The sequence below is a fragment of the Arthrobacter sp. UYCu512 genome (assembly GCF_040547075.1).
Taxonomy (GTDB): Bacteria; Actinomycetota; Actinomycetes; order Actinomycetales; family Micrococcaceae; genus Arthrobacter.
The window spans coordinates 114432-172102 of sequence record NZ_JBEPPA010000011.1; the positions used below are offsets into that span (position 1 = coordinate 114432).

At 67.1% G+C, this 57671-nt stretch carries 42 protein-coding genes, 1 tRNA gene and 1 pseudogene (2 of these 44 cut by a window edge); 27 read left to right on the forward strand and 17 right to left on the reverse strand.

Annotation, left to right across the window (positions count from 1 at the left end; genetic code table 11):
• The 5 genes from ABIB49_RS13270 to ABIB49_RS13290 all read right to left on the reverse strand — a co-directional run.
• Nucleotides 1–544, reverse strand: partial view of an MDR family MFS transporter gene (locus ABIB49_RS13270; protein ID WP_354157152.1) — the start only. The gene continues 1130 nt to the left of window position 1, outside the view; only the first 544 of its 1674 coding nucleotides appear in the window; the start codon lies at nt 542–544; its stop codon lies off the left edge, out of view.
• The gene (locus tag ABIB49_RS13275; protein WP_502913806.1) at nt 541–1212 is read right to left on the reverse strand and encodes a TetR/AcrR family transcriptional regulator; all 672 of its coding nucleotides are present in this window, start codon (nt 1210–1212) and stop codon (nt 541–543) included. The genes ABIB49_RS13270 and ABIB49_RS13275 overlap by 4 nt, the downstream gene beginning before the upstream one ends.
• Before the next feature lie 182 nt (nt 1213–1394).
• The gene (locus ABIB49_RS13280; protein WP_226773615.1) at nt 1395–2831 is read right to left on the reverse strand and encodes a class II fumarate hydratase; all 1437 of its coding nucleotides are present in this window, start codon (nt 2829–2831) and stop codon (nt 1395–1397) included.
• A gap of 71 nt (nt 2832–2902) precedes the next feature.
• Entirely contained in the window at nt 2903–3517 is a 615-nt protein-coding gene (locus tag ABIB49_RS13285; protein ID WP_226773614.1) for a carbonic anhydrase, read from the reverse strand.
• A gap of 9 nt (nt 3518–3526) precedes the next feature.
• Complete coding sequence (locus tag ABIB49_RS13290) at nt 3527–4255, reverse strand: DUF4245 domain-containing protein (protein WP_226773613.1); 729 nt, start codon at nt 4253–4255, stop codon at nt 3527–3529.
• 226 nt (nt 4256–4481) lie between these two features.
• Here ABIB49_RS13290 and glpX point away from each other — a divergent pair, with 226 nt between their 5' ends.
• Entirely contained in the window at nt 4482–5504 is a 1023-nt protein-coding gene (glpX, locus tag ABIB49_RS13295; protein WP_226773623.1) for a class II fructose-bisphosphatase, read from the forward strand.
• Between the two features lie 107 nt (nt 5505–5611).
• Nucleotides 5612–6586 carry a UDP-glucose 4-epimerase GalE gene (galE, locus tag ABIB49_RS13300; protein WP_226773612.1) on the forward strand — a complete coding sequence of 325 codons (975 nt, stop codon included), beginning with the start codon at nt 5612–5614 and terminating at the stop codon, nt 6584–6586.
• A gap of 168 nt (nt 6587–6754) precedes the next feature.
• On the opposite strand, the gene ABIB49_RS13305 is transcribed toward galE, so the two are convergent.
• The 5 genes from ABIB49_RS13305 to ABIB49_RS13325 all read right to left on the reverse strand — a co-directional run bounded on the left by ABIB49_RS13305 (nt 6755) and on the right by ABIB49_RS13325 (nt 12507).
• Nucleotides 6755–7747 carry a lipid II:glycine glycyltransferase FemX gene (locus tag ABIB49_RS13305; protein ID WP_226773611.1) on the reverse strand — a complete coding sequence of 331 codons (993 nt, stop codon included), beginning with the start codon at nt 7745–7747 and terminating at the stop codon, nt 6755–6757.
• A 4-nt stretch (nt 7748–7751) separates the two neighbouring features.
• Nucleotides 7752–9044 carry a mannose-6-phosphate isomerase, class I gene (gene manA / locus ABIB49_RS13310; protein WP_226773610.1) on the reverse strand — a complete coding sequence of 431 codons (1293 nt, stop codon included), beginning with the start codon at nt 9042–9044 and terminating at the stop codon, nt 7752–7754.
• A 58-nt stretch (nt 9045–9102) separates the two neighbouring features.
• Nucleotides 9103–10740: an LCP family protein gene (locus tag ABIB49_RS13315; protein WP_282359159.1), complete on the reverse strand. Its 1638-nt coding sequence runs from the start codon at nt 10738–10740 to the stop codon at nt 9103–9105.
• A gap of 10 nt (nt 10741–10750) precedes the next feature.
• Nucleotides 10751–11275 (reverse strand): 5-(carboxyamino)imidazole ribonucleotide mutase, encoded by a 525-nt coding sequence (purE, locus tag ABIB49_RS13320; RefSeq protein WP_226773622.1) that lies wholly within the window; start codon nt 11273–11275, stop codon nt 10751–10753.
• An 83-nt stretch (nt 11276–11358) separates the two neighbouring features.
• Entirely contained in the window at nt 11359–12507 is a 1149-nt protein-coding gene (locus ABIB49_RS13325; RefSeq protein ID WP_256446556.1) for a 5-(carboxyamino)imidazole ribonucleotide synthase, read from the reverse strand.
• A gap of 302 nt (nt 12508–12809) precedes the next feature.
• Here ABIB49_RS13325 and ABIB49_RS13330 point away from each other — a divergent pair, with 302 nt between their 5' ends.
• Entirely contained in the window at nt 12810–13388 is a 579-nt protein-coding gene (locus ABIB49_RS13330; RefSeq protein ID WP_354157153.1) for a GtrA family protein, read from the forward strand.
• 8 nt (nt 13389–13396) lie between these two features.
• On the opposite strand, the gene ABIB49_RS13335 is transcribed toward ABIB49_RS13330, so the two are convergent.
• Nucleotides 13397–14101 carry a TIGR03089 family protein gene (locus tag ABIB49_RS13335; RefSeq protein WP_354157154.1) on the reverse strand — a complete coding sequence of 235 codons (705 nt, stop codon included), beginning with the start codon at nt 14099–14101 and terminating at the stop codon, nt 13397–13399.
• A gap of 350 nt (nt 14102–14451) precedes the next feature.
• On the opposite strand from ABIB49_RS13335, the gene ABIB49_RS13340 reads away from it, so the two are divergent.
• From ABIB49_RS13340 to ABIB49_RS13350, 3 genes are read left to right on the forward strand one after another with little or no spacing between them, the layout of a single operon-like run.
• Nucleotides 14452–14994: a WhiB family transcriptional regulator gene (locus ABIB49_RS13340; RefSeq protein WP_256446544.1), complete on the forward strand. Its 543-nt coding sequence runs from the start codon at nt 14452–14454 to the stop codon at nt 14992–14994.
• A 29-nt stretch (nt 14995–15023) separates the two neighbouring features.
• On the forward strand, nt 15024–18383 hold the full coding sequence (locus ABIB49_RS13345; RefSeq protein ID WP_502913808.1) for a glycosyltransferase family 2 protein: 3360 nt from the start codon (nt 15024–15026) through the stop codon (nt 18381–18383).
• Nucleotides 18376–20130 (forward strand): DUF5719 family protein, encoded by a 1755-nt coding sequence (locus ABIB49_RS13350; RefSeq protein WP_396021220.1) that lies wholly within the window; start codon nt 18376–18378, stop codon nt 20128–20130. The genes ABIB49_RS13345 and ABIB49_RS13350 overlap by 8 nt, the downstream gene beginning before the upstream one ends.
• A 45-nt stretch (nt 20131–20175) precedes the next feature.
• On the opposite strand, the gene ABIB49_RS13355 is transcribed toward ABIB49_RS13350, so the two are convergent.
• Complete coding sequence (locus ABIB49_RS13355) at nt 20176–20712, reverse strand: metallopeptidase family protein (RefSeq protein WP_226773603.1); 537 nt, start codon at nt 20710–20712, stop codon at nt 20176–20178.
• 105 nt (nt 20713–20817) lie between these two features.
• Here ABIB49_RS13355 and ABIB49_RS13360 point away from each other — a divergent pair, with 105 nt between their 5' ends.
• The 6 genes and pseudogenes from ABIB49_RS13360 to ABIB49_RS13385 all read left to right on the forward strand — a co-directional run.
• Entirely contained in the window at nt 20818–21207 is a 390-nt protein-coding gene (locus ABIB49_RS13360) for a DUF3499 domain-containing protein (protein WP_226773602.1), read from the forward strand.
• Between the two features lie 82 nt (nt 21208–21289).
• A complete protein-coding gene (locus ABIB49_RS13365; RefSeq protein ID WP_226773601.1) occupies nt 21290–21553 on the forward strand; it encodes a Trm112 family protein in 264 nt (87 codons plus the stop codon).
• Between the two features lie 123 nt (nt 21554–21676).
• Nucleotides 21677–23155, forward strand: a complete 1479-nt coding sequence (gene ahcY / locus ABIB49_RS13370; RefSeq protein WP_226773600.1) for an adenosylhomocysteinase — start codon at nt 21677–21679, stop codon at nt 23153–23155.
• A gap of 172 nt (nt 23156–23327) precedes the next feature.
• On the forward strand, nt 23328–24554 hold the full coding sequence (locus ABIB49_RS13375; protein WP_226773599.1) for a L,D-transpeptidase: 1227 nt from the start codon (nt 23328–23330) through the stop codon (nt 24552–24554).
• Nucleotides 24555–24702: 148 nt separating this feature from the next.
• The gene (locus ABIB49_RS13380; protein ID WP_226773621.1) at nt 24703–25902 is read left to right on the forward strand and encodes a L,D-transpeptidase; all 1200 of its coding nucleotides are present in this window, start codon (nt 24703–24705) and stop codon (nt 25900–25902) included.
• Between the two features lie 183 nt (nt 25903–26085).
• Nucleotides 26086–27177: pseudogene (locus ABIB49_RS13385) on the forward strand (TIGR01906 family membrane protein); the annotation flags it as partial.
• Nucleotides 27178–27608: 431 nt separating this feature from the next.
• On the opposite strand, the gene ABIB49_RS13390 reads toward ABIB49_RS13385, so the two are convergent.
• Both ABIB49_RS13390 and ABIB49_RS13395 read right to left on the reverse strand, forming a co-directional pair.
• A complete protein-coding gene (locus ABIB49_RS13390; protein ID WP_226773620.1) occupies nt 27609–29438 on the reverse strand; it encodes an AMP-dependent synthetase/ligase in 1830 nt (609 codons plus the stop codon).
• 58 nt (nt 29439–29496) lie between these two features.
• A complete protein-coding gene (locus tag ABIB49_RS13395) occupies nt 29497–31218 on the reverse strand; it encodes a dolichyl-phosphate-mannose--protein mannosyltransferase (RefSeq protein ID WP_354157155.1) in 1722 nt (573 codons plus the stop codon).
• Nucleotides 31219–31444: 226 nt separating this feature from the next.
• Between ABIB49_RS13395 and rsmI the strand changes: the two genes are divergently transcribed.
• Together rsmI and ABIB49_RS13405 are read left to right on the forward strand one after the other, a co-directional pair.
• Entirely contained in the window at nt 31445–32266 is an 822-nt protein-coding gene (gene rsmI / locus ABIB49_RS13400) for a 16S rRNA (cytidine(1402)-2'-O)-methyltransferase (protein ID WP_354157162.1), read from the forward strand.
• A gap of 191 nt (nt 32267–32457) precedes the next feature.
• The gene (locus ABIB49_RS13405) at nt 32458–33957 is read left to right on the forward strand and encodes an NAD-dependent succinate-semialdehyde dehydrogenase (protein ID WP_282359175.1); all 1500 of its coding nucleotides are present in this window, start codon (nt 32458–32460) and stop codon (nt 33955–33957) included.
• A gap of 25 nt (nt 33958–33982) precedes the next feature.
• Here the strand turns inward: ABIB49_RS13405 and ABIB49_RS13410 are convergent, their stop codons facing one another.
• Genes ABIB49_RS13410 through ABIB49_RS13420 form a run of 3 tightly spaced genes read right to left on the reverse strand, consistent with a single transcriptional unit; the run spans nt 33983 to nt 39241 of the window.
• A complete protein-coding gene (locus ABIB49_RS13410; RefSeq protein ID WP_283479823.1) occupies nt 33983–36616 on the reverse strand; it encodes a transglutaminase TgpA family protein in 2634 nt (877 codons plus the stop codon).
• Nucleotides 36613–38127 (reverse strand): DUF58 domain-containing protein, encoded by a 1515-nt coding sequence (locus tag ABIB49_RS13415; protein WP_226773595.1) that lies wholly within the window; start codon nt 38125–38127, stop codon nt 36613–36615. Before ABIB49_RS13415 ends, ABIB49_RS13410 begins: the two co-directional genes overlap by 4 nt.
• A gap of 13 nt (nt 38128–38140) precedes the next feature.
• Nucleotides 38141–39241 (reverse strand): AAA family ATPase, encoded by a 1101-nt coding sequence (locus ABIB49_RS13420; RefSeq protein ID WP_226773594.1) that lies wholly within the window; start codon nt 39239–39241, stop codon nt 38141–38143.
• Nucleotides 39242–39529: 288 nt separating this feature from the next.
• On the opposite strand from ABIB49_RS13420, the gene ABIB49_RS13425 reads away from it, so the two are divergent.
• The 13 genes from ABIB49_RS13425 to ABIB49_RS13485 all read left to right on the forward strand — a co-directional run.
• Nucleotides 39530–40417, forward strand: coding sequence for a TatD family hydrolase (locus ABIB49_RS13425; RefSeq protein WP_226773593.1), 888 nt, complete (start codon nt 39530–39532; stop codon nt 40415–40417).
• Nucleotides 40418–40723: 306 nt separating this feature from the next.
• A complete protein-coding gene (locus ABIB49_RS13430) occupies nt 40724–41896 on the forward strand; it encodes a resuscitation-promoting factor (RefSeq protein WP_226773592.1) in 1173 nt (390 codons plus the stop codon).
• Between the two features lie 232 nt (nt 41897–42128).
• Nucleotides 42129–42968, forward strand: coding sequence for a 16S rRNA (adenine(1518)-N(6)/adenine(1519)-N(6))-dimethyltransferase RsmA (gene rsmA, locus ABIB49_RS13435; protein ID WP_226773618.1), 840 nt, complete (start codon nt 42129–42131; stop codon nt 42966–42968).
• 98 nt (nt 42969–43066) lie between these two features.
• Entirely contained in the window at nt 43067–44029 is a 963-nt protein-coding gene (locus tag ABIB49_RS13440; protein WP_226773591.1) for a 4-(cytidine 5'-diphospho)-2-C-methyl-D-erythritol kinase, read from the forward strand.
• A 99-nt stretch (nt 44030–44128) separates the two neighbouring features.
• On the forward strand, nt 44129–45958 hold the full coding sequence (locus ABIB49_RS13445) for an ABC-F family ATP-binding cassette domain-containing protein (RefSeq protein ID WP_226773590.1): 1830 nt from the start codon (nt 44129–44131) through the stop codon (nt 45956–45958).
• 320 nt (nt 45959–46278) lie between these two features.
• A tRNA-Gln gene (locus tag ABIB49_RS13450) sits at nt 46279–46350 on the forward strand.
• Nucleotides 46351–46562: 212 nt separating this feature from the next.
• On the forward strand, nt 46563–48053 hold the full coding sequence (gene glmU, locus ABIB49_RS13455) for a bifunctional UDP-N-acetylglucosamine diphosphorylase/glucosamine-1-phosphate N-acetyltransferase GlmU (protein WP_226773589.1): 1491 nt from the start codon (nt 46563–46565) through the stop codon (nt 48051–48053).
• Nucleotides 48054–48058: 5 nt separating this feature from the next.
• On the forward strand, nt 48059–49039 hold the full coding sequence (locus ABIB49_RS13460) for a ribose-phosphate diphosphokinase (RefSeq protein WP_226773588.1): 981 nt from the start codon (nt 48059–48061) through the stop codon (nt 49037–49039).
• A 258-nt stretch (nt 49040–49297) separates the two neighbouring features.
• A complete protein-coding gene (locus tag ABIB49_RS13465) occupies nt 49298–49894 on the forward strand; it encodes a 50S ribosomal protein L25/general stress protein Ctc (RefSeq protein ID WP_226773587.1) in 597 nt (198 codons plus the stop codon).
• A 115-nt stretch (nt 49895–50009) separates the two neighbouring features.
• Complete coding sequence (gene pth, locus ABIB49_RS13470; protein WP_226773586.1) at nt 50010–50597, forward strand: aminoacyl-tRNA hydrolase; 588 nt, start codon at nt 50010–50012, stop codon at nt 50595–50597.
• A gap of 180 nt (nt 50598–50777) precedes the next feature.
• Nucleotides 50778–53516 (forward strand): helix-turn-helix transcriptional regulator, encoded by a 2739-nt coding sequence (locus ABIB49_RS13475; RefSeq protein ID WP_226773585.1) that lies wholly within the window; start codon nt 50778–50780, stop codon nt 53514–53516.
• Nucleotides 53494–56205 (forward strand): helix-turn-helix transcriptional regulator, encoded by a 2712-nt coding sequence (locus ABIB49_RS13480; RefSeq protein WP_348994526.1) that lies wholly within the window; start codon nt 53494–53496, stop codon nt 56203–56205. Before ABIB49_RS13475 ends, ABIB49_RS13480 begins: the two co-directional genes overlap by 23 nt.
• Nucleotides 56206–56824: 619 nt before the next feature.
• A protein-coding gene (locus ABIB49_RS13485; protein ID WP_226773584.1) for a sugar transferase crosses the window boundary here: on the forward strand, nt 56825–57671 show its 5' portion. The gene runs 743 nt beyond the window's last position; 847 of the gene's 1590 nt are visible here — the first part of the coding sequence; it begins with the start codon at nt 56825–56827; its stop codon lies beyond the right edge, outside the window.

Consider the following 57671-nt stretch of genomic DNA (forward strand, 5'->3'; position numbering starts at 1 on the left):
TGATGTAGAAGGCCCATTCCCAGGTCAGGTGGTCCACGAAATAGCCGCCCAGCAGCGGACCGGCCACTGCGGACAGGCCGAAGATGGCGCCGAGCGGGCCCATGTACTTTCCGCGGTCCTTGGCCGGAACAATGTCGGCGATGATCGCCTGGGAGAGGATCATCAAACCGCCGCCGCCCAGGCCCTGGATGGCGCGGAAGATCACGAAGCCCCAGAAGTCAGTGGCAAAAGCGCAGCCGACCGAAGCCAGCGTAAAAAGGGCGATGGCAACCAGGAAAAGGTTGCGCCGGCCCAGGATGTCGCCGAACTTGCCGTAGATCGGCATAACAATCGTGGTCGCCAGCAGATAGGCCGTGGTGATCCAGGCTTGGTGCTCCACGCCGCCGAGTTTCCCAACGATGGTGGGCATGGCGGTGGAGACAATCGTCTGGTCCAGGCTTGAGAGCAGCATGCCCGCGATCAGCGCGGAAAATATGATCCAGATCCGTTTCTGGGTCAGGAGCAGCGGCGTGGGCGCTGCCGGGGTGGTGACGGCAGAACTCATTGGGGTCCTTCGGTGGAGGGGGCGGGGTCAATATCCAGGGACTGCGAGAAAAAGGTGCGGGCTGCCGCGACGTTGTCGAGCAGCATCTCCCGGTACGGGCGGGTGTTGTCCGCCGAGAAGTAGGCGGCACTCGTTTTGCGGGTGATGCTGCCGAAAAGAAGAACCGCCATCCGGACCACCGGGTGGTCCGGGGGAACCTGCTCCCGGACCGCAAGCATCCGCGCGATTTGGCCTTCGCGTTGTTCCGAGGCGCCAATAATCCGCAGCATCAGCTGTGGTTCCTTTTGGACGACGGCGATCAGCTGGCGGGTTTCTTCCTCGCTGGCGGTCATCTGTTCGGACAACACAAGGGCCAGGCGCACGAGGTCAGAGAGCAGGGTCGGGGAGATTTCGCCGGCCGGCGAACCTGCACCGCCTTCGACGAAGCGCCGCACCACGTCGGCAGGGAAGTCGTCGTCGACGTGTCCGATGATGGCATCTTCCTTGGTCGGGAAGTAGTTGAAGAACGTCCGGCGGGAGATGCCAGCGCGTTCGCAGGCTTCCTCCACCGTGTAGCCGTTGAGTCCCAGCTCGGCCGTCATGGTGCGCGCGACGGCGGTAATTGCCGCCCTCGTTGCGGCCCGTTTGCGTTCGCGGAGTCCGCACTCATGTTTTGCACTATCAATCACAAAGTACATATTTGCACTCAATTTCTTAAAGTGCAAAAATTGATGCCGCACTCCGGCCTTGGGCAGCACACCGCCGCCGGGGTGGCCAACCGGAGGAACGACGTCGGCCGGCACCCTTGCGAAAAGGTGCCGGCCGACGAAGGACGTTTAGTTCGCTGAGCGGGCGCCGCCGCCCGCGGTGCCTAGGCTTTGTGCGGCGGCCGGGTCATGGACATTACGTCCAGCGCGGTGTCCAGCTGCCCCTCGGTCAGTTCGCCGCGTTCCAGGAAGCCCATAGCCACTACTGTCTCGCGGATGGTCAGGCCTTCGGCCACTGCCTTCTTTGCGATCTTGGCGGCGTTCTCGTAACCGATGAACTTGTTCAGCGGCGTGACGATCGACGGTGACGCCTCGGCCAGGAAACGGGCCCGCTCGACGTTGGCGGTGATGCCGTCGATCATCTTGTCGGCCATCACGCGGCTGGTGTTGGCCAGCAGCCGCACGGACTCAAGCAGGTTGGCGGCCATCACGGGGATGCCGACATTGAGCTCGAAGGCGCCGTTGGTGCCGGACCAGGCGATGGCAGTGTCGTTGCCGATGATCTGGGCGCAGACCATGATGGAGGCCTCGCAGATCACCGGGTTGACCTTGCCGGGCATGATCGAGGAACCCGGCTGCAGGTCCGGGATCGAGATTTCGCCGAGGCCGGTGTTGGGACCGGAACCCATCCAGCGCAGGTCATTGTTGATCTTCATAAAGGAGATCGCGATGTTGCGGAGCTGGCTGGATGCCTCGATCAGGCCGTCACGGTTGGCCTGCGCCTCAAAGTGGTCGCGTGCCTCCGTCAGCGGCAGGCCGGTATCAGCGGCAAGCAGCTCGATAACCCGCTCCGGGAAACCTGCCGGGGTGTTGATGCCGGTACCGACGGCGGTGCCGCCGAGCGGAACTTCAGCGACCCGGGGCAGCGCGGCATTAACCCGCTCGACGCCGTAGCGGACCTGCGCGGCGTAGCCGCCAAACTCCTGGCCCAGCGTCACCGGGGTGGCGTCCATCAGGTGCGTGCGGCCGGATTTTACAACGTCCTTGAACTCAACGGACTTGCGCTCCAGGGATTCCGCAAGGTAGCCGAGGGCCGGGATCAGGTCGTTGATCAGGGCAGAGGTGGCGGCCACATGGACCGAGGTGGGGAAAACATCGTTGGAAGACTGCGAAGCATTGACGTGGTCATTGGGGTGGACCACCTTGTCGCTGCCGGCGGCCTTAAGCGCACGGGTGGCCAGTTCGGCAAGGACCTCGTTGGTGTTCATGTTCGACGAGGTCCCCGACCCGGTCTGGAACACGTCGATCGGAAAATCGCCGTCGTACTTGCCGGCGGCCACCTCGTCAGCAGCATCAGCGATCGCCTGGGCGAGCTCGCCGTCGAGCACTCCCAGTTCTGCGTTGGCCTGTGCTGCCGCCTTTTTGACCCGGGCGAGGGCCTCGATGTGGGCGCGCTCAAGGGTCTTGCCCGAGATCGGGAAGTTTTCCACGGCTCGTTGCGTCTGGGCGCGATACAAGGCGTTCACCGGGACGCGGACTTCGCCCATGGTGTCGTGTTCGATGCGGAACTCTTCGGTGTTCAATTCTTCTGTGGAAGTCATGGGGCTAGCTTATTGGGCGGAGGCGTCCCATCGAAAACCGTGAAGAGCATGCTGCCTGCAGTGGCAGGAAACTAGAGCTCGCCGATTTCGAAGACGAGGTCCGCCCTGCCGTCGGACAGGCTGTAGGCGAGGCCGATCACGGCGGCCCGGCCACCCCCGACAGCATCGGATATCACCCGTGAGCTGTCCACGAGCCGCTGTGATGTCTGTTTGACGTTTTCAACCACCATGTCGTTGATGTCGTTCTGGTTGTTGCGCAGCGAGGTCAGCACCGACGGCGTGATGCGTTCGACCAGGCTGCGCATAAAGCCGACGGGCATCTGCCCGGTCTCCATGGCGTTCTTGGTGGCCGTGACCGCGCCGCAGCTGTCATGCCCGAGGACGACGATCAGCGGCACCGAGAGGACGCTGACGCTGTACTCGAGCGAGCCGAGGACGGCGTCGTCGATCACGTGGCCCGCGGTGCGGACCACGAATGCATCGCCAAGGCCGAGGTCGAAGATAATCTCAGCGGCCAGCCGGGAATCCGAGCAGCCGAAGATCACCGCAAATGGGTGCTGGTTCTCCACCAGCGAGGAACGGCGGGACGCGTCCTGGTTGGGATGGGACGATTCGCCGGCAACAAAGCGATCGTTGCCTTCGCGCAGGCGGCGCCAGGCAAGGGAAGGGGTGAGATAGGTGGCCACGGCCCTACCTTACGGCGAAGGGGCGGGCGACGGCGAACCTGTTGCGTCCGCGGAGCTCCCTGGTGACGCGCCGCCGGCCGCACCGGAAGTGCCCTCGAGTGACTTCACCACGGCGGCAGCGAGCAGCGTGAATTCGTCCAGCTGCGCGGATCCGGTCAGGATAACCGTGGTGCCGCCGGCGTCGGCAAGCACCATGCTCTTCTCACCCTTGCCCGTGTCACGGAGTTCCCAATCGCGTCCGCCGGCGCTGCGGGTGCCGGTCACGGGCGCGCTCTTCACCTGCTGCAGCAGCCACGTGGGATTGGACTGCCGGGCCTGCACCAGGGCAATGAAGGACTCCTTGGGGGTGAGGTAGCCCACTTCCCACGTCGGGACGCCGCTGCCCGCGCCCGATTCCCAGCGGGCGTAATTTGCGCGGAATGTGTCGCCGGTTTCCGGGGCCGCGGGTGTGAATCCTGCCACACCGGCCGCGTTGCGCGCCACGGCGCTGACATCGATGTTGGGCCGGTAGCCGTCGGTCTTGGGCGACGGGTTCATCAGGACGATCGGCAGGAATGCCGCAATGCTCAGGACCAGCGCAATGATCATGCCGAGCACCGAGGCGTTCGCCCGCTTGGCCGCTCCGGCGCTCAGGACTGGCTTAACGGGCGGTTGGTCCGGCGCGCCGGGCACATTCGGGCCGGCGCTGCCGGCGTTGCCGGCCCGGGCTGCTGGGGGTGTTTCCTGCAATTCGCTCACCCCTCTATAGTCGCCCATTCCGGGCCGATCTCACATTCGGCCGGGCGGGGCCGGCCGCGGGGCATAACGTTCACGGATTGGTCATTCCACGACGCAGCTTTCCACCGCGACTATGATCAGTAGCAGACGAGATCACCATGATACGAATCACCGCCGCGGATCGATCCTGTCCGTGCGGCTTCAATGATCGCCACTCGAAGAAGAGGTTCACGTGACACCAGCGCCAATGACCCAGAAGTACTCCACGCTCTCCCCGTCGCTCGCCGTCGGTATCGACGAGCCGGACCGCAACCTTGCTTTGGAACTGGTCCGCGTCACCGAAGCAGCCGCCATCGCCGGTGGCCACTGGGTGGGTTTTGGGGACAAGAACAAGGCCGACGGCGCCGCCGTCGACGCTATGCGTTCCTTCCTCCAGACCGTCCACTTCAACGGTGTTGTGGTGATCGGCGAAGGTGAAAAAGACGAAGCCCCGATGCTCTTCAACGGCGAGCACGTCGGTGACGGCACCGGCCCCGAGTGCGACGTCGCCGTTGACCCGATCGACGGAACCCGGCTGACCGCCCTGGGCATCAATAACGCCCTGGCCGTCCTTGCCGTGGCCGAGCGCGGTTCGATGTTCGATCCCTCCGCGGTGTTCTACATGGAGAAGCTCGTCACCGGCCCGGAAGCGGCCGACATGGTTGACCTGCGCCTGCCGGTCAAACAAAACCTGCACCTCATCGCCAAAGCCAAAGGCGTCAAAGTCAACCAGCTCAACGTGATGATCCTCGACCGGGACCGGCACCGCCCGCTTGTGGAGGAAATCCGCGAAGCCGGCGCGCGGACCAAGTTCATCATGGACGGCGACGTCGCCGGAGCCATCGCCGCGGCCCGCTCCGGCACCGGGGTTGACGCGCTGATGGGCATCGGCGGAACGCCGGAAGGAATCGTCACGGCCTGCGCGATCAAGTCCCTCGGCGGCGTGATCCAGGGCCGGCTGTGGCCCACCAGCGATGACGAAAAGCAGAAGGCGATCGACGCCGGACACGACTTGGACCGGGTGTTGTCGACCAACGACCTCGTCTCCAGCGACAACTGCTACTTCGCCGCGACCGGCATCACCGACGGTGACCTGCTCAGGGGCGTGCGTTACTCCAAGGACAAGGTTCTTACCCAGTCCATCGTGATGCGGTCCAAGTCCGGGACCATCCGCTTCGTTGATGGCGAGCACCAAGCCAGCAAGTGGGAAGGCTACGCGCGCAGGAACTAGCGCCTGCCGGATCGGCCAGAACACCCGGATCCCGGGGCGCGGACCGCGCCCCGGGATCCGGCGTTTCCGGCCGGCCGCTGGCCGTCGTCGTTAGGTAGGGTGGGACCATGACATGGCTCGTAACAGGTGGCGCAGGATATATCGGTTCGCATGTGGTCTCCGCTTTGCGCGGGGCCGGCATCCAGGCGGTGGTGATTGATTCGCTCTCGAGCGGGCACCGCGAGTTTGTTCCGGCGGACGTGCCCTTTGTGCACGGCAGTATTCTCGACTTGGACCTCGTCACCGGAACCCTGGCGGAACATTCGGTAACCGGCGTGATCCATCTTGCCGGCTTCAAATACGCTGGCGTTTCGGTGCAGGAACCGCTGCTGACCTACGAGCAAAACGTCACCGGCACGGCGGTGCTGCTGACTGGGATGGAACGAGCCGGGGTGAAGAATCTGGTCTTCTCCTCCTCCGCCGCGACCTACGGCACCCCCGCCGGCGACATTGTTACGGAAGAGACTCCGACGCAGCCGGAATCGCCCTATGGGGAAAGCAAGCTGATCGGCGAATGGCTGATCCGTGACCAGGGCAGGGCCAGGGGCCTCAAACACACCTCGCTGCGTTACTTCAACGTCGTCGGATCCGGCTCGCCCGAGCTCTACGACACGAGCCCGCACAACCTCTTCCCGATAGTGCTCCGCGCCTTAACCGCAGGAAAAACACCAAGAATCAACGGCATCGACTACAACACAGCCGATGGCACCTGCGTGCGCGACTACGTTCATGTCGCCGACCTGGCGACCTCGCACGTCGCGGCCGCCCAGGCCCTCGCCGCCGGTGGGCCGCTGGAACGCGTCTACAACCTCGGGTCCGGCGACGGGCTCTCGGTGCGGCAGATTATGACGGCGATGGCCGCGGTGACCGGCATCGACTTCGAGCCGGAGATCGGACCCCGCCGGACAGGAGACCCGGACCGGATCGTGGCGGACGGCACCCTGGCCGCACGCGACCTCGACTGGAAGATGCGGCACTCCGTCGAGGACATGGTGGCCAGTGCCTACGAAGCGCAGAAGAAAGCTGCCGAAGCCGGCAACTAGGGACGCCTCCCGACGGACATGTCCGGTCTTGCGGCCGGGACGTGCCCCCACCGACGGACATGTCCGCTGGTCACGCCAGGGCGTGGACATAGTGGTGTTGTGTCCACTCGCCAAGCCTGACGCGGGGCATGTCCAGCAGGGGGGTGAGCCGGTCCGCGGTGCGGAGACCTAGCGGCGGAGCGCGCTGCGCAGCCGGACAGGCACCTTTCGCGCCGCCGCGAGTACGCGGCGTGCGGCCTGCGCGACCTTTCTGGCCAGTTGGTATCCGCCGTAGCGCAGGGGCCGCACCGGCAAATCCCAGGTTCCGGGGTAGGCGACTTCACGGCCGCCGAAGGACTTCTTGAAGGCCGTGAACCCGGCCCACTTGTGCTCCGGCTGGTCTGCCGGTGCCACGCCCCACAGGTCCACGAACTTCAGGCCCCTGTCTTTGGCATCAGCCATCAGTGTGACCAGCAGCGGAATGCCGGCGCTCAGCTTCCGGTGCGCGTCGTCCAGTGCGGCGTGGGCATAGACGCGGGTGTCCGAGGAATCGTAGGCCAGGGATGCAGCAATGGGCTCGCCCTCGAGTTCGGCAATGAAGAGCGTCGCAGCACCGGCCGGCATCAGTGAGCTGGCCACCGCAGTGAGGTAGTCGTCGCTTTGGGGCTTAAAACCGTTTCGTGCCGCCGTCAGATGCAGGAATCCCAGCAGCACGGAGATCTCACCAGCGTCCTGGCTGGAGCGGAACGTTACGCCCTTCTTGTGGATGTTCCGGTACAGGTTGCGGTTTGCCGGCTTCATCTCCGCGAGGACGTCTTTAAAGTCGCGGTCCACATCCACGACCCAGCTGAGTTCCGGCTGCTGGTTGGCCGGGGCGGGACGGAGGCCGCGCGTGCGCAGCACGGCATCGGCGTCAGCGGCCGTGAAACCGGCATCGACCGGTTCGATCCGGACAAACACCGCGCCGCAGCCGCGGGCCAGGTCCGTCAGCACAGCGACGGCGGCGTCGAAAGCAGCCAGCGAGGCGGCGACCGGGCCGTAGGGTGCGTAGAGGAGTTTTCCGGCCGGGTTGCTTTCCTCGATGGCCAGGAAACTCCAGCCGGGACCGGAGCGCTGGTGTACTGTCCGGCCCAGGCTGCGCTGGAAATCGGCCCACGCCGGGCTCTGCAGGAAGTGGTCCACGGATTCAGGCTTTCAGGGCGGTAGTGACGGCGAATGCGATGGCGGTCCCGGCGGCGCCGGACACTGCGTGGGCGTTGACCGGTGCCTCGGCGGCGGGCAGGAAAGCACTGGCACCGCGCTCCAGCCGCAACTCGCCCTTGGGAGAGTCCAGGAGCACGGATCCGGCCACCACGATGATCACTGCGGCGCCCGACTGCGCCACCGGAACAGGTCCAGCGCCGGACTCCAGCACAATGCGCTGCAGCTGGAATTCGCGAAACGGCGGCCGGAAGAGCTCCTGGCCCAACATGGTGGTCTCGGGGCTGAGCTTCGGCACACCGGCGGCCGCAAAGGAAACGGTCCGGAGCAGTTCTGGGACGTCCACGAACTTCGGCGTCAGCCCGCCACGCAGCACGTTGTCCGAGGCGGCCATGACCTCGATGCCCAGCCCGTGCAGATAGGCGTGGACGTTGCCGGCCGGGAGGTAGACAGCCTCGCCCGGTGCCAGCGAGATCCGGTTGAGCAGCAGCGAAATCAGTACGCCGGGATCGCCCGGATACCGGGCGTTGAGGGTCACCACTGTGGAAAGCTCGGCCTGGTAGGGCGCCGTCGGGGCGCCGGAGATAAGGGCGGCCGCAATCACGGCCGTCGCCTCGGCTACGGCCTCGCCGCCGGCGATCAGCCGCTCGAAGGCCGACTGCAGGGCTGTGTGCTCGTCCGGCTGCGCCAGATCCTGCAGCAGCAGCGGCACAAGCTCCGGAAGATCGAGGCCGGCCAGCTCAAAGTCCGCCACCAGCAGATCGAAGACGGCGCGGGCGTCCGAGGCCGGTTTGAAACCGCACAGCGCCTCGAACGGTGTCAGCGCGAAGATCATCTCCGGCTTGTGGTTGTCATCCTTGTAGTTGCGTTCCGTGGCCTTGTGGCCGACGCCGGCGGCCTCCTCGCGGGCGAACCCTGCGCGCGCCTGCTCCAGGGTCGGGTGCACCTGAAGGGACAGCGGACTGTCGGCGGCCAGGACCTTGAGCAGAAACGGCAGCCGGGGGCCAAATTGGGCAACACTGTCGCTGCCCAGATGGTGCTCGGGGTCCAACGCGATCAGCGAATCCAAGCCCAGGCGGCCGCCGTCCTCCGCCACTGCGGCGTGGGCGCCGGTTGATCCCGCACCGGCGGGACTGAGCGCAACTGAGGGCGAATCCGGGTGCGCGCCGATCCACAGCTCCGCTTCGGGACCGCCTGAAGCCGGCCTGCCCAGGAGCCCGGAAATAGCTGTGGTGGAGCCCCAGGCATAGGGGCGGAGGACATTTTCGAGTTCGTACACTGCCGGGTGTCCCTGTCTGTTGTGGAAGCCTGTTACGGAATAAGACTGATCGACGGCGCTAGAGCGGAGCGCACTGGCCGTTGGTGGCCACCAGGTTGCGGATGGACTGCTCATCACCGTCGAGCTTGAACTGGTTCAGCATGTCTTCGGTGATCGGCTCGCCGTCCGGTGTGGTTGTCACCGGGGTGAAGTCCGACGACGGCCCGGGCTCGGTGCCGGGCTGTGTGCGCGGCAATCCGCCGGCGGCGGACAGCGGCCCGGGGACGGCGTCCTGCGGGCGGAGGCTGTCACCGGCGGCCGCGGGGGCGGGCCCAAGGAGGGCATCGACCTTCTGGTGGATCTGGTCGAAGTCCGGGACCGTCGAGAACGAGGCGTCGAAGTCGGGCGGTCCAATGGTCAGCCGCTTCGTTTCCTGGCCCTTCGCCTTGATGGCCAGGTCAACGAAACTTCCAAGCTGGCTGGCCGAGACGTTGGATTCGACCACCTTGGTCCCGGCCTTGGCGATGTCTTCGAACTTCGTGAGCAGGGTTGCGGGGTCCATTTGCTTGAGCATGGCCTGCTGGACGCATTGCTGGCGGGCGATCCGGGCGTAGTCGTCCACGAATTCGCGCGAGCGGCCGTACCAGAGGGCATGGTACCCGTCGAGCGTATTGTCGCCGGCGGGGATCCAGCCCAGCGGCATACCGTGGATACCGTTGGCTTCATCAATGGTCTCGCCGCTGATCGGGACCCAGCCCCCGGCCTTGATCCGGATGCCGCCCATGGCATCCACAAGTTTGGCGAAGCCGTCCATGTCGACCAGGACGTAGGCCTGGACCTTTATGCCAAGGGTCCCGGAGACGGCCTCCAGCGTGGCTTGCGCGCCGGGGTCTTGCACACCGGGGTAAAGGTCCTTGTGCTCGTTGGTGACTTCGGTATTGATGGCGTTGATGAGGCACTCATCGCCGCAGTTGTAGCCGTCAGGGTAAATTGCGCGCATCGGGGAATCCTTGCTGAACTGTGCGTTCTGCAGGTTGCGCGGCACCGAGATGATGGCGGTCTGGCCGGTTTTGGCGTCAACGCTGATGACGGAGAGGCTGTCCGGCCGGCGGCCGGTTCGGTCCGCACCGGCGTCGCCGCCCATCATCAGGAAGTTATAGCGGCCCTCTGAGGGCTCAATTGTCGGCCCGGCGGAGAAAATGTTGCCGATGGCGTCGCGGCTGACGTTGAGCAGGTAGGCGGCGTAGCCCAGCGAGCCACTGCTGAGGACCATCGCGACCACCAGGGAAATAACGACGGCGGGACGAACTCCCGGCGGCAGCAGCACGAGGCGGATCAGTCGCAGGGTGTTGATAAACAGGGCTGCCCAGCCGAGGGCCAGCGCCACGAGCCCGATGATCAGCAGCAGCGAGGTAAAGCGGTTGGTGAGCAGATTGATAAGCGTGGACCGGGACACCGCGAGGAGTACCGCGGCAACAACCGCCAGCGCCCAGACGGTCAGGGTGACACGGAGGGCGATCCGTCCCAGCCGCCGGTCGCCGGCGACCGTCTGGGCGCTGCCGGGCACCAGCAGCGTCATCAGGACCAGCAAAAAAGCACGTTTGATCCGGACCGGGGCAGCCGCTCCCGAGGGGTAGCGAACGGGATCCGTGAGGGACCCGGAAGCTCTCGGGTTCCGTGGCGCCGGCTGACGGGAAGGGGCGTAACTGTTGGTCATCTGGTGATCCTTAACGGCTGCCCCGGGTGACAACGTTTGCGGCTGCGAACACGTCGCCCACCTTGTGCCGCAGGTTCGCGCCCTTCCGGGTGGCGACGTCGTTGAGCTCCCGGGCGAAGTCGAGCAGTTCCGCCCGGAGTCTTACGGCCAGCGGGTCCGCGCCCGAGGCCAGGATGCGCACGGCCAGGAGCCCGGCGTTGCGGGCCCCGCCGATGGATACTGTCGCGACCGGTACCCCGGCGGGCATCTGGACGATGGAGAGTAGGGAGTCCATCCCGTCGAGGGTTTTGAGCGGGACCGGGACGCCGATGACCGGCAGGGGAGTGACGGCGGCGAGCATGCCGGGCAGGTGGGCCGCGCCGCCGGCGCCGGCGATGATCACACGCAGGCCGCGCTCATGGGCCGTCTGGCCGTAACGGATCATCTCAAGCGGCATTCGGTGCGCGGAGACGACGTCGGCCTCAAAAGGGATCCCGAACTCGGCAAGGGCCTCGGCAGCTGCTTCCATCACGGGCCAGTCGGAGTCCGAACCCATCACGAGCCCAACGATCGGGGTCGCCGGCTCGGTGTCCGCGGCTGCGGGGGACCGGTCCGTGGACGGGACGGTGTTGCTGACGCTCATGCGTTCTCCTCGTGGGCACCGGCGGCGGTGCGGGACTGGGACCCGCCGTTGCGGATGATGTTTGCGACCGTGGCGGCGCGGTCGCGCACCGAATCGACCTCGGCCACGGAACCGCCGATGAGGTTAACGTGGCCGATCTTGCGCCCTGGCCGCACGGACTTGCCGTAGCAGTGGACCTTTGCTGCCGGTTCGCTGGCCAGGGCTGCCGGGTAGGCGGAGAACAGATCCTCGTTCTCGCCGCCCAGGAAATTCTTCATCACCACAACTGGACCCAGCAGGTCCGTGGCGCCCAGCGGCAGATTGAGGATTGCCCGCAGATGCTGTTCGAACTGGCTTGTCACCGAACCGTCCTGGGTCCAGTGACCGGTGTTGTGCGGACGCATCGCCAGTTCGTTGATCAGAAAGCCGGCACCCTCGCCCGGGGTTTCGAACAGTTCCACCGCCATCACCCCCGTGACGCCGAGCTCATTGGCGATCCGCAAGGCGGCATTCTCCGCCGCGGCAGCGACGTCCAGCGGGATGTCCAGCGCCGGGGCGATGACTTCGTCGCAGACACCGTCGACCTGGACGGTATGCACCACGGGCCAGGCCCGCGACTCGCCGTCGGGTGTCCTGGCTACAAGGGCCGAGAGTTCCCGGCTGAATTCCACTTTGGCCTCGGCGAGCAGCGGCGACATTGCCTCGAACCAGTCCGCGGTTTCCTCGGCGTCGGCCGCGGAGGCCACGATCCGCACGCCCTTGCCGTCGTATCCGCCGCGCGGGGTCTTCAGGACAACGGGCCAGCCGCTGTCCGCACCGAACGCGATCAGGGCGGCGACGCCGTCGACGGCGGCCCAGCGCGGATTGGGCAGCTCCAGGCGGTCGACAGCGGCCCGCATCACAAGCTTGTCCTGGGCATTGACCAGCGCATCCGGTCCGGGGTGGACGTTGACACCGGCCCGCTGCAGGGCCCGCAGGTGCTCGGTGGGCACGTGCTCATGGTCGAAGGTCAGGACGTCAAGGCCGCGGGAGAACTCAAGGAGATGGTCCAAGTCGGTGTAGTCACCGACCGGGGCATGGGCCACGGCCGAAACTGCCGAAACGTCCTCAGCTTCGGCGAGGACGCGGAGCTCGAAGCCCAGGGCGGTGGCCGCGGGGGCCATCATACGGGCGAGCTGGCCGCCGCCAACTACACCGATCACAGGAAAAGTCACAAGCCCCAGCCTACCGAAAAGCTCGCAATAACCCGGCTTTTGGTAGTCCCGGAGCGGGTTCCGGGCTGCCATTGGCCGGATTTAAGCAAGCTTCGGCAGGGGACGCGCCCGGCACGGCAACCGGCCGCCGGTACCATTCCACGCTGGCCGGTTTGCGGCGGCCGGACCGCTGGAGGCGGTGAGTTGCCGGGAATCGGCGCTAAAATGGGCCGTTGGCCCAATGGCCTACGAGTTCACGACGGCCACGGAGGGTCATGATTACTACACTTACCGAGCGCTTGCGCGGACTTGCCTCGCTGTTCTGGCGCGAAGTCGCCAAGTTCGGTGCCGTCGGCGGGGTGGCGTTCATTATTGACAACGGCCTCACTTACTACCTGATGCACGGGCCGATGACCGACAGCGAAGCCAAAGCCCGCTTTGTCGGCGCCACCCTCGCCACGATCTTCTCCTGGATTGCGAACCGTTTCTGGACTTTCCGCCACCGCCGCCAGGACAACGTCCTCCGGGAGCTCGCGATGTTCATCCTGATCAACGGCATTGGCATCGGTATCTCCACCGGGTTCACGGCCCTCGCCAAGTACAGCTTCAACGTGACGGACAAAAACATGCTGTTCGCCGCCGGCATTGTTGGCATCCTGGTTGCCACAGTGGTGCGCTTTTTCGCCTACCGGTTCCTGGTCTTTAACAAGGAACTCGACGAAGAACCGGAATTCTCCCACGACCACGAGATCATCGAGCGGCACCCGCACACCCAGTCCGGCCCCGCCCTCGAGAGCCACCTGGTCCAGGGCAGCACCGCCAAGGACCGGGAAGTCCCCGGCCCGCCGGTCTAAGTCAGCCCTCAGCCGCCGTTGACGCGCTCGTCCGCGAGCAGCTTTTCCGTTACCGTGACCTCGGGGTGCACCAGCACTACCGAACCGTTACGGTGCCAGGCGCCCAAGGCCTGGGCCAACGCTGCTTCCAAGCCGTTGCCGGCCGGCACCAGCAACCGCACGCCGTCCGCCGGGGCCGCCGCGAAGCCGTCCAGCAATCCGCCGTGGCTATGCTCTGCCCCGGTTACTGACCGCACGGCCCGCCGTGAGGCCTCCGGAGCCACATGCGGCATCAAAACGTCGCCGTGGGAGCGCACCTCGGCGGCATAGTCCAGCACACTGCTGGGCAGCTCACCCGGCCAGCGCATGGCCAACGCCGGGAGCGCCACAGCCAGGACGGCGTCGAAGGCGCCGAGCGCTGCGCCGGGGCCGGGATCGGCGGTGGCCAGCAGTTCGGCCTCGGCGTCGCCGAACACAACCTCCATACCGAGCTGCCAGGCCGCGAGGGCGAGGATGGCGGATTTCCAGTGCGCCGGCAGGTCCAGCCGCAACCGCGTCCCGGGCTCGGCGTCGAGCTCGTCCTGCAACAGGTTGCCTGTCTTCGCGACCCAGTTGTCCAAAACCCGGCCGGAAAGCTCTACCCGCTCGGAGTCGGGCCCGTACCAAGTCAGCCGCGGAGAGGTCGACTGGCCGGAACGCAGGGCTGTCATCAGTTCGATTGCCGGGATGCTCATGGGTTCATCTTGCCACGGCCGAACCGCGTGATCTCCATCACCTGTGTCGCGGGGGTTTAGCTCTGCGGCGCCACGGTGCACGGGGAAGTTTGCCTAAAATTCAGCTAAATGTCCCCGGAAGTGCTCAGTACGCTGATTAATCCGCGTAATCAGCGGGCTGATGCCAAAAAATTACTCGCGTGGCGTGCCCGGCGTTCAGGTAGGAAAGTGATTATTATCCCCGGCGTGGCTTGACTACCGGATACTTACACACGTGTAATTAGGTATCGAAGGCCAAAGCGCTGAATCCCGTACTCGAGCCGAGTGTCAACGGGACAGGCAAGGGCCGCAAAACCAGAAAGGAAACGCCAATGGGGCTAGCAGAGCGTATCCATGAACAGGCCGTCGTTGCTGGGCAGGCCACGGCCACGTACCGTTCACGAGGTGTACCGAGCGACTGGTACGTCGATCCGGCCGATCCGGACGCTGCGGACCGTTACAACGAACGGGCCAAAGACCCGCTGCAGGACCAGGCGACTGCCTTCCTTGCGGCGCACGATGAACTCCTGTCCGGACCGGACCAGGAAAACGATCTTCACGATCCCCCGATGGAACTTCAGACCCTCCATGCCGGCACCACCACGCAGCCGGTGTGGATCGGGCTGCCCTCCCAGCAGGACTTCGACGATGAAGGCGAGCTGGGCTGGCAGACGGACGCGCTCTGCGCCCAGACGGACCCGGAGGCATTCTTCCCCGAGAAGGGCGGCTCCACACGCGACGCCAAGAAGGTCTGCGGGGCGTGCAACGTCCGCTCGCAGTGCCTCGAATACGCTCTGTCGAACGACGAGCGTTTCGGAATCTGGGGTGGCCTCTCCGAGCGCGAGCGGCGCCGGCTTAGGAAGCGAGCGATCTAATTCTTCAGGAAGTACGAGTCACCGCCGTTGTGGTTTCCCACGACGGCGGTGACTTTCTCCCCAGGACCCTCGCGGCACTGGCAGCCCAGACCCGGCCCGCAGACGCCTGTATCGGTGTCGACACCGGCTCCCGCGACCAATCCGCGACCCTCCTCCAACAGGCTCTCGGCACCGCCAACGTCACCGTCTATCAGCAGGCCCGCAGCGGCATGGGCGCGGCCGTGCAGGCTGGCCTCGCCGCGCTCGACCCCTGGGACGGCCGCGGCACGTCCAAGGCGGCGCCGGCCGAATGGATCTGGCTGCTGCATGACGACGCTGCCCCGGCTCCGGAAGCCCTGGCCGAGCTGCTCCAGGCCGTGGAACGTGCACCGTCCGTCACGGTTGCCGGCTGCAAGCAGCTGGACTGGCACTCCGAGCGGCGGCTGATCGACGTTGGGCTCTCCACCAGCCGCTGGGCCGAACGGCTGACCCTGATCGACGCCGACGAGCTCGACCAAGGCCAATATGATGGCCGCAGCGACACGTTTGCCGTCAATTCCGCGGGGATGCTGGTCCGCCGCGACGTCTGGGAGGACCTCGGCGGCTTCGATCCGGCCCTGCCCGGCAGCGGCGACGACGTTGACTTCTGCTGGCGCAACCGGCTCGCCGGGCACCGGGTAGTCGTTGTGCCGGGTGCCAAAATGTTCCACGTCTCGCACCGCCCGCATGCCCTGGGCAATGCGAAGGCGGCGCGCAAGGCGCAGGTGTATCTGCGGCTCAAGCACGCCCCGGTGTGGAAGGTGCCGCTGCATGCAGCCGGTGCCCTGCTGGGGAGCATCTTCAAAGTAGTCCTGAGTATTGCGGTCAAGGATCCGGGCCACGGTTTTTCCCAACTCCTGGCAACGTTTGCTGCGCTTGGCCGGCCCGCTGCCGTGGTCCGCGGGCGGTGCAGTGCTGGCCGGTCCCGCCGCATCCGGCGTTCTGTGATTAAGGGTCTGCAGACACCGCGCCGCGAGGTGTGGGCGCATCGCCGCTCACTGATGGAAGCCCTCGGCGCGGACGATTCAGCGGACGCCCTGGCGGCGAATGATCCGCTGGCCGAACAGCCCACCGGCGACTCGGACGACGACTTCGCCGCGCTCACTACCTCCGAGCGCGGCTGGGTGGGCAACGGCGCGCTCCTCGCCATCCTGATTGCCACCGCCGCGTCCCTGACCGGGCTGCTCAGCCTCTTCCGGGCTGAAGCCGTCTCCGGCGGCGCGATGATCCCCGTCTCGCAGCGGCTGGGTGAGATCTGGGACCACGCCGCCGGCTGGTGGATCAGCCTCGGCCCGGGGGTTCCCGGCCATGGCGATCCCTTCGGGTACCTCCTCTGGGTCCTCGGCGTGCTCGGCGCCGGCAACGCCAACACCGCGCTGGGTTCGCTGCTGATCCTGGCCATGCCCCTTTCCGCCCTCGGAGCCTGGTTTGCTGCCGGTGCCCTGACGCAGCGCCGCCGCCTCCGGCTCGCGGCAGCCCTCGTGTGGGCCGGAGCACCCGCCCTGCAGGTGGCGCTCAACCAGGGCCGCGTTGGGGCCCTGGTGGTCCACGTCCTGATGCCGGTGCTGGTGCTGGCCCTGCTGCGGGCCACCGGAACCGCCGCGGGACGCGGGCGCTACGCCGTTCCGGCCCCAGGCGAGCGGCGCTTCACCGAGCTGCCGCCAGCCAAGCCCGGCATCAACGGCACCCCGTCCTGGACCGCCGCCGCTGCTGCCGGCCTGGCCTTGGCGGCCTGCACAGCGGCAGCCCCTTCGCTGCTGGTGCCCGGCATCGCCCTCGTGGCGCTGTGCGGAGCTCTTCCGGGCCGTCGCGGACGGACCGTCTGGTGGGCGCTGTTGCCAAGCCTCGCCCTATTCGTACCGTTCCTGTCCTCCACCCTTGACCGGCCCCGCGCACTGCTCGCCGACCCCGGCGTGCCGCTGGCCTTTGACGCCGCACCCCTGTGGCAGCAGTTCCTCGGCCAGCCGCTGCGCTTCGCAGCCGACGGCGGGCTCACCGGCCTGCCGCTCTTCGGCGCTGGTTTTGCTGTGCCGTGGGCGCTCCTGCTTGCCCTGCTGGTGGGGCTGCCGGTGCTGGCCTTGGCCGTTGCTGCGCTGTTCCTCCCCGGCCGCCCGCCGCGGATCGCGCGGGCCCTTTGGGCCGCGGCGCTGCTTTTGCTGGCCGGCGGCTGGCTCAGCAGCCAGCTCGCCACCGGCGCCGGTACCAACGTCCTGGTCACCCCCTTTACGGGCCCCGCCGTGTCGGCGGCAGGCTTCGCCCTGCTGGCGTCGGCGCTGATCGGCGCGGCGGGCCTGCTGGACACCGCCGACCGCGCGGCCGCCGCAACGGTGGGCCGCAAGGTCACGACCCGGGTCACCGCGGCCGTGGCCATGGTCCTCCTGCTGGCCGGACCCGCGGCCGGCCTCACCGTGTGGGCCACGCAAAACGTCCTCTCACAATCCACCCTGGCCGCGGCTGGTCCTGGCGCCGGACCGGCTGATTCGCCGGCCACGGCTTCACTTGGCGTTCGCCGGCTGGTGCAGCCCGCAGCGTCCCGGGTCCTGCCGGCAACGGCAATCGACCGCGGCGAGGGGCCGGAACAGACTCGAAGCCTGGTCATTTCCACCGGCGATAACGGCACGTTCGACGCCGCACTGATGCGTGGTGCCGGCACCACCCTCGATGCCCTGTCCACCATCGCCACTGCGCGCCCGATCATGGGTGCGCCGGGGCAGGAGACCGCCCGTGACGACGACGCCGTTGTGGCGTCCGTCCGCAAGGTTGTAGCCACCATCGTCGCAGCCCAGGGCGTGGACCCCCGCGGCGACCTTGAACGGCTCGGCGTTGGCTTCGTGGTCCTCAGGGCAGACGATACCGCGGCGCAACTGACAGCCAGCCGGATGGATGCCGTCCCCGGACTCGTCTCCGTCGGCAAAACCGACGTCGGCTGGCTGTGGCGTATAAGCCCGCTGAACCAGCCGGTAATCCAGGCCGCCGACGTAGCCCACCGGGTGCGGATCGTTGATGGCGCAGGCGCCACAGTCGCTCTGGTCCCGTCCCGCGCCGTGTCCGCCGACGCTGCGGTCGCCGCCGGTCCGGAAGGCCGGCTGGTGGTGCTGGCCGAACGCGCCGATCCGGGCTGGAGTGCCTGGCTCGACGGCCGCCGCCTCACCGCCACCACTTCGGGCTGGGCGCAGGCCTTCACCTTGCCGGCCCAGGGCGGGCAGCTAAGTGTCCGCTACGAAGCACCTTGGGCGCTCTGGGCCGGGGTTGCCCAGGCCGTCATCATTGGACTGACAGCCCTTCTTGCCATCCCCATGCCTGCCCGCCGGCCAAACACCGGCCTCTCCCGGGACGAAGGCTCCCTGCGTAAGGAACGTCTTGATCCCTAACGACGACTACCCGGTGAACAAAGCCCCGGACGCCCTGCACACCGACGGGAAGCCCGCCGTCCCAGCAGGCGAGCCTGCTGGGACGGCGGGCACACCCGCCAAGCTGGCCCGCGCCAAGCGAAGGACACTCGGGTCGCGCGGCGAGCGGGCGGCTGCTGCTGTGCGCGTCCGGCGGCTGGGCGGCGTGCTCGCCGCCATAGCGCTCGTCGCTGCCGGCGGCGGACTTGTGGCCGCCACGGCGCTTGCCCCGCAGGGGCCCGCCGGCAGCCGCCCCATCGCGGCCCCCCTGACGGCCGTCCCGGCAGGCAACAGCGTCGGTGTCTGCCCGGGCCCGGCCAGGCTGCTTGACGGCGCACCCATCGGTACTGACCCGCAATTCAGTCCTGTCTCTGCGACCGCCAAAACCGACGTCAGCGCCATTGTGCTGGCATCCGGCACCGGTGCCCTGCCCGGCAGCAGGCTCGCCGCGCTCACCGGGAGCACGCTGGTGGAGCTTGCCAAGACCACGGCGGCGGCCGAAAGCCCTGCCCCCGCACCAACCAGGCCGGCCAATGCCGCGCCCGTGGCCGGGGTGGTGTCCCAGCGCGGAGTTGATGACGTCAGCGTCCTCAGCGCTGACGCCGAAGGCGGCCTGCAGCCCTCCGCGGGAGCTGTGATGAGCTACACGGCAGGGGACGGGGACCTCCGCGGGGCGGCAGCCGCAGCGTGCCAGCAGCCCGCCAACGATCTCTGGCTCGTCGGGGCGAACACCGCATTGGGCCGCACGGCGGTCCTTAAGCTGAGCAACGCTTCGAGCAGCCCGGCCACTGTCAGCCTCGACCTCTTCGGAGCCAAGGGCCCCCTCCAGGCCCCGGGCAGCCGCGGGCTCCTGGTCGCGCCGGGAACTACACGCTCCGTCATCCTGGCAGGACTCGCGCCGGGACAGGAACAGCTCAGCGTCCGGGTGCGCAGCGCCGGCGGACCCGTGGCTGCTGTCATCCAGCAGAGCGTTCTGCGCGGGCTGACCCCAGGCGGTGTGGAATTCATTGTCCCCGCTGCGGCCCCGGCCCAGCGCCAGGTGATCTCCGGCGTCGACATCCAGGATCGCGCAGCTGTGGCAGCCCTGACCGCCAAGCCCGGTTTCGCAGACGCCGGCCCGGCGCTGCAAATCACGGTGCCGGGGTCCGCCGACGCCGTTGTCGCCATTAAGCTGTTCGGCCGGGACGGCCAGAAGGCCCTTCCCGGCGGCGGGGTGGTCACGGCGAAGGCCGGATCAGTCACCCAGGTCCCACTCGCCGGCGTGCCGGCCGGTCCCTATACGGTGGCGGTCGCTTCGGACGTATCGTTCACCGCGGCAGCCCGCGTCACGCGGGGCCTCAAGGCCGAAGACGCTGCCGACTTCGCCTGGTCGGCGGCCTCGGCGCGGCTGGGAAGCCAACACGTTGTTCCGGTCCCCGGCGCAGGCGACCGCTTCCTCATATTCGGGGCTCCCGAGGGGCGGGCCACCATTTCCTACTCCCCGATTACTGCGGACGGGAAGATCCGTACGGCCGGTTCCGCTGACATCGCCGGCGGCACCACGGCCTCCATCAGGGTCCCGGACGAGGCCGACGGCGCAAAGGTTGTTGGCTACCTCGTGTCCGCCGCGGGCGATCCCGCCTATGGCGCGGTGCTGCTGCAGCAGGACGGCAGGCAGGACGTCTCAACGATTACCATTGCCCCGGGGGCCGCGGGCCAGGAGCAGGTGCCTGTCACCCTCGGGTACTGACCACACCCTGGCCAGGAGGCCGCCGCAGCGAACCCCGGCGGCCAACTAGTATCGGCGTCGGTAGACCGGGTCCAGTGACTCGGGCGGAACGCCGAGCATCTCTGCCGTGTACTCCACCACAACGTCATGGACCAGGTCCTGAAGTTCCTCGCGGCTCGCGCAGGCATGTTCGACTACCCGCCGGTACAAGGTGATGACCGGCCCCTCCTCCGCCGTAGCGGGGGAGCAGGACCCCATGGGTGCGGGAGTGCGCTCCGCCACGATCTGTTCCAGGCCCGGCGGAATCTCATCGACGGCGAAACGGACACCGTCCAGCGGTTTGCCCCAAATGTCATGGAGCCGCTCCGCTGAGTCGAGGACGAAGTCGTCGAAGCGATCCGAACGGGTCCGGTAGCCGGGCAGTGTGGGCAGCATAAGCTCCCCGCGGAGCCCCCGGCCGTGCCGGTTCCTCCGCCGCTGGCGGAAGCCCCGCGCCGGCGCGGCGCGCCCGGAAGCGCCTGCTGTGGACCCGGCGTCGGAACGTCCGGAGTCGCTTTCAGCCAAGCGGACCGTAAAACCCGGATCGTGGTGCGATGACTGCATATCTCGACTCTAAACCCGGCGAAAGGTTTACGCGACACGGGCGCCCGACCCGCCGTCAGCGTGCCGGGCGCCCCCTCCCGGTCCGGGGGAGTAGTCTGTGATGTCGTGGGTGCCATTCGTCTTTGTTCAAGGTCAGCCTGCCGCAATTCAGCGGTGGCCACTTTGACGTACGTGTACGCCGACTCCACGGCCGTCCTGGGACCACTGGCAACCTATGCCGAGCCGCACTGTTACGACTTGTGTGAACAGCATGCCGGGTCCCTGACCGTCCCGCGCGGCTGGGAAGTGTTGCGGCTGGCTATGCCGGCTACCCCGGCAGGGCCCGGTCCAGATGACCTCCTCGCCCTTGCCAACGCCGTCCGGGAGGCGGCCTCCCGGCCGGCCGCACCGGAACCGGGGCAAAGCCGGCGCGGCGTCCATCCGGCACTGGAAGCTCCGGCCGGCTCCGAGGGCACCCGCCGGGGGCATCTGCGTGTGCTGCGGGAACCTTCCTAGTGCGCAACTGGCGGTAGGCTGGGAACTGCAAAATCCGTAAGCTAGCCGCGTCTGCTGCGGCGCCCACCAGGGAGCGTTCACCATGCCGAAGATCAGTCCCGAACTGTTGTCTGTCCTGAGATGCCCCGTAACAGGTTCCCCGCTGGTACAGGACGGCGAGGAACTCGTCACCACCGCGGCCGGTCCCGACGGGGAAAAACTGCGCTACGCGATCGAGGATGGCATCCCCCTGTTGCTGCCGCCGGAATTGCTGCCGGCCGCCGCTGCTGCCCCGGCTTCCCAGCACGACGGCGGCCAGCCGGCCGCAGGCCTTTCCACCGCCGCTTCCGGGCCCGCGGACACTTAGCCTCCAGCCCCATCGTATTGACGTTCGGCACCGAAGTACTTTTCAGCCACCGATAAGCACAACTATCGACTTCACAGGCGGCCAGGTCCAGGACCTGCCCGCCGGCCACAACAAAGGATTCAGATGACTCTCGATTACAAGATTGCGGACATTTCCCTGGCCGAGGCCGGCCGTCACCAGATCCGCCTCGCGGAGCACGAGATGCCCGGCCTGATGTCCCTGCGCGAGGAATTCGGCGCGAGCCAGCCGCTCAAGGGTGCCCGGATCGCCGGGTCCCTGCACATGACGGTGCAGACGGCCGTGCTGATCGAGACGCTCACGGCGCTTGGCGCCGAGGTCCGCTGGGCTTCCTGCAACATCTTTTCGACCCAGGATGAAGCTGCCGCAGCCGTGGTGGTCGGCACCGGAACCGCTGAGGATCCGCAGGGTGTTCCCGTGTTCGCCTGGAAGGGCGAGACGCTCGAGGAATACTGGTGGACTGCCGAGCAGATCCTCACCTGGCCCGGCGCGGACAGCAACCCGGATCTTGGACCGAACATGATTCTCGACGACGGTGGCGACGCCACCATGCTGGTCCACAAGGGCGTCGACTTCGAAGCGCTCGGCGCTGTCCCGGCCACCGCTGACGACGAGTCCGAGGAGGGCCGCGTCTTCCTTGAGGTGCTGCGCGCTTCGCTGCAGGCCGATCCGCAGAAATGGACCCGGATCGGCTCGCGGCTGCTGGGTGTCACCGAGGAAACCACGACCGGCGTGCACCGCCTCTACCAGCTTGCGGAGCAGGGAAAACTGCTGTTCCCGGCCATCAACGTCAATGACTCCGTCACCAAAAGCAAATTCGATAACAAGTACGGCATCCGCCACTCCCTCCCGGACGGCATCAACCGCGCCACCGACGTGCTGATGGGCGGCAAGGTCGCCGTCGTCTGCGGCTACGGGGACGTGGGCAAGGGTGCAGCCGAGGCGTTCAGGGGCCAGGGTTCACGCGTCATCGTCACCGAAATCGACCCGATCTGCGCGCTGCAGGCCGCAATGGACGGCTACCAGGTCGCGAAACTGGAATCCGTGCTGGCCGAGGGCCACATCTTCATCACCACCACTGGCAACAAAGACGTCATCATGGCCGAGCACATGGCCGGGATGCGGGACAAAGCCATCGTCGGCAACATCGGCCACTTTGACAACGAGATCGACATGGCCGGACTCGCCCGGATCCCGGGCATCACAAAGGTCGAGATCAAGCCCCAGGTCCACGAGTGGGTGCTCGACGCCGGGACCGCGGATGAGCGCTCCATCATCGTGCTGTCCGAAGGCCGCCTGCTGAACCTCGGGAACGCCACCGGGCACCCGTCCTTTGTGATGAGCAACTCCTTCGCCAACCAGACCATCGCGCAGATCGAGCTTTTCACCAAGCGGGACCAGCCGGCAGAGGAGCGGGAGTACAACAAGCAGGTTTACGTGCTGCCCAAGATCCTCGACGAGAAGGTGGCGCGGCTTCACCTCGGCGCCCTGGGCGTCGAACTCACCGAACTGTCAAAGGAGCAGGCCGAATACCTGGACCTTACGGTTTCCGGTCCGTACAAGCCGGACCACTACCGCTACTAGGACCGGGCCGGCGCCGTTTCACCAGGGCGCAGCAACGGCAGATGACTGAGAAGAAGGCTCCGGACGTCCGTTCGGGGCCTTCTTCGTGACCTGATCGTGGCGGAGCCGAGGGCGGGGCCGGCAGGAAAGTCATTTATGCTTTCTAGGTAACGTCTGGAAGGAACCGAGTATTTTGAACGCCCCGAGAAGCCGGAGCACCGGCCGCAAGCTTGCCGTGATCGGTGCGGTCTGCGCGCTTGCCGCGGCCGGCGGAGTGTTCGCTGCGGGGCCCGGATTGGCCCATGCATCCTTCGCTTCCGAGGCCGCTTCGCCGGAACGCTCGACGCCGGGACTCGCTTTCCCGGTGGTGGCGCCCGCGGAGTTGAACGTTGCGCCCGCGAACGGGGCCAAACAGGTGAACCCCGCCGCGCCGGTGACCCTCAAGGTCAGCAACGGCCACATCGACCGAGTGTCCCTGACGAGCGCATCCGGCGACGCCGTCGATGGAACCCTGAGCGCTGACGGCACCGGCTGGACGGCAGCCGCCGCGCTGAAGTTCAACACCCGCTATAACTACACCTTCTCCGTGGTGGACGCAGCCGGCCGCAAGGACACCTCGACGCGGAGCTTCACCACCGTCTCCACCGCCAACGAGGCCGACGCTGCCATCTACCCGCTGGACGGGATGAAAGTGGGCGTGGCGCAACCGCTGCAAATTACCTTCAGCGAGCCAGTCCTGAACCGGGACGCCGTCGAAAAGGCCATCAAGATCAGCTCCACCTCCGGTCAGGCCGGTGACTTCCACTGGTTCAGCAACACCATGGTCAGGTACCGACCGGAAAACTTCTGGACCGCAAACAGCACCATCACGATGGACATGCAGCTCTTCGGCGTCGACCTCGGCAACGGGCAGATCGGTAACTTCAACAAAAAGGTCACCGTCCACATCGGCGACAAGAAGGTCGCCATTGCGGACGCGACCGCGCACACCTTTACGGCCAGCGTCAACGACCAGCAGCTCGGCCAGTGGCCCGCGACCATGGGCGACACCCGGTTCCCGTCGGCCCGCGGATACCTTGTGTTTATGGAGAAGTACCGCGTGGAGCACATGGATGCGTCCACGATCGGCCTGAAGCCGGGGGACCCGGCTTACTACGGCCAGCTCGACGTCAACTACGCCACACGCCTGACCCCGAGCGGTGAGTTCATCCATCAGGCCACGGATTCCGCGATGCCCTATCTTGGCGTCGCCAACCTCTCGCACGGCTGCATCGGACTGGGGCCCGACGGCGCAAAGTGGGTCTTCGAGAACATGACAACCGGTGACGTTGTCCAGGTGGTCAACACCGACGGCGACTTTGCCGCCGTAGACGACGGCTACGGGGACTGGAACATTCCCTGGGCGGAGTACGCGAACTGAGCGAACGCCCGCCAGCGATTGACCGGTGGCGGCAGGATTATCTTTGGGGGAGCAGGGCATGGGCAAGGTCTTGAGGCGCCGGGCAGCGCCGCGCGGACGCGGCGGGCACCAGGTCCGCCGGCTGCCAGTTGGCAGTAAAAGCGGCAAGATGCTGGCCGTGCTGGCAGTTTGCGCTGTAGTCGGAGCCGGCGGCATTGGCATCGCTGCGGGGCCCGGCAGGGCCGAAGCGGAAATGCCCTCAGAGGCGGCAGCCCCGATGCGAAACGTCGCCGGACTCGCGGCACCGGTGGTAAAAGCCGTGGAGCTCGGCGTGACTCCGAGCGACGGGGCCAAAGCCGTCAACCCCGCTGCACCCACGTCCGTCAAAGCAATCAACGGCACGGTAACTGACGTTGTGCTCGAGCGTGCCTCCGGCGGCGGCGGCATCCCGGGTACCACGAGCCCGGACGGGTCCACCTGGACGGCCGCGGACCCGCTTGAATTCGACACGCAGTACAGGTACAGGTTCACGATTGTCGACCAGGCCGGCCGTGAAACTAAAAAGGCGCAGACCTTCGCGACGGTTGCCCGGGCCAATGAGGCGGACGCCGCCGTGTATCCGCTCGGCGGCAGCACCGTCGGCGCGGGCCAGCCCATCGAGATCGTCTTCAGCGAACCTGTGCTGAACAAGGAGGCATTGGAGCAGGCCGTCACCGTCACGTCGTCCTCCGGCCAGGCGGTGGCGTGGCGCTGGTATTCGGACCGGCGCGTCAGGATCCGCCCCGAGGCGTTCTGGGCCGCCAACAGCGAGATTACCGTGGACCTGTCACTTTTCGGCGTCGACTTCGGCAACAAGATGATCGGCAACGCCGACACCAAGGTCTCGTTTAAGGTTGGCCCGCAGCGTCTGGCAGTTGTTGATGACATCACCAAAACGATGAACGTCTATTTCGACGGCCAGCTGGTCAGGACCGCTCCGGTTACGCTGGGCGATGCTGAGTGGCTCTCGCCCACCGGGTTCGCCGTGATCATGGAGCAGGAACGCAACTCCAAGTTCAATGCCGGCAGCATCGGGCTGAAGCCCGGCGACAAGGGCTACTATCCTCCGCTGACGGTGGAGTACGCGAACCGGTTGACAAGCTCCGGGGTGTACGTCCACCAGGCCCTAGAGTCGGCGTGGGGTGCGGTGGGCAAGTACAACGTCTCGCACGGATGTGTTGGGTTGCTCCCGGCTGACGCCGCTTGGTTCTTTAACAACATGAAGACCGGCGACGTCGTCCAGACCCTCAATACGGGTGCCCCGGCCGTGGAACCGCTCGAAGGCTTCGGCGACTGGAACATCCCCTGGGCCCAGTACGCCAAACGCTGACGGGCCGGCCCGGAAACCGGCGGGCACCGGCCCTGCAGCCTGAGTAGCCGTTCCGTCGAAACCCCGTCCCGTTCGGGGTGGCATCTCGCCCGCAGCCGGGCGCGGGCGGTAGGCTCGGAGGCAGATATGTAGCGTTGCCGGGCCGAGCCCGGCGGCGCGGCCGCCTACGGAAGCGAAGCTGCAGTGACTGACTCAAGTCCCACCCCTCCGAACCGACAGGATCCGCCGCTGGATCCGGCCGATGACTCTGACGAGCCGGCGTTCGACTGGATGAAGCCAAAGTCCGCGGAACAGCGTTCTTCAGCAGCCGTTGACCGCACCCCGGTGGCTGCCGCCGGCACCACGGTGGCCGCGGCCACCACGCCCGTGGCAGCAACTCCGGTGGCAGTAGCTTCGGAGCGCCGCCAGGCCGGAACCCGCGCCGACCGCAAAGCTGCCGAAGCCGCCGTCGAACCGTCCCCGCGTGGCCAGGGCTCGCACTTCAGCGAGCCGCTGCCCACTTCGGCGCTGCAGCTCCGGCCCCCGGAGGAAGAGGTGCAGCGCCGAAACGCCGAGCGGGAACACGCGGCGAACGCCAAGCCCGTGGCGCCGCGGGTGATGCAGGTCCTGCTCGCCGTGTGCTTCCCGGTCATTCTGCTGGTCCTGGCCGTTCGGGCGATCGCCAGCCCGCTGTTCCTCTGGGTGGAGTACAACCGCCCCGGCTTCCCGGGCGACGGCTACGGCTTCAGCACCGATGACCGCTTGACCTACGGCTCCTACGCCGTGGACTACCTGAGCAACTGGGCCGGACCCCGCTACCTCGGCGAACTGGTCCACCGCGGCGGCGACAAGCTCTTCCGGGACGGCGAGGTCAGCCACATGGCCGACGTCAAGCTTGTGATCCTTTCGGCCTTCGGCGCCGGTGCCCTGCTGATCCTGCTGAGCCTGATCGCCGTGATCTATTTGCGCCGCCGCACGGCCGGCGGGGTTCGGCGTGGCTTGTTTGCAGGTTCCATCATCTCCCTCGTTATCGTCACCAGCCTCGGCGTGCTGGGTGCGCTCGGCTGGGAACAGTTCTTCACCGAATTCCACAGTGTTTTCTTTGCCAGCGGCACCTGGACCTTCTCGTTGCAGGACACCCTGATCAGGCTTTTCCCGGCCCAGTTCTGGGTCGACGGCGGGATCGTGATCGCCGCCCTGGTGCTGATCGTCTCGCTCCTCACCTTGATCCTTACCTGGCCGACCCGCAAGCGCCGGGGACTGCCGAAACGCGGCGCCAAGAACGCGGAGCCGGACGCGGCGGTGGGCGCGAAGACTGCCTCCGGCGATGGTGTCCCTGGCGCCCCGGCGAAGCTTACCGGCGAAGCGAACCTTGCCGGCGAAGCGAACCTTGCCGGCGAAGCGAACCCTGCCAGCGAAGCGGACAAGCCCAAGCGGTCGCTCTTCCGCCGGAACAAAGCCGATAAGGCCGATGCACCAGCCGACGCCGCATCAGCCGCTCAAGAAGCTGCCGCTGATTCGGCTGCCGGAGGCTCTGTCCCGCGTTCCGCCGCCCCGCACGGCGCCGCTGCGGCCGGGACAGCCGGCGCCGGAACCCTGGACACCCCCGCGCGGGGAAGCTCCAGCACCGGGTAGCGGCACTGGCCGGCGACTCCGGACAGGCACGGCAAGCGGCTGGCACCCATGGTGCCGGCCGCTTTCCTGCATCCGGGGCCGATCCTGCGGTGTTAGCCGTAGATGCCGTTAATCTGCGCTTGGAAGTCACGCACAACGGCGGCGCGCTTGAGCTTCAGGGACGGTGTCAGGTGACCGGACTCCACCGTAAAGTCGGCGTCCAGGACCACGAAACTGCGGATGGACTCGGCCTGGGAAACCAGGGCATTCGCGTCGTCCACGGCGCTCTGCAGGGCCACCCGGACCAGATCGCTGCCGCGGGCCACGGCGGTGCTCATCGCCGGAACCTTGTGGGCGGCGCACCAGTTTTCCAGGCCCTCCGGGTCCAGGTTGATCAGGGCTGATACGAAGGGCCTGCCGTCGCCGATCACCACAGCCTGCAGAACCAATTCGTGTTCGCGGATCTTTTCCTCAAGCGGCCCGGGGGCGACGTTTTTGCCGCCGGCGGTCACCAGCAGATCCTTTTTCCTGCCGGTGATGGTCAGGAAGCCGTCCGCGTCCAGTGACCCCAGGTCGCCGGTGCGGAAAAACCCGTCCACAAACGCCTCCGCGTTGGCCGCGGCGTTGTTGTGGTAACCCTTGAAGACGCCGATGCCCTTGACCAGGATCTCGCCGTCTTCGGCGACCCGGATGGTGGTTCCGGGTACCGGTATGCCAACCGTCCCCACCTTGGTCCGGGTCGGAGTGTTGGCCGTACAGGGTGCCGTCGTTTCGGTGAGGCCGTAGCCTTCCAGGACAGGGACTCCTGCGCCCCGGAAGAAGTGCGCGTCGTGGGGGCTCAGCGGGCTGGCTCCCGAAACCGTGTAGCCCAACTGTCCGCCGAATGCCTGCCGCAGTTTGGGGTACAGCAGCCGGTCAAAGAGGGCGTGCTTGGCCCGGATCACCAGCCCGGGCCCGGTTCCCTCGCCCCGGGCCGCGGCGTCGAGTTGTTTTGAGTAGTCCACCGCGACGGCGGCGGCAGCCAGGAACAGGCGTTCCTTCCCGGCCACGGCCGCCTTGTGGGCGGCCCCGGCGTAGATCTTCTCGAAGATTCGGGGCACAACAAGCAGGAAGGTCGGTTTGAAGCTGGCCAGGTCCGCGAGCAGTTCCTTGGCGCTGGCGGTGTGTCCGAGTGTGGTTCCTGCGCTCAGGCAGATCACCTGGACTGCGCGGGCCAGGACATGGGCCAGCGGCAGGAACATCAGGGTCCGGGTGCGGGGCTGCAAGAGGATCTCGGGCAGGAACGGCACGATGTTCTTGGCGACGAGGGCGAAGTTTCCGTGGGTGATTTCGCAGCCTTTGGGCCGGCCCGTCGTTCCGGAGGTGTAGACGAGTGACGCGACGTCGGCAAGGCCGGCCGCGGTCCGGTGCTGTTCGAGTTCGGCGTCGCCAACCCCGCTGCCTGCCGCCGCCAGGCTGGCAAGGTTAGGGGCGTCGCCGTCGTAGTCCATCCGCACTACGGGCAGCACCGCGTCGCCGAGCACCGCTGAGCTGTCCAGGACCTCACGCACAAGCCCCGCCCGGAGCTCGTTCTCCGCGAAGACCCGCCGGGCCCCGGAGTCGTGCAGGATCCATTCGATCTGGCTGGCCGAGGACGTCTCGTAGATGGGAACGGGGACGCCGCCGGCGAACCAGACGGCAAAGTCCACCACGGTCCACTCGTAGCGGGTGCCGGACATCACCGCTACCGTTTCGCCGGGAGTGATGCCGCCGGCGATCAGGCCCTTGGCCAGTGCCCGGACCTGGTCCAGGAACTGCGTTGCGGAGACGTCGGCCCAACCGGCCGGTCCTTTGCGGGAGTAGAGCGCATGCACGGGATCCTTGGCATGCTGTGCCAGCAGCAGGTCGGTTACGTTGCTCCCCGGGTCGAGGTTGACCAGCAGTCCGGTGCTTGCTTCTCTCACAGCCATGTCTCCGTTCCGGGTCCGCCTGGTGCCGGTGGACGTCACCTGCAATCCTGCCCTAGATCCAGGACGGCATCCACATCCGGAACCGCCAATCCTGGTAGGTGATGGTCTCGGCGGTCCAGACGGGATAGAAGAAGGCCGAGACGACGATCGCCGTGACCACAAAGAGGGTCACGAGGTACAGTCCGGAACGACGGCGCCACAGCGGATCCGTGCGCTGGCCCAGGACAAGCCCCAGACAGTAGACGAGGGCCAGCACCAGGAAGGGCTCGAAGGACACGGCGTAGAAGTAGAACATGGTTCGTTCCGGGTAGAGGAACCAGGGGAGGTAGCCGGCGCCCACGGCCGCGAGCACGGCCCCGGCACGCCAGTCCCGCCGCCCGGCCCACCAGAAGAGAAGCACACCAAGGCAGACGGCGGCGCCCCACCAGATCACAGGGTTGCCCACCGACAGGATTGCCGTTGTGCAGCTAGCGGTATCGCAGCCGGGACTGCCCGGTTTGGGGGATTCGTAGAAGAAGGACGTGGGCCGGCCGAGCACCAGCCAGCTCCAGGCGCTGGCCTCGTACGGGTGCTCCGAGCTGAGGCCCTGGTGGAACCTGTAGGCCTCCAGATGGTAGTGCGCCAGCGACCGGACGGCGTTGGGCAGCCAGCCCCATTCCGCCGAGGGCACGGCCGCGGCCCAGTTCCGAAAGTAGGCGTCCTTGGACAGGAACCACCCGGTCCACGTGGCGGTGTACACCAGTGCGGCGACCGGGACGATGCCCAGGAAGGCAGGGATTCCGTCCTTGAGGATCCCGCCGCTGATCCAGCCGTGGATTCCGGCGATCCGGCGTGCGCTCAGGTCCCAGAAGACGGTCAGCAGCCCAAAACCGGCCAGGAAAAACAGCCCGGACCACTTAGTGCCAACCGCCAATCCCAGGCACACGCCGGCGGCGAGGCGCCACCAGCGGATCCCCAGCCAGGGGCCCGACGCCAGCTGGAGCAGGTCGGGCCGTCCGTCCGGGGCGGCGCCTGCCTGACGGCCCAGCCGCACGGCCAGCCGGCGGCGGCCGTCGTCGCGGTCCATCAGCAGGGCGCCGAACGCGGCAAGGACCCAGAACATCAGGAAGATGTCCAGCAGCGAGGTCCGCGACATCACCAGGTGGTGTCCGTCCACCGCCAGCAGCACACCGGCCACGGCTCCGAGGGTCAGGGAGCGGAAAAGCTTCTGGGCGATCAGGGCCAGCAAGAAGATGGACAGCGTGCCGGTCAGGGCCGCCCCGAACCGCCAGCCGAAGGGGTTGTCCGGGCCAAAGAGCCACATGCCGGCGGCAATCATCCACTTCCCGACCGGCGGGTGGACCACGTATTCGGGCGTGTCCAGCAGCACCTGGGGATTTCCGGCGACGAAGGAATCGTTGGCTTTGTCCGGCCACGCGCGTTCATAGCCGCTGACCAACAGCGAGTAGCCGTCCTTGACGTAATAGGTCTCGTCGAACACCAGGCTGCGGGGGGAATCCAGCCGGACAAACCGCAGAATTCCGCCCAGGGCCGCGCTGATGGACGGGACAAGCCAGAACCACAGCCGGAGCGACGGCGGATAGTCCCGCCAGCTCCGGAGGCTGCCGATCAGGCGTTCCTGGAGGGCGTCGACGGTAAACGCCTCCGCCGGGCGGCTGAGCCAGCGGTGCCCCTCCAGATTGCGTCCGGTGCTGGGGGCTGGGGGGGCTGGGGGGGCCGATCCGGCGGAACCGGGGTCTACGGTCCGCGTGGGGGTCTGCGTCACGAAGCCCATGCTACCTTTTGCGGCCCGGCGTCCGGCCCGGCGCACGGACCGGGAGTCGTCTCCATCCGCCGCTCCCCGGCAGTAGGCTGGTCCTGTGGAGCCTATTTTGAGCATTACCCCGAACCCTCCCGGCGACAAGCTGGTCCGCTCGGACGACGTCGAGGATGGCTCCGGTCCCCGGCCCGGGGAAAACCCCGGAACGGGGCCGGTACCGCAAACCGGCGGCCCGGGACGGATCGTGTTGGCGGCAACGCCGATCGGAAACGCCGGGGACGCTACCTACCGGCTGGTCGAGCTGCTGACAACGGCGGACATCGTCGCCGCCGAGGACACCCGGCGGCTGCACCGGCTGGTGCAGACTTTGGGGATCACTGTTTCCGGGCGGATCATCAGCTATCACGAGCACAACGAGGACGCCAAGACCGGCGAACTCCTTGACCAGGTACGCGCCGGCAAGACCCTCGTGATGGTGACCGACGCCGGTATGCCCTCCGTCTCGGACCCCGGCTTCCGCCTCGTCGAAGGAGCCGTCGCCGCCGGCCTGACTGTCACCGCAGCACCCGGGCCGTCAGCAGTCCTCACCGCACTCGCGCTCTCCGGGCTGCCTACGGACCGCTTCTGCTTCGAGGGCTTCCTGCCCCGCAAAGCCGGCGAACGCTCCTCGCGTCTCGCGGATCTCGACGCAGAACGGCGCACGATGGTGTTTTTTGAGGCCCCGCATCGGCTCGAACCGATGCTTCGGGCGCTGCGTGAGCGGTTCGGCGCGGACCGCCGGGCGGCGGTCTGCCGGGAACTGACGAAGACTTACGAGGAAGTCATCCGGGGCACCCTGCGCGAACTGCTCGATTGGGCCGAGTCCAACGAGGTGCGTGGCGAGATCGCCGTCGTTGTGGGCGGCGCCCCGGAGCGGGCTCCGGGGCGGCCGGAAGATCTGGTCGCCGACGTGAATGCGCTGATGGCGCAGGGAATCCGGCTCAAGGAGGCCGTCGCGGCTGTGGCGGAGGACGCCAGGGTCAGCAAGCGGGAACTCTATTCCGCGGTGCTTGCGGCCCGGTAGCGCCCTTGTCGCCGGCCCGGGCTAGCGCTGTGCAGCTGCACAGCGAACCCCGCTCGGCGTAGTGCGGACAAGCGTAGACAGTCTCCAGAGCACGGCAGTACCGTGGCAGTAAATGCAGCGCCCTGCGTATGGTTTTTCGAACGGCGCTGAACCGAACCCATCCAACCGAATTGCTGACGAGGGAGTCAACCGTGACTGCAACTACCCAGCCCATTGTTACCGCCGAGCGTGAGAGCGCCCTGCTGGCTTCTGTTCCGACCGGCCTGCTGATCGGCGGCCAGTGGCGCCCGGCTGCCTCCGGCAAGACCTTTGACGTGGAGGACCCCGCCACGGGCAAGGTCCTGCTGAGCATTGCCGATGCCGGGCCCGAAGACGGGGCCGCCGCCCTCGACGCCGCGGCTGAGGCACAGGATTCCTGGGCGAAGGTCCCGGCCCGGGAGCGCGGGGAGATTCTGCGCCGGGCTTTCGAGCTGGTCACCGCACGGGCTGATGATTTTGCGTTGCTGATGACGATGGAGATGGGCAAACCGCTGGCCGAGGCCCGCGGCGAGGTCACTTACGGTGCGGAGTTCCTGCGCTGGTTCTCCGAGGAAGCTGTCCGCGCCTTCGGCCGCTACTCCGTCTCCCCGGACGGAAAGTCCCGGCTGCTGGTGACGAAGAAGCCGGTGGGCCCGTGCCTGCTGATTACGCCGTGGAACTTCCCGCTGGCGATGGCGACCCGCAAGGTGGCCCCCGCCGTCGCCGCGGGCTGCACGATGGTGCTCAAATCCGCGAACCTGACGCCGCTGACGTCCCAGCTGTTCGCCGCGGTGATGATGGAAGCCGGGCTGCCCGCCGGTGTCCTGAACGTTATCCCCACCTCCACTGCCGGGGCCACGACCGGTCCGCTGATCAAGGATTCCCGGCTCCGGAAGCTTTCCTTCACCGGCTCCACTGAAGTTGGCCGCCGGCTGCTCGCCGATGCCTCCGAAAACGTGTTGCGGACCTCGATGGAGCTCGGCGGCAACGCCCCGTTTGTGGTCTTCGAGGACGCCGACGTCGACGCAGCCGTCACCGGGGCGATGCTGGCGAAGCTGCGCAACATGGGCGAGGCCTGCACGGCCGCTAACCGGTTCATTGTGCACGAGTCCGTCGCCGACGAGTTCGCAGAGAAGTTCGCCGCGAAGATGGCGGATATGACCACTGCCCGCGGTACGGAAGCCGACTCCAAGGTCGGCCCGCTGATCGATGCGAAGAGCCGGGACAAGGTCCACGAATTGGTCTCCGATGCCGTGGCGGCCGGTGCGGTCACAGTGATCGGCGGCGCCGCCGTCGAGGGTCCGGGATACTTTTACCAGCCCACCATCCTCAAGGGCGTCACCGAGGGCACCCGGATCCTGTCCGAGGAAATCTTCGGACCCGTCGCCCCGATCATCACCTTCGACACCGAGGACGAGGCCGTCCGCCTCGCGAACAACACCGAGTACGGCTTGGTGGCCTATGTCTTTACCAAGGACCTCAACCGGGGCATCAGGATGGGCGAACGCCTGGAGACCGGCATGCTGGGCCTGAACGCCGGCGTCGTCTCCAACGCGGCTGCACCCTTCGGCGGGGTCAAGCAGTCCGGCCTGGGCCGCGAAGGCGGCCTGGAAGGCATCGAGGAATACCTCTACACCCAGTACATCGGCATCGCCGACCCGTACGCCGGCTAGTACCACGTCCGCTGGCCGGGACGCTTCAGCTCCGGCGCAGCCAACGCACCCGGCGCAGCGCTTCACGGGTCCCCAACCAGGCCCGTGCGATGCCGTGCCGGGTGCGTTGTGCTGTCCGGCGGCTGGCGTGAAAAGGCGCCGCCGCGGCTCGCCGCCAGAGACCCAGGATGGAAGGCGGCAGCCAGACCGCGCGCCAGCGCGCCAGCGGTCCCGCGTGGGCGCGCAGGGACGTCCGGACGGCCAAAATGAGGGGAGCAGCGGAGCTTGCGGCGCTGCCGTCCTGGCTGGTTCCGCCGGCCGGACTCCCGTTGCCGGCCGGACTCCCGTTGCCGGCCGGGCTCCCGTTGCCGGCAGGGCTTGCGGGGCGGGCAGGGACGACGTCACCGTCGTTCCCGGCGGGCGGGCGGCCGTAGCGACGGCGTTCGAAGTCGGCCGTCAGGGACCTGACGGCGATGTGGCCGTCCGCATCGATGCCCTCTGGCTCTCCCAGTGCACCCGAGGACCGCAGCCTGGCTGAGAAATGCCGCGGAGTCTCGCTGGTCTGCGGCGGCAGGCCGTAATCCGTGCTGAGATCGCGCAATTCTGCCCAAGCCTGCAGCGCTGCCGCCGTGCCGCCCCCGGAACCGTTCAATCGGCGGCGCCGCACGGCGCCGCGGGCCAGTTGCGGTGAGGCCAGCAACAGCACCAGGACAAGCAACGCGCCGGTGCCGTAGAGCGCTGGCACCAACACGCTTGCCGCGCCCGCCCCGGCGGCGGCGTCCGGCAGCGGCAGCGGAGCCACAGTGGGCACCGGTGACGTGCTGGGGTTCGAGCTTGGAATGAGGCCGTCGTTATTTTCATTGGTACTGGCGCCGCCGGGGGCCGAGCTGTCCCTGGCGTAGGCGGGAACGACTCCGCGCGAGGGGGTGGGTTCGAAGGGGACCCAGCCAAGGCCCTGGAAATAGAGTTCGGGCCACGCATGGGCGTCGCGGGCGTCGACCTCATATTCCGGCAGGGCGCCTTGGCCTCCGATCGACACAGTGGCCCCGGTGGGCCGGCCCGGCGCGTAACCGACCGCAATCCGGCTGGGGATGCCTTCCAACCGTGCCATCACGGCCATGGCCGAGGCGAAATGGATGCAGTACCCGCTTTTCTGGGTCAGGAAGTCAGCCAGGACAGACAGGCCGTTGCCGTCATACCCGCCCTGGACCGGGGACTGCAGCGAATAGGTGAACTCTGCGGAACGCAGGTAGCGCTGGATGGCGATGGCCCGGGCATAGGCGGTGTTGTTTCCGGCGGTCACAGCGTCGGCGGTGGTGCGCACGATTTCCGGAACGTTCGCCGGCTCTCGGGTGAACTCCTCGGGGATTCCCAGCACCGGCCCACCGGACTGCGCCAGCAGATCCGGGGTGAGCTGGGGCGCGGCGGAGAGCACTACGTACTGCTGGTCGCGGGAGTTCGTGTCAACACCTTTGATACTCAGCGTGGCAGGATCCCAGCTCCAGCGGCCGGTGAGGCCGTTCACTGCCTCCGGCGCGTACGGCGCCGGCAGGTAGGGGCTGGTGAACTGTCCGGTGTTCACCGCGGTGACCACCCTGACTTCGGCTGCGGCGGATTCGAGGCCCGATTCGATCCTCCCCGTGCCGAGCCGGCGCGTTTCGGCGCGGTCATCCGGTGTCCAGTTGTCGCCGTCGAAACTGTCGACCGTCACGGACCTCAGGTACGGCGTGCTGGACGCATTGGTGGCAAAGGTGATCCGGCCGTCACCGGCGGGGCTGCGGAGGCTGTTGCCCAGGCTGATCATGGGGTTCAGTCCCGAAGCCGGACCGAAAGGATTCAGCCGCGAGCCCTGCGGGAACGTCCCCTGGTCGAAACCCGGAATCACCACCTGGGCCAGGAGCGTAACGGTCAGCGCAACCGCGGCAGTCAGGGAGCCGCGCCGTAACTGCCCAGAGCTGCGGACGGTGTCCGCCCCGGTGCGCGGGTCGGGCGTGAACCAGTGGCTGCACCCCAGAATCATCAGGTAGCCGGCCGCTGCCGCCGCGAAGCCCAGCGCGCCGACGCTCTGCGGCTTGATCATGGCGGGAACGATAAGGATGGCAAGGATCCCGAGCCCGCTGGTGGCCGGCAACCGCAGCGGATAGGCGAGGGCATCGACCAGGATCACCATCAATCCCAGGGCGGCGCACACCACCAGGACGATGCCCGCATTCGGAGCCACCGGGGCACTTTCGGACAGAACCGTCTCGCTGGCCCGGCGCACGTACCGCCCCAGCTGCGTCACAGTGGTGTCCGAGGGGATAAAGCCGGCGATGCTTTGCGCACGGAAAAAGGTAAACGTCAGTACCAGCACCAGTGCCGCCAGCGAACCGGCCGTCACGACGGCGCTGCGCCAGCGGAGCGTGCGGAGCCCGGCCATCGTAAAGGCCACGGCGAAAACCGTGGACAGTACGGGGGAGAACCAGGACCATCCCCGCAGCACCCCGTTGAGGCTGAGCGCCGCACCTGCGACGGCGACTGCCACCGCGAGGGCCATCAGCCATGGCTGTGCGCCCGCTCCAGGCCGCGGCGTCTGGTTGGCCGGGGGAAACCGACGGGCGGCCGAATCCGGCCCGTGCGCCGCGGCCACCCCGGAACCGCCGGCCGGTGCGCCGGTATTTCGCTGCGGTGTCAGGGTCATCGCCGGACCCCCGTACCACGTCCCAGATCAGCGGCCATGGCCGGCGGTGACGTGGCACCGTCCTCGTCGAAGGCCGTCCACGCTGCGGGCAGCGGCGTCGAGGGGGAGACCGGCACTGTCCGCCAGCCGCCGAGCCGGAGGATTTCGAGCGCTTCCTGGGGCTGCCCGGCACGGCCGGTGATCACCAGTGCAAACGCGTTTGCCGCAAAGCCGGCCGCCGGGGCCAGTGACCTGGCCTCGGCCGGCGTGAGGTGTCCGAGGATGGCCAGCACCGGCCCCCGCATCCGGTGCGCGGCCAGCTTGTCCAGCAGCCGGTCGTCGAACGGCTGCGGGCCGGCTTCGGGTGCCGACGGATACCTGCGGCCGGGAAGCCTCGGGGCCGCACCCGCGGTTTCGTCCCGGCGGTTGGGGTGCGGGCCGGTGAGCTGGATCGCGGCCAGGCTCTCGGCGATGGACTGCAGCCCCGACTCGCCGAGGTACTCTTCAGCCTCCGGCTCGGGCGCGGACGGTGAATTCCGGAAGGCGGGCTCGCCGGTGGCATCGAGGAAGCGCAGCGCGTAATTGCGTTCGGCGAGATGGGCGCCGATGGATACCGCGGCCGTCACGGCCCATTCGAAGGCGTCGCTGGTCAGGAGTTCCCGCCCGTCCCCGGCAGCGGCGCCGCCGTGTCCACTCCGGTAGCCATCCGCTCCGCGCGGACCGCCGAACGGGTGGCGGGCAGAGGATGTGGTGCCGGCCGAAAAGGCGCCACGGCTAAAGGCCTGCAGCCGCTGGTCCATGATGATCGTCGCCTCCGGAGTGGTGACCGATTCCTCCTGCCGGACCATCAGCTCCCCGTGGCGTGCCGTAGCCGCCCAGTGCACCCGGCGCATCGGATCACCATGCCGGTATTCCCGGGTCATCACGTCGTCGTCGCTCGGGTTGCCCCGGACGCGCGTGGCGGTAACGCCGTCGTGCCCCCTGGCGCCGGCGAGTCCCGTGACGGGAAGTTCGACGGCGGCCGGGGTCACAGTGAGGATGGCGCCTTCGTCGATGGCGTGGCGGTGCAGGGAGAGGCCGAAGGGGTCGCTGAACTCAGCCGTGACCGGCCCGATCAGGAACTGGCCGCGTTTTCCGGAGCGCAAATGGTATTCGTAGCGGCTGCTCCCGCCTGCTGCCGAACGCGCCGGAAATCGGAAAACGGGGGATTCGCCGAAACGGGCGGGCAGGTGCTCTTCCATCAGCGCGTGGCCGGAGCCGACGCCTGTCCGGGCGACAGCCAACCGGACGGTGGTGGTGGCCGCAGCTTCCACGCTGGCGGGGGTGAACTCCCGGTAGACGCTGAAGTTGGGCTTGAGCAGCCGGGTTCCGGCTAGCGAGAGCAGCGGCAGGACAAGCAACAGGACTGCCAACGCCAGCAGGTCCCGGCGACCCATCACCTGGGCTGCCAGCAGGAAGACCATACCCGCCACCAGCAGTCCCCACCCCCTGCTGGTGAAGATGTGCCTCGGGAAGCGGTCGGTCAGCGCCACTGCGGAGCCACCCCTAACGGCGGTTCGGCAGGGTTGCAGCCGGGGCGGACGCAACGTCCGGATTGACCGGAATCTTCGCCAGGACGGCACGGATCACGCTCTGGGCGGTTTCTCCCGCACTCACGGCTTTGCGGTCCAGGATGATCCGGTGGGCCAGGACCGGTTCTGCCACACTGACCACGTCGTCCGGCAGCACAAAGTCCCTGCCCTCCAGTGCTGCCGTGGCTTTGGCCGCGCGCAGCAGCTGGAGCATGGACCGGGGGCTGGCTCCGAGCCGGAGCATTCCGCTTTCCCTGGTGGCACGCCCCAGCGACACGGTGTATTCCTTGATCGATTGGGAGACGTAGACTTGCCGCACCGTAGCGATCATTGCCGCGACCTCACTGGCGGTGACGACGGCGGTGACCTTGGCCAGCGGGGACGTCGCCTGGTGGGTCTCAAGCATTTCCATTTCGGCCTCCCGGTCCGGGTAACCCATGGAGATCCGCGCCATAAAGCGGTCCCGCTGCGCTTCCGGGAGCGGGTAGGTGCCCTCCATTTCGATCGGATTCTGCGTGGCCACCACCATAAACGGCTCGTCGAGCTTGTAGGACGTGCCGTCCACCGTGACCTGGTGTTCTTCCATGCATTCCAGCAGGGCGGACTGGGTCTTGGCTGAGGCGCGGTTGATTTCGTCACCGATGACGATATTGGCAAAAACCGCCCCGGGCCGGAACTCAAAGGAGCGCGAAGCCTGGTTGTAGATGGACACGCCAGTGACGTCGGAGGGGAGCAGATCGGGGGTGAACTGAATGCGGCTCACGGAGCAGTCGATGGTGCGGGCGAGCGTCTTGGCCAGCAGGGTCTTGCCGACACCGGGAACGTCCTCGAGGAGCAGGTGGCCTTGGGCCAAGAGCACGGTCAAGGCGAGTTTGGCCGCTTCCGCTTTCCCGTCGATCACGGTGCTGATGGCGGTCAGGATGCGTCCGCTGGCGGAGCGGAAGGCTGCCGCGTCCATCGCCGCGGCCGGCGGCGCGGGGCGCAGGGCAGGCGGGAGCCCGGCCGCAGCCGAGTCCTCCCGGCGGTCCGGCCCGTCAGGGTGTCCTTCGTCCAGGGAGATGCGCTGGTAGTCCATCGGTAGCCTTTCAGCCCTGGCGGTGCCCCGGTTCGGCTGGTGCTGGCCGGGTCACTCCTTGGGGTATGCCTGTGTTCCTGACCGTTGATTCCTAGCCGTCTGTGCCTGAGCCTGGATACCGCCCGCCGGCATCCAGTCTTGAGAACAGACTACTAACAGAACTGCCGGGCCTGACAGAGAGTTCCGCGGAAATATCGGACCAGCGTCGGGTCGGATATAGTGCGCCTGGGTTAATTCGGGGAGTTCGCCGGTTTCATCCGGCCGAAGGACCGCCGATAAGGTGGACGGATGACGACCCCCCTGACTCCCGTTCCGTTTCGTGCGCCCGGCAGCGACGGCGCCGGGAGGCAGGGTTATCCGCCGGCGCCGGAACCGCTTCCGGTGCCGGTTATGGACAACCACACGCACTTGGACTTCCCGCACAACGAGCTCAATGTCAGCATCGCTGACGCACTGGACGCCGCCGCGGCGGTGGGGGTGCAGGGCGCCGTGCAGGTGGGGTGCGACCTCGAATCGTCCCGGTTTACCGTTCAGGCAGTCGAACTGGATGCGAGGTTGCTCGGTGCCGTCGCCCTGCACCCCAACGATGCGCCGGAGTACGCCGCCCGCGGCGAACTGGAGGACGCCCTGGCAGAGATCGAGGCCCTGGCGGCGCACCCGCGGATCAGGGCCATCGGCGAGACCGGACTGGATTTCTTCCGAACGGAGGGCGACGGGCTGGCGCACCAGCGTTATTCCTTTCGCCGGCACATCGACATCGCCAAACGTCTCGGGCTGACCCTCCAGATCCATGACCGGGACGCGCACGAGGACGTCGTCCAGGTGCTGCGGGAGGAAGGCGCCCCCGAGCGGGTGGTGTTCCACTGCTTCTCCGGCGATGACCGGTTGGCCAGGATCTGCAATACGGAAGGCTGGTACATGTCCTTCGCCGGGACACTGACCTTCAAAAACGCCGCCAACCTCCGGGCTGCGCTGGCCATCGCGGAGCCGGAGCGGATCCTCGTCGAAACCGATGCCCCGTTCCTTACCCCGCACCCGCACCGGGGACGCCCCAACGCTAGCTACATGGTCCCCTACACCGTCAGGGCCATGGCCGAATTGACTGGCTGGGAGCTCTCGGAGATGTGTTCCCGGATTGCCCGCAATACGGTGCAGGCATACGGATCCTGGGACTGATGACACTGGGTCGCCCCGCCCAGGGTTAGATACCGCGTATGCATAATTTCTTGGTTGCTTTATAACGCTCCGGTTACAGTGGAGAACTATTAGCCGGGGTCGGGGAAGGCCTTCGGATAATTTCACTCCTGCAGGGCGCGCATCGTGGCCAACGAACCATGGGCGCGCTCTCGTTTATGAGTGTGGCGGTGCACAGGGCCGCCGCGGACACACCGCACCGTTTCCGGTGCTGCCTTTGGGCTGTCTGCGGTGCGTTGCCCTCGCACTTTTCCCCGTGCCCGGATGGTCCAAAAGATATGGGCAATCGTGGTCAAGTTTTTTACATCGGACGGCAAATTCAGCTTCGTCAAGGTCGGTACGCAACTTGTAGTGCTGGTCGCGTTGGTGCTGGGGCTGGTTGCCTTCGTCGGCAACAACAAGACAGTCACGCTCAACGTGGACGGCAAAGTGAGCTCGGTCCAGACCTTTGGCGGCACTGTCGGCCAGGTCGTCAAGGGAGCAAGCCTTGAGCTCCAGTCCGCGGACCGGGTGACGCCTGCCGCTGCTTCCCATGTACAGGACGGCACAGTCATTAACGTCAACCTCGCCAAGGCCGTCAAGGTCAGCCTGGACGGCGCCGAGCGGACCGTCAACACCACTGCGCCGACAGTCGAAGGCCTCGTCACGGAACTCGGCGTTGCCGGTTCCTCGGAGCTGTCCGCCCCGAAGGATGCCCAGCTTGCGGTCTCGGGGTCGTTCGTGTCCATCTCGACTCCCAAGACCGTGAGCATCGTCGCGGACGGCAAGGCCAATAAGACCACGACCACGGCTGCCAATGTCTCTGCGCTGCTGTCCGACGCCGGCATCTCCCTGGCCGCCAGCGACAGGCTCTCGCAGCCCGGCAACGCCCCGGTTGTCAGTGACATGGTGATCAAGATTTCCCGGGTGGACGTGAGCCAGACGGCGGAGTCCACCGAAGCGGTACCGTTCGAAACCCTCACCACGGAGGACGCCGGGATGATCAAGGGTGAGAAGCAGGTGACCCAGGCAGGCGTGGCGGGCACCATCAACAAGAGTTTCAAGCTGGTGATGGTTGATGGTCGCGAAGCCTCCCGCACCCTGGTGTCCCAGTCCGTCAGTGCCCAGCCGGTCACCGAACAGATCACGGTTGGCACCAAGGAGAAGCCCAAACCGGCACCCCAGGCGGCAGTTGCCGCCGCCGGGGCCAACACCGGCGCCGCAGCCCCCGCCATGATGAACGAAGCCATGTGGGACAAGATTGCGCAGTGCGAGTCCACCGGCAACTGGTCCATCAATTCCGGCAACGGCTACTACGGCGGCCTGCAGTTCGACGTCCGGACCTGGCTCGGTGCCGGCGGCGGCGCTTACGCACCGAATGCAGCCGGTGCCACCAAAGCCCAGCAGATCGACATCGCCAACCGCGTCTACGCGCAGCGCGGCCTGTCGCCGTGGGGTTGCGGCTGGGCAGCCTCGCGCTAGCGGGGCCACACCGGAGGCTGAGCTCCGGGTGACCGGCACTTCGAGTAGCACGGGTGTCCGCAGCGGCTGACCACGGCAGCGGAATTCCACGAGGGCCGGGTCCGATTTTCGGACCCGGCCCTCGCCATGCCCGGGCCGGTCCGCGGGATAGGATACCAAGGTGACTGAACCGACCTCTTCCGCTCCCGCCAGTGAGCCCACCAGCAAGCCGGCAAGCTCCCCTGCACCCCTGATGGGCGCCTCCGACATCCGCAGGCTGGCCGAGGAGATCGGCGTCCGCCCCACCAAGACTCTCGGTCAGAACTTCGTCATTGACGGCAACACGATTCGCAGGATCGTGGCCGCCGCGGACGTCCACCCGGACGAGACGGTCCTGGAGGTCGGGCCGGGGCTCGGGTCCCTGACCTTGGGCCTGCTGGACGCTGCCCGCTCGGTTGTCGCCGTCGAGATCGATCCTGTCCTGGCCGGGAAGCTCCCTGCCACGGTTGCCCGGTGGCGGCCGGCCGCCGTTGGGGACTTCCACCTTGTCCTCGCCGACGCTATGCGGGTCACCGAGCTGCCGGTGGAACCGACAGCGTTGGTGGCGAATTTGCCCTACAACGTCGCCGTCCCGGTGGTCCTGCACCTGCTCCAGCATTTCCCCAGCCTCCGTCACGGCCTGGTGATGGTCCAGGACGAGGTGGCCGACAGACTTGCCGCCGGTCCCGGGTCCAAGACCTACGGTGTCCCCTCGGTCAAGGCCGCCTGGTACTCCAGCATGCGCAAGGCCGGAGTCATCGGCATGAATGTCTTTTGGCCCGCCCCGAAAATCCACTCCGGCCTGGTGGCATTCACCCGCCGGGAACCGCCCGTCACCACGGCCACCCGGGAAGAGGTGTTTGCGGTCATCGATGCAGCCTTCGCCCAGCGCAGGAAGACCCTTCGTGCTGCCCTTGCCGGCTGGGCCGGCGGCGCGGCCGAGGCTGAGCGGTGCCTGCGTGCCGCCGGTGTCGATCCCACGGCGCGAGGCGAAGTGATTGACATCATGGCGTTTTCCCGGATCGCGGAACAGCGCGGACAGCCGGCGCAATGACCCGGGCGGCGGCTCCGACAAGATGAAGCAGGTCCGGGACCGTGCTTGGAGCCGGACCCCGCCATGCCATAGCGTGGAGCCATGAATAGCGTGGAGCCATGAATGCAGTGAGAGGGCGCCTGGGCGCGAGGACCGTCCGGGTCAAGGCGCCCGGCAAAGTCAACGTCTCACTGGACGTCGGACCCCTGCGCGCAGACGGCTACCACTCGGTGGCCAGCGTCTACCTCGCGGTGTCCCTCTACGAGGAAGTCGCCGCCACCAGCACAAACACCGGAGAGATTACGGTCAGCATCGGTCCGGCAAGCACCCTGGACCTCGACGGCGTTGACATCCCCCTGGACGAGCGGAACCTTGCCTACAAGGCCGCCGCGATTATGGCCGACGTCTCGGAGAACTCCACCGGTCTCCACCTCGAAATCACCAAACGGGTCCCCGTGGCCGGCGGCATGGGCGGGGGATCGGCCGACGCGGCAGCCACCCTGCTCGCCTGCGACGCACTGTGGAACAGCGGGCTCTCGCGCGACGAACTCGCCCATCTGGCCGCCGAACTCGGCGCAGACGTGCCGTTCTCCCTGCTCGGCGGCACCGCCGTCGGGCTCGGCGTCGGCGACGAACTCTCGCCGGCCCTCGTTAAGGCCCAGACCAACTGGGTCCTGGTGACCGCTGATTTTGGCCTGCCCACACCGGAGGTCTTCCGGACCCTGGACCGGCTCCGCGAGGCCGAAGGGGTAGTGATCGAGGAACCCACCGCTGTGGACCCGATGGTCCTGCAAGCCCTGCGCGGTGGCGACGCTGAAGCCTTGGGCCGGGTGCTGGTCAACGATCTCCAGCGCGCCTCCATTGCGCTGGCACCGAGCCTCCGGGACACCCTCGGGCTCGGCGAGGCCCTGGGCGCGATCGCCGGAATCGTCTCCGGTTCCGGCCCCACCGTGGCACTTCTGGTTCACGGCCCGGCGGCGGCCGAGGGGCTGGCGGGTGACCTCCGGCACCACGGCCTTGACGCCCTGGCCGTGCACGGCCCGGTTCACGGGGCGCGCATCATCTCCGATACGCTCCTTTAATAGGGTCGGCGCTGTCCTCCGCGCGGCGGAGTGGCGTGGCCCCATCACGCCTGACCATATTTGCTCGACATTACTTTTTCTCTAGGAAAGCAGTTCCCAGTGGCACACCTGCTCGGCGGCGAGAACCTCACGGTCTCCTATGCAACCCGTACCGTCCTCGATGGCATTACCCTCGGCCTTGAAGAGGGCGACCGGATCGGCATGGTGGGCCGCAACGGTGACGGCAAATCGACCCTTATGCGGCTGCTGGCCCTGCGCTCCACCCCCGACTCCGGCCGGGTGACCAAACGCAGCGAAGTCAACATCGGCTACCTGGACCAGAGCGACGTGCTCGACGGCGACCTCACCGTCGGCGCTGCGATCGTGGGGGACCAGGCCGACTACGAGTGGGCCCGCAACCCCCAGATCCGCGAAGTCATGGGCGGACTCGTCTCCGACGTCGACTGGCACGCCAACGTGCACGCGCTCTCCGGCGGGCAGAAACGGCGTGTGGCGCTGGCCAAGCTGCTGATCGAGGACCACGACGTTATTATGCTCGACGAGCCCACCAACCACCTCGACGTCGAAGGCGTCGCGTGGCTGTCCCGGCACCTGAAGACCCGCTGGCGGGCCAACCAGGGCGCCTTCCTCGTCGTCACCCACGACCGCTGGTTCCTGGACGAAGTCTGCACCAAGACCTGGGAAATCCACGACGGCATTATGGACCCGTTCGACGGCGGTTACGCCGCGTATGTGCTGGCCCGAGCCGAACGTGACCGCTCCGCCTCCGTGGTGGAAAGCAAGCGCCAGCAGCTGGTAAAAAAGGAGCTCGCGTGGCTCCGGCGTGGCGCCCCGGCCCGCACCGCCAAACCCAAATTCCGGATCGAGGCAGCCAACGCCCTGATCGCCGACGTCCCCGAACCGCGCGACTCGACGGCACTGAGCAAGATGGCCACCGCCCGGCTCGGCAAGGACGTCCTGGACCTCGAAAACGTCTCACTGGACTTCCTCGGCGGCGAACCCGGCCAAAAGCTCTTCGACAACATCACCCTGCGGCTCGCCCCCGGCGAACGGCTGGGCCTCGTCGGCGTCAACGGCGCCGGCAAGACCACCCTGCTGAAGTTGCTCAACGGTGAGATCGAGCCCTCCGCCGGGAAAGTCAAGCGCGGCAAGACGGTGGTCACCGCGGTCCTGACCCAGGAGGTCAAGGAGCTCGACGACGTCTCGGACCTGCGCGTCATCGAAGTGATCGAGCGGGAGAAGCGCTCCTTCAACGTCGGGGGCAAGGAATTCACCGCCGGCCAGCTCGTGGAACAACTCGGCTTCACCAACGAGAAGCAGTGGACCCCGGTCAAGGACCTCTCCGGTGGTGAACGCCGCCGGCTGCAGCTCCTGCGGCTGCTGGTGGGAGAACCCAACGTGCTGATGCTGGACGAACCAACCAACGACCTCGACACCGATACCCTCGCCGCCGTCGAAGACGTCCTGGATGGCTGGCCGGGCACACTTGTAGTCGTCAGCCACGACCGCTACCTGCTCGAACGCGTCACGGACCACCAGATGGCGCTCCTCGGTGATGGCAAGATCCGAGCCCTGCCGCGCGGTGTGGACCAGTACCTGGAACTGCGCGAAGGGGCCCTGGCCGGGTCCACCATCACCGGCGGAGGCAACCCGGTTACCGCTGCAGGCGGCTCGTCGGCCCCGGCAGCGACAGGCCCGTCCGAAGCCGAGAAGCGGGATGCCCGCAAGGCCAAAAACCGGATCGACCGCCAGCTCGGCAAAATCAAGCAGCAGGAAGATAAGATTCACGCCCAGATGACTGCCGCTGCCGCTGACACCTCGGCCGTCGGCGAACTTGGTGCCCTGAACAAAAAGCTCAAGGATCTCGCCGTCGAACGCGAAGCCCTCGAGCTTGAATGGCTCGGTGCCCTCGAGGTGCTGGGGGAGTAACCGCCCAGCCCCCCGGACATGCCCCTCGGGCCGGGCCAGGAGTGGACATGTCCCGTGGGTCAGTTAAATCCCGCAGGACATGTGCCTCGGGCCGGGCCAGGAGTGGACCCGGTCTGTTATGTCCACCCGCCAGGGCCAGCGGCGGGCATGTCCCACGGGGCCCGGTGGCCCTGAATTCCCGTGCTGCCGTTCAGTGTGCCGGCGTGCCCGGGAGCGTGCGCCGGTAGGACATTGCGGGCCCCGGAGCCGGGCCAGCGCGTGCACGGAGCGCAGTATGGCAGAATTGACTCTCGTGCCACAGGCCCAGCGCCTTGGTACGGTCCGCCCTGGTGTAATGGCAGCACCCCGGCCTTTGGAGCCGTGGAGTATAGGTTCGAGTCCTATGGGCGGAACTGCTGCGCATCGCGGTGGCCGGTAAACGGCCACCGCAGGGCGCGGCCCGGTGTGGGTCCAGTAGGATGAATCTGGCGCCACGACCGGAGTCTGGTCAGCCGAAACCGCGCGAATCCGGCAACCAAGGTGCACCAGCTGGCCTCGGCCGCCGGCCACCCAGATCCACCAAGCAGCGGCCTGAGCTAAGCCACTGAGCAAGGAGAGCCCGTACGTGAGCCCCGAGAAGACCGGCCCGGCCGCCGTTATCGTCCTAGCTGCAGGTGCCGGTACCCGGATGAAGTCCCGTACCCCCAAAATTCTCCACGAGATCGGTGGCCGCTCCCTCGTCGCGCACGCGCTGCATGCGGCCCGCACCATCCGGCCGCAGGAGCTGGCCCTGGTCGTCCGGCATGAGCGTGACCTCGTGGCCGCCCACATCGCCGCCGTTGACCCGGCCGCGCTGGTCGTCGACCAGGACGAGATCCCAGGCACCGGCCGCGCCGTCCAAGCGGCACTCGCGGCCCTCGACGGACTCCACCCTGCAGGCCGGGTCAGCGGAACGGTAGTTGTGACCTACGGCGACGTTCCCCTGCTCACCGGGAGCCTGCTGGCCGAACTCGTCGCAAGCCACGAGGCCGGCCACAACGCCGTCACCGTGCTTACCGCCGTCCTCGCGGACGCCACCGGCTACGGCCGCATCCTGCGGGCCACGGACGGAACAGTCACCGGGATCCGGGAGCACAAGGACGCGACGGACGCCGAACGCGAAATCCGCGAAATCAACTCCGGAATCTACGCCTTCGACGCTGCCGTGCTCCGCGATTCGCTGGCCCACGTCACCACCGAAAACGCCCAGGGCGAAATGTACCTCACCGACGTGCTGGGGCTCGCCCGCGCCGCCGGCGGCAGGGTGGCAGCGGTGGTGACCGAAGACCGCTGGCAGGTCGAGGGCGCCAACGACCGGGTTCAGCTCTCGGCCCTCGGTGCCGAACTCAACCGCCGGACCGTCGAGGCCTGGATGCGGGCCGGTGTCACCATCGTGGATCCGGCCACAACCTGGATCGACGCCGCCGTCACCCTCGACGAGGACGTCCGGCTGCTGCCCAACACACAACTCCACGGCAGCACCACTGTCGCGCGCAACGCCGCCGTCGGCCCGGACACCACCCTCACCGATGTTCAGGTGGGGGAGGGCGCCACGGTGATCCGGACACACGGTTCCGGCGCCACAATCGGCGCCATGGCCAGCGTGGGGCCGTTCACCTACCTGCGCCCCGGTACGGTCCTCGGCGAGACCGGCAAGATCGGCGCCTTCTACGAAACCAAGAACGTCACGATCGGCCGCGGTTCCAAGCTCTCCCACCTCGGCTACGCCGGTGACGCGGAAATCGGCGAGGACACCAACATTGGCTGCGGAAACATCACCGCGAACTACGACGGCGAGAAGAAACACCGCACAGTGATCGGCTCGGGCGTGCGTACCGGCTCCAACACCGTGTTCGTGGCTCCCGTGCAGGTCGGTGACGGTGCCTACAGCGGAGCCGGGGCGGTCATCCGCCGCGATGTTCCGCCGGGGGCCCTGGTCCTGTCCGTGGCCAAACAGCAGAACGCCGAGGGCTGGGTGCTCGAGCACCGCCCGGACTCCGTTTCCGCCTCCCTGGCCCGGACCGCCGGCGCCGCCACAACTTCCTCCAGTACTCCGGCATCTACAGAAGAGGGCTAGCAAAAATGAGCGAAATTACGGCACACGGCGAGAAGAAGCTGGTGCTTGCCGCTGGGCGCGCGCATCCCGAGCTGGCGAGGGAGATCGCCAGGGAGCTCGGAACCGAACTGCTGCCACTGGACGCCTACGACTTCGCCAATGGCGAGATCTACGTCCGGGCCGGAGAAAGTGTGCGAGGGACGGATGCCTTCGTTATCCAGGCGCATCCCGCACCGCTGAACAACTGGCTGATGGAGCAGCTCATCATGATCGATTCGCTCAAACGGGCCTCCGCCAAGCGCATCACGGTTGTGTCGCCGTTCTACCCGTACGCCCGGCAGGACAAAAAGGGCCGCGGACGCGAACCCATCTCTGCGCGCCTGATCGCCGACCTGTACAAGACCGCCGGCGCCGACCGCATCATGAGCGTGGACCTGCACACCTCGCAGATCCAGGGCTTCTTCGACGGTCCGGTGGACCACCTGATGGCCATTCCGCTGCTCGCGGACTACATCCGTACCCGCGTCGGCTCCGACGACATCACTGTGGTTTCCCCGGACACCGGCCGTGTCCGGGTCGCCGAACAGTGGGCCGAGCGCCTCGGTGGGGCGCCGCTGGCCTTTGTGCACAAGAGCCGCGACCTGACCGTCCCGAACCAGGCAGTCTCCAAGACTGTCGTTGGCCAGGTCGAGGGCCGCACCTGCGTGCTGATCGATGACATGATCGACACCGGGGGAACAATTTCCGGTGCGGTCCAGGTGCTCAAGAACGCCGGCGCCAAAGACGTTATTATCGCCGCGACACATGCCGTCTTCTCCGATCCCGCAGCCCAGCGGCTGTCCGAGTCCGGGGCCCGCGAGGTTGTCGTCACCAATACCCTGCCGATTGACCCCAGCAAGCACTTCCCGCAGCTCACAGTGCTCTCGATCGCGCCGCTGATCGCCCGCGCCATCCGCGAAGTGTTCGACGACGGCTCCGTCACCAGCCTGTTTGACGGCAACGCCTGAACCACCGTTCGAGGCCGCTCCGCGGCAGCCGGTGCGGGACCGTTTTTACGATCCGGGTCCCGCACTGGTAACCTTGTACCGAAACCTTGGCGAGGGAGAGCGCCGGTCATCCGTATCTATGGAAACCGGTCTGCTGGTCTCCGTTATCGACTGGGTCTGAATCTCCCTTCGGAAGGGCGGCCGCATGGCCGCCCGGCGTTGAAGGTCGCAAACAGACCTCCGCCCTTGCTGACCGCCGCTAGTCCCTAGGAGATATCCATGTCCGAGCACAAAATCGCAGCTGAAGTCCGCACCGAATTCGGCAAGGGCTTCGCCCGTCGGGCCCGTATGGCTGGCCTGATCCCGGCCGTCATCTACGGCCACGGTGCCGTGCCGATCCACATCACGGTGCCGGCCAAGTCCACCACCCTGGCCGTCCGCGCGGCGAACGCCCTGCTGACCCTGGACATCAACGGCGAGCAGCACCTTGCCCTGGTCAAGGACATCCAGCGGGACCCGATCAAGCAGATCATCGAGCACCTCGACCTCCTGACCGTGCGTACCGGCGAAAAGGTCACCGTCGACGTTCCCGTGCACCTGACCGGCGAACTGGCGCCCGGCAACGTGTACAACCAGGAAATGACCCTCATTTCCCTTGAAGCTGAGGCAACCCACCTGCCGACGTCCGTCGAGGTCAGCATCGAGGGCCGCACCGCCGGTGAGCACATCCACGCTTCCGACCTCGTTTTGCCCACGGGCTCCGTTTTGCTGGCCGACGCCGAGTCCCTCGTCGTCCACATCTCCGAAGCAACCGAGGTCTCCGAGGAAGAGGCGTCAGCCGACACCACCGAAGGCTCCTCGGCCGCAGCCGAGTAGTTCCCGCGAAGTCTCCGGTGGCCGGGTCCCTGCAGGGGCCCGGCCGCCGTTGTCTCGGCCCGGCAGCGCCACCTCCCGCTTCCGGAACCGGCCCGCCTTACCGAAGGACTGACCCATGACTGACACCTGGCTGATCGCAGGGCTTGGCAACCCCGGAGCGGAGTATGCCCACAATCGGCACAACGTGGGGCAGATGGTCCTCGATGAACTCGCAGCCCGGATCGGGAGCGGTTTCAAATCCCACAAGTCCCGGGCCCAGGTCCTGGAAGGTCGCTTTGGAATCGGCGGCCCCCGGGTGGTACTGGCCAAGCCGCTGAGTTATATGAACGTATCCGGCGGCCCGGTCTCGGCGCTGGCCAGGTTTTACGACGTCGAGCCCGGCCACGTAATCGCCGTGCACGACGAAATCGACCTGCCTTTTACGTCGGTAAAGCTGAAACTGGGCGGCGGGGAAGGCGGCCACAACGGACTGCGGGATATCTCCAAGGCCCTCGCCACCAAGGACTACCTGCGTGTCCGGGTCGGCGTCGGGCGCCCGCCGGGCAGGATGGACACCGCCGACTTTGTGCTGAAGGACTTTTCCGGCGTAGAGAAGAAGGAACTTCCTTTCCTGATCGACGCGGCGGCCGATGCCGTTGAAGTTTTGGTCCGTGACGGTCTGGCGGCCGCGCAGCAGCAGTTCCACCCGGCGAAGGCCCCCTAGCCGAAAACTCACCGGCCATTGCGCTGCAGCGCATTCGCCACGTGCCGGGGAAAGCCAGCCAATTGCTTCCGCACCTCCTGAAATGCCTATATGATCGCTCTACTCTCATGTAGGGATACGCCACGTCGAAGCGGCCGGTCTCAGGTTTTGCTGTCCGCAACGCGGTACGAAGGAAACAAGATGTCGAGGGAAACGCTGGGCTGGGGGAATGTTTCCACTACGTGGGTACCCGCCGCAGAAGAACTTCCCACCGGTCCGCTGGACGGGCAGAGGTGGTCCGGTCTTGCGCGCCGTGCCGACGCCGACCGGGTCCGCAGTGCCCTGCTCGCCGACGACCACGTGGGGGTTGTCATCACCGGGGACCGCGGTGTCGGCAAGACCCTCGTCGGTCGAACAGTGGTCTCGGGCTTCGGACCCGACGTCTACACCCTTCAGCTGCGCAGTTCCGGGTCCACTACTCCCTACGGGTGCCTGGCTTTTACGCTCGCCCGCCTTCCACAAAGCTCCCTGGGGTCGCCGACGGCCATCCTGCAGGGCATCACGGCCCTGATCCGCGACGACGCGGCCGGGCGCAGGTGTGTCATCCTGCTGGACAACGCGGGCGCACTTGACGAGTTGAGCACTGGTGTCCTGCTCAACCTTGTGCAGACCGGGACTGCACGGCTCGTTGCTACCGCGCAGCGTACGGCCGACCTTCCGCCGGACTTCTACTGGCTCATCACTGCCGGGCGGCTTGCCGAAGTCCGGCTCGCGAACCTCACCGAGGTTGAGACGCTTGAGGTGCTCCAGGCCGCCCTCGGTCACCGGGTGTCCACCGCGCTGGCGAGCCAATTGCATCGAATTGTGGGCGGCAGCCCGACCCTGCTGCAGGCAGTTGTCTCCGAGCAGATCGAACGCGGCAACCTCGTGCTCTCGGGCTCTGTCTGGACCCTGGTGGATGAGGTGGTCCTTGACGGCCGCACCGCACTTGAAGACATCGTCCGGGCCCGGTACGCGCGTGAAAAACCCTTGGCGCGTGAACTCATCGAAGTACTGTCGTGCGCCCGGACGCTGCCCCTGGCCCGGCTCGCGCAAATGTACGGCCCCGGTCTTGTCGCCGACATGGAAGACGCCGGCCAGATCGTCGTCGACCGGGCGGGCCGCCATCTTGTGTCGCTGGGCGACCGCTACCTCGGCGATATCGTCCGCAACTGGCTGAGCGTGGAGCGCAGGCTGGAATTGCGGGACAAGGTGCCCGGGCACCAGCCGGACGAATTGAACGAGTTGACTGTGGAGGACCTGCTGGCCTACGCGGCGTGGACCCACGACTGCGACAGCGCCCTGGCACCGGCCCACGCCGTGGCGGCTGCCGGCGCCGCCGTTAAGCTCTTTGACCCAAAATTTGCACTCAAATGCGTCAGCAACTTGACCCCTGAGGATCCGGAATGGGCCGCGGGGCAGCTGCCCAAGTCCGCAGCCTACCTTCAGCTGGGGTTGCCGCTGCAGGCCATGGCTGCCTTGGACGACGTCTCCGGGGATCAGCTTGACGAGCTCGGGGCAGAAGCGTACACGGAGCTGATTGTCGCCAAGGTGGACTGTATGTCCTGGCTCGAGGACCGGAGCGATCAGGTCCCTGGCCTGGTCCGGCAGGCGCGGGAGCGGCTCCAGGTACCCGGCGGAGGCCAGAGCGCGGACCAGCTGCGGGAGCTGGCGGGCGCACAACTGCGTTTGGACCTTTGCGAATTCGGCTACCTCTCCTTTGTTGGTGACTATGAGCCCATGATGGACCGGCTAAGGTCAGCGGCTTCCGCGGAAGGCGAAGACGTTAGCGCCCTGCACAGGCTCAGGTGCCGCATCATCCTGATGGAAGCCCTGTGCATGACAGGCAAGGAAATAGAGGCTCTCAAACTGATGCGCGAGATTGAGGGCCAGCTTGGGGAATGGTCCAATGTGCCGCGGATCCGGGAAAACTTCGCATGGCGGGCCTTTAACGCGCTCCTGCTGTCCGGGAAGTGGCGCCAGAGCATCGACATCCTCAAGGATGCCGGTGGCCGGGCGGGCCATGGGCAGCATTCCGGCAGCGCACCGACTGATCTGGCCGCCGGGCTCGCTTACGTGTACGCGGGCCGCGGCTACCTGGCCATCGAGCCGCTCCTGGCAGCCGTCGCGCAATTGGAAGTTCGGGCGAGCCTGCAATCGCTGCGGCAGGCCTACGCGGCAACGGCTTTCGCATACGCCCAGGCCGGGCATTCCGTGGAGGCCACCAGCTACTTGGCCCGGGCACGCTCAGCGGACGCTTCCGCCCGTTTCGCGGTCCGAAGTGCCGCAGACTTCTGCATGGACATGGCTTCCCGCTGGCTGGGGGAACCGGAGGCGAAGGACAGGCTTGTGCACGCGGCGGAGGCACACTTCCGGGCGGGCCGATTCACCCTGGCCGGCATCTCTATGCTTGGTGCGACCGTCCACGGCACGACCAAGGATTTCGAGTTCCTGGAGCAGACCGCGAAGTTACGCCAGGGGCCCCTTGCGGAGCTGACCCGGACTATTGCCGAGGGCAGCCGCAAGAAGGACGCTGCCATCATCATGGCGGCCGCCAGCCAGGCGGCGGCCATGGAACTCGATGCGGTCCAGGCCCGCTGCGCCGCTCTGGCCTTCGACTTCGCCAAGGCCGCAGGGCTGAGCAGCAAGGCCAGCGCCGCGCACGCCATGCTTGAAAGCCTCGCCGATTCCCTGCCGGCCCTGCCGATCATGCCCAGGAGCAGGGGGCCGTTGCTCACGGACAGGGAACGGCAGATTGCCGCCCTCGCGGGCAACGGCGAATCGAACAAGGACATCGCGCTGTCCATCGGCATTTCCGTCCGAACAGTGGAAGGACACCTCTACCAGGTGTTCACTAAGCTGGGAGTTTCGTCACGAAGTGATCTCCTTGGACTCATCTAGGAAGCGCCGGGCCGGGCCGCGCCCAGCCGCTGCAGCCGGAGTCCCGATCGGGCGGACGGAGGAGGCGCGTTTGGCGGTGGAGTCGGTCCTCGGCCCCGACCACGTCGCTGTGCTCCTGTTCGGCGACAGCGGAATCGGCAAGTCGACCCTCGTGGAAGCCGTGGTCGCCGAACTTCAGCATGCCGTAACGCCGGTCCGGATTCATGGCAGCGCCTCGCTGGCCAATGTCCCCTACGGCGTGCTGGGTCCTTTTATCGTCGGGTTGCCGGTGCAGGAAGCCACTTCTCAACTCGCGGTACTCAGGACGTTCTGGTCCCGGTTGGAGGAAGAGCGCCGCGTCTCCCAAAAGCCCCTGCTGCTGGTGGTGGACGACGCCCACGACCTCGACGAGTCGACGGCGGGCATCCTGGTGGAACTTGCCGCTGCCGGCTGGGCAAAAATGCTCGTAGCAGCGCAGACGCGGCCGGGCCTGCCGGAACCGCTGTTGCAGCTGTGGTTTGAGGGCATCGCGAAACGCCTCGACCTGCGCCCGCTGACCCGCGAGCAGACAAGCCACATGCTGGAAGCAACGCTGGGGCCGCAGGTCCTGCCCAGCGTTGCGGAGATCCTTTGGGAAGCCTCGGCGGGCAACCCGCTGCTGCTCAGTGGCCTCATCGCCGATGCGAAGGCCGATGGCACGCTGCTGCAGCGTAACGGGGTCTGGTTGCTCTTGCGTCCGCTCAAGAGCCACGGGGCCCGGTTGACGGACGTCGTGCGCCGGCAACTGCTCCGGCGCTCACCGGCAGAGCGCCAGGCACTGAACCTGATTGCCCTGGCGGAGCCCGTGACCCGGGATGCTATCGAATCCGCTGTGGGCGAAGATCCGGTGGCGGCCCTGATCGAACATGAATTGATCCGGGTGACGCCGGCACCGTACCCTCAACTGCGCCTGTGGCACTCGACGTACGGGGACGCCTTGCGCAACCTGATATCGCCGGCCCGCAGCCTGCAGCTCCGGCAGAGCCTGCTCCGGTTGATGGGCAGTGAACCGACGTCGGCAGAAGGCCTGCTTCGCCAGGTGAGCTGGTCGATGGACTGCGGAGTGGAAGTCGAAGACCGCCAGCTGCTGCGGGCAGCCGCCCTGGCCAGCCGGCTCTACGAGGATGATTTGGCCCGCCGGGCCGCTGCGCTGGTCAAGGACCCTGAACTGCAGGTGGCAGCACGGGCAGTGACGGCACGGACCTACTTCAATACCTCGGACTATGCCGCAGCCCGGGACATCCTGGAGGTCGACTTCGCCCAAGGACAGAGCGTAGCTGTCCTCCTGACGGGAACGCTGATGTGGGCCGCTGTCCAGGCAGCCCTGGGCCACGCGCCGGCGGACATCATGGACCGGGCCCGGGCACTCCTGGCTGCCGGGGAGCGGCTGGCCAGGGCCAACCCGGATGACGCCGAACAAATCCTCGGTGCCACCCGGGAGCGGTACGCCACCATGCACGCCATGGTGTATGCACTTGCGGGGGAATACCGGCAGGGTGCCGATACGGACGCGGCCGACGAAGCCGCCCCGGCCAACACCCTGGAATCAGCGTTCAGGCTGGCGCTGGCCTCGGAGCGGCTCCTGGTCCAGGGCAAGGCCGTTCAGTCCTTCGCTGTTATTTCCGAAGCCTTGGAAACCGCAGGCACGGGGGTCGATGAACTGTATTTCCTCGCGGAATTCCTCGTTGCACGGGCGGTGGCCGCCGTGGTCCATGGCGGCGACTGGGCAGCTGCCGGAAAGCTCCTCGCCGGACTGGCAGCAGGCCAGGGACCCAACCTCATCTCCTTCGGCGGGGGAGTCCACGCCGCGCAGGGTATTATCCAGCTGTATCAAGGCAAAGCGTCGCAGGCGCTGACGACGCTCAGTGTGGCGCTGGAGTCGCTGCGGCTTACGGATCCCCAGCAGCTCTTCGCCCTGACTGCCTCGATGGCGTTCGCCGCAGCCGCCGACGTCGGTGCCACCGACAAAGCCGCAGCATTCCTCGCCGACTATGAAGCTGCGCCGCGGCCGGTGTCCCGGTACCTGCGCGTTCTCTCGCAGATGGCAGTCACCTACGGCAAGGCTCGGCTCGGTAATTACCCGGGCGCCGTTACGGAGCTGCGCGCACTGGGCCGGCCACCCGGCGACGGTTCCACCGCAGGCCTGGAACTGGACTCGCTGGCGTTCTGCCTGTCCCTCGGAGACCGGGACGCGGCGACCAGGCTGCTTGAGCTCCGACCCGGGCTGGAAGGCCCCAGGCCGGCTGCGATCTGCCACTATGCGGCGGCGATCAGTTCCGACCGGGCCACCGACCATCTGGAAGCCGGGAAGAGCTGCGAAGCGGCTGAGCTGTGGGGTTTCGCGGCGCTTGCCTACGACGCCGCTGCTGACGGATACCGGGGAACCGGTGATACCCTGCGCGAGCGGATGGCGATGGCCCAGCGGAAGCGGTGCTTGGAAAGGGCAGACGGTGTCGCTGCACAGGACGAGGAAGCTGAGGACGACGCCCTGGGCCTGCTGACCCGTCGTGAACGCGACATCGTAGCGCTGGCGGTACGTGGCCTGGGTGACCGGCAGATAGCCGCGGAGCTGCAGGTATCCGTCCGGACCGTTGAGGGCCACCTTTACCGCAGTTATGCAAAGCTCAACATCAAAGGCCGCGACCAACTCCCCGGTTCGGCCGGCAGCTAAGCCGCCAGGTTCCTTCCGGGCCATCCCTGGCTGCACCTCCATCCCGTCCCTGTCCGGGCGCACGGCTGCCGGGGCAGTGCCATGCCTGCTCGGCCGGGTGGCCTAGGTACGCACTCCCGGCGCCGCGTAGGCGACCACGTAGTTGAATGCGGCACCGGATCCCGAGCGCCTGCGTTTCCAAGTAGGCACCGCCACACACCCGCCGGGCCGGGGCCGTAAATCGAGTATGGACTACCGGTGTGCCCGGGCCCGGGGACCGGCTTAATTGATTTCAGGCACCAGACGGACAACCTCGATGAAGGTCTCAAATGTGGAATCCTGATGAAACAAGTAAGCCCATGTCCCGGGCGGAACCGTTGCTAGCTGCGGCTTCGAGCCATGATCCGCGCGGAACCATCCGGGTCGTCGAGACTGTCCGGCATGGTGCTCCGGGTCAAATATTCTTCCCTAACCGGTCTCCTCAACGGTCCGCACGATGTGTGCTGACCCCCTTGACGGAGCCGACGGCGTCGGAACCTTCTGAGACCGAGGTTCCCCCCCCAGCCGCCGTCGGCTCCCTAGCCTCCACCCGTGGCCGCTGTCTGCCTTTGCAGACAGCGGCCCACGGCCGGTGGGTGTTATGAGCAGCACCAAGGCCCAGCCAAGGCATTCACACCGGAGCTGGCAAACCCGTTGGATACCCGCCGCAACGGCGTGGCGTTCCGGGGGGCAAGCAGCCGCAGCCCTGCCGTTGCTGCAGCCGGCCGCGGTGCCGCTGGCGGCCCGCGCACCAAGTACTTCCGGCCGGGCCTGGGTCAAGTTCTATCGGCGGGGCCTGCGCTGCACCGACATACTCGTTGTACTGCTGGCTACGGCCTCCGGTATCGAGGCCGAGGCGTCAGCTGACCTCTCCGCCGGCGCCGGAGTACCCCTTGGCGGCGGCGGCTCCGTGGTTTTCGCCGCCGGCGTCGCACTGCTGTGGGCGGCGTTCCTCGTTGTGTACCGGACCCGGGACTCGACCATTCTGGGCGTAGGGTCGGACGAATACAAACGCGTTGTGGCCGCGACCTTGAACGTTTTCGGGCTGGCCGCCATGGTTGCCGTGCTGACCCAGTGGAATGCTGCAGGGGCAATGTTTCTTGTGGGGCTGCCGGTGGGAATCCTCGGGCTGGCCGGAAGCCGGTGGATCTGGCGGCAATGGATTAACTCCCAGCGGCTCCGGGGCCACTACCTTTCCCGTGTTGTGGTTTCCGGGGAACCTGAGGATGTCAGGTATGTCATCCGGCAGTTGAATCGAAAGTCCGGTGCAACCTTCGAAGTACTTGGAACACTGGTCTCCGGGGGGACGGCAGGGACGTCGCTCCGTATTGATAACCGCGAAGTCCCGATCCTTGGCGGCCTGAACGACATCGTCCCGGCCGTCCAGGAAGCCGGCGCGACGGCGGTTATTGTGGCGGGGCCGATGCCGGGTGGAAACAACGGGCTCC

Coding starts and splice junctions, on each gene's coding strand:
- ABIB49_RS13280 (WP_226773615.1), bottom strand. CDS start 2,831: ATGACTTCCACAGAAGAATTGAACACCGAAGAGTTCCGCATCGAACAC.
- glpX (WP_226773623.1), top strand. CDS start 4,482: ATGACCCAGAAGTACTCCACGCTCTCCCCGTCGCTCGCCGTCGGTATC.
- galE (WP_226773612.1), top strand. CDS start 5,612: ATGACATGGCTCGTAACAGGTGGCGCAGGATATATCGGTTCGCATGTG.
- ABIB49_RS13315 (WP_282359159.1), bottom strand. CDS start 10,740: ATGACCAACAGTTACGCCCCTTCCCGTCAGCCGGCGCCACGGAACCCG.
- purE (WP_226773622.1), bottom strand. CDS start 11,275: ATGGGTTCGGACTCCGACTGGCCCGTGATGGAAGCAGCTGCCGAGGCC.
- ABIB49_RS13325 (WP_256446556.1), bottom strand. CDS start 12,507: ATGATGGCCCCCGCGGCCACCGCCCTGGGCTTCGAGCTCCGCGTCCTC.
- ABIB49_RS13330 (WP_354157153.1), top strand. CDS start 12,810: ATGATTACTACACTTACCGAGCGCTTGCGCGGACTTGCCTCGCTGTTC.
- ABIB49_RS13335 (WP_354157154.1), bottom strand. CDS start 14,101: ATGAGCATCCCGGCAATCGAACTGATGACAGCCCTGCGTTCCGGCCAG.
- ABIB49_RS13340 (WP_256446544.1), top strand. CDS start 14,452: ATGGGGCTAGCAGAGCGTATCCATGAACAGGCCGTCGTTGCTGGGCAG.
- ABIB49_RS13355 (WP_226773603.1), bottom strand. CDS start 20,712: ATGCAGTCATCGCACCACGATCCGGGTTTTACGGTCCGCTTGGCTGAA.
- ABIB49_RS13365 (WP_226773601.1), top strand. CDS start 21,290: ATGCCGAAGATCAGTCCCGAACTGTTGTCTGTCCTGAGATGCCCCGTA.
- ahcY (WP_226773600.1), top strand. CDS start 21,677: ATGACTCTCGATTACAAGATTGCGGACATTTCCCTGGCCGAGGCCGGC.
- ABIB49_RS13380 (WP_226773621.1), top strand. CDS start 24,703: ATGCTGGCCGTGCTGGCAGTTTGCGCTGTAGTCGGAGCCGGCGGCATT.
- ABIB49_RS13395 (WP_354157155.1), bottom strand. CDS start 31,218: ATGGGCTTCGTGACGCAGACCCCCACGCGGACCGTAGACCCCGGTTCC.
- ABIB49_RS13410 (WP_283479823.1), bottom strand. CDS start 36,616: ATGACCCTGACACCGCAGCGAAATACCGGCGCACCGGCCGGCGGTTCC.
- ABIB49_RS13420 (WP_226773594.1), bottom strand. CDS start 39,241: ATGGACTACCAGCGCATCTCCCTGGACGAAGGACACCCTGACGGGCCG.
- ABIB49_RS13425 (WP_226773593.1), top strand. CDS start 39,530: ATGACGACCCCCCTGACTCCCGTTCCGTTTCGTGCGCCCGGCAGCGAC.
- rsmA (WP_226773618.1), top strand. CDS start 42,129: ATGGGCGCCTCCGACATCCGCAGGCTGGCCGAGGAGATCGGCGTCCGC.
- ABIB49_RS13440 (WP_226773591.1), top strand. CDS start 43,067: ATGAATGCAGTGAGAGGGCGCCTGGGCGCGAGGACCGTCCGGGTCAAG.
- ABIB49_RS13460 (WP_226773588.1), top strand. CDS start 48,059: ATGAGCGAAATTACGGCACACGGCGAGAAGAAGCTGGTGCTTGCCGCT.
- ABIB49_RS13465 (WP_226773587.1), top strand. CDS start 49,298: ATGTCCGAGCACAAAATCGCAGCTGAAGTCCGCACCGAATTCGGCAAG.
- pth (WP_226773586.1), top strand. CDS start 50,010: ATGACTGACACCTGGCTGATCGCAGGGCTTGGCAACCCCGGAGCGGAG.
- ABIB49_RS13475 (WP_226773585.1), top strand. CDS start 50,778: ATGTCGAGGGAAACGCTGGGCTGGGGGAATGTTTCCACTACGTGGGTA.